The sequence below is a fragment of the Dyadobacter sp. 3J3 genome (assembly GCF_009801115.1).
GTDB lineage: Bacteria > Bacteroidota > Bacteroidia > Cytophagales > Spirosomataceae > Dyadobacter.
The window spans coordinates 1-57,671 of sequence record NZ_VTOL01000002.1 but is presented as its reverse complement, the minus strand read 5'-3'; the positions used below and the strand labels follow the sequence as shown (position 1 = coordinate 57,671).

Below are 57,671 nucleotides of genomic sequence, written 5' to 3'. Positions count from 1 at the left end.
CTCACCGGCAGCACCATTATCTGAAATGAAAAATATAATTGTATTATCCAACTGACCGGATTCTTTTAAATGTTCTACCACTTTTCCAATGTTCTGGTCAAGGTTATCTACCTGAGCAGCATAAACTTCCATCTTTTTCGCCCACAACTTTTGTTCATCGTAGGTCAGACTGTTCCAGGCCGGCAGATCACTATTTTTAACACTGATTTTCTGGCCTTTGCCAATTATATTCAATTCCTGTTGGCGTTTGAATCGAAGTATCCTTAGCGAATCCCAACCCATATCATATTTGCCCTCATACTTTTTGATATCTTTTGGCCAGGCTTGCAAAGGCCAATGGGGCGACGTGAATGCCAGATACAGAAAGAAAGGTTTTTGTTCCTGACGCTGATCTTTTAAAAATCCAATCGCATTTTTAGCAATTTCATCGGTGTAATAGAAATTGTCCTCATCTTCCGGGTCAACGATTTTATCGTCCTTAACAAAAAAGCTGCGTTGTTTTTTAGGAAGATTTTTAATCACATAGTAATCACTTGCCCCGCCAATGTTTCCATAAAAATGATCAAAACCGCGTTTTCTGGGCCACTGGCTGGTACTGTCATCTCCCACATGCCATTTGCCGGACAACAAAGTGCTGTAACCAGCATCCTTCAAAACCTCAGCCAGGGAAACAGTTTGTTTGCTCAAAAATCCCTGATAAGCCGGTGTTCCTAAATCAATATTAAAATAACCCATACCTGCTGTGTGCTGATATTGCCCGCTGAGAAGTGATGCCCGCGTTGGCGCGCAAATGGCATTGTTGTAAAACTGCCTAAAACGAATTCCTTCGGCCGCCAGTTTATTAAGGTTAGGTGTCTGTATTTCAGATCCATAACTACCAATATCAGAAAACCCAAGATCGTCCGCCATGATCAGCACGATGTTGGGTTTTGAAATTGCGACTTGTGCTTTGAGCTTTTTCTTTTGCGAAAATGCAGGCGAGTTCATGACTAAAAAAAGAACTAAAATTTTGGTTAATCGGGTGGTCATCTTGTACTTATTAAAAAAGTAATTTATTTAAAAATTGATTTTCATTTAAAAACCTGAGTTCGCCAAGGCTATGAAACCAAGGCAAACTCAGAAATATTTATGGGTTGAAAATCAGCTGGCAACTCTCGTTTCCAGGGCAAGCGGCTCAATGATCGTTTCATGCACTTCATCTCCTACCATCGGTCCGTTGGCAGATAATTCACTACCTTCTTTTTTCGATTTCAAGATTGGCCAGATAAGTTGAGCGTACCATTCTTCTTCCTTATAATGTTTAATTCCAAATGATGTAGGATATTTCCGGGTAATAATTCCTGTCCCAAAAATGATATCCCAAAGGAAAAACATGTTACCAAAATTACCTTTGTAATACCCGATTCCGTCATCCATTGTATCGGCATGGTGCGCCTGATGCGTAGCGGGTGTAGAAATGAATCTCTCCAAAACCCAGCCTATCGGTTGAAGCCATTTGATCGTGTAAAAAGGCTTATCCCAAGGAATGTTCGAATGTGCACCTGTGGTTATCAGCGACTTAATCACTTTTACAAATAACGCGGCATAACCCAGCCCCACGTACGTAAGCGCAACGGTAAGATAAGTTTGAGAAAAGAAAATGGTGTAAATAATATTTTGTCTGCCCGCCATAGCCATTCCCATGTAAGGAGCGCTGTGGTGCGTACGGTGAAAACGCCATAACCAAGGCAGTTGGTGATGCAGACGGTGATACCAATACTGTGTCAAATCATCAGCAACGGCGATTATCGCAAATGCCCACCAGAAAGGAACCCATGAAAAACTTCCTTTTGCATACGGTAAAATCTTTGGCAATAGTTCAAGACTGTAATAAGCCACCACCGGAGCAATTATAATTTTTGGTAAAACGTAACATACAATATCCAGAATACGCTCGTTTTTGGTCCATTTATTTTCATAAAGTCCGGCAAAAAGTTCAACTACGCCAATTAGCAGTACGATGACAGATAAGCCCCAAGAACTCAGGTTTTTGAAAACTCCCTCTACCAAATGAGGCACTTTAAATGGCAACTCATTAGCTCCCTGCCAGGGCTTAAAATTTGTAAAATAAAAAGCGCCAAACATAAGTACGATCGGTGCGAGATATAAGCCAATGCTGATCAGGCCGTCACGCGTCAGCTTTTGGGCGTCTTCTTTTGCGAGTTTCATATAATATCAAATATTTTGGTGAATAGTAAAAACTACCGAATAAGGTTATACGCAAACCAGATTCCTCCGGTAATGAGTGCAAATGGAACAACGGTAAGAAAAATACCTATTGCAATTTTTTTAATTAGAAGTACAGCGTCAGCAGTAGTCATGAGAATACCTGATTAGGAATGAATTCCAAAAATACCCCGGGACAGTATGCCATAAATTCGAAAATTGACAACCACCGAAAATCTACTCCTTTACAGCATTACTGACTGGGATATTTTTGGACGTTTAGTATAAATGGGAGACAAAAAGATCAGCTTCAACAACTTTGCTCCGGGAGGAACAGCCGATGATACACCACCCTGTTTGTCATTGAAGACAAATTCAACACATTCAAAATAATCGCTTTCATAAACGAATAATTTCTGGTTTTAACTTAGGCCCAGGGTGGTTCAAGCCAAAAGTCTATAAAATATATAGACAAAGTAAATTTAATGATTCCAAAATTGCAAGCATTTGGAAAATCTTTTTGAAAAAATTATTTGGAACCAGATATTGCACGAAATAATTTTCAGTTTAAATCTCTGGAAATCAAGTAAAAAAATATCCCATGTCGGCAAATTAATTTGCTGACATGGGATATCTATAAAGTTAAACAAGAAGATTAAACTAATTCAAAACCAATTCAGGCTCCATGACTTCCTCTTCTTTTTCCATTGTAATTGTAGGTGGTAAAAGTTTGTACATCACCGGTGTTACCAAACGGGAAAGCAAAGTCGAGCTGATTAAACCTCCAATAAGTACTAAGGCAAGTGGTGAATACAAGGCGCTATACTCGATAACAAGTGGAAGCAAACCTCCGATGGCCGTCAGAGAAGTTAATAAAATAGGGACAAAACGGACTTCACCCGCTTCAATAATTGCTTCCTGAATTCCTTTCCCCTGCGCTCTCAACTGATTGGTAAAATCTACGACAAGCAAAGAGTTTTTTACTTCAATACCCACGAGTGCAATAAATCCGATTGTGGCCGTAAAAGACAAGGTTTCGCCTGTCAGGAAAAGCATTACCAAACCTCCCATGATACCCAGAGGAATTACGGACAATACGATCAGGATACTTTTGAACGTTTTAAATTCCAAAATAAGGACACCTAAAAATCCAAAAACAGTAATAATAATGATCATTCCCAAACCACCAAAACTTTCATCCTGACTTTCCTTTTCTCCGGAAACGGTGAAAGTCTGACCTTTTTCAAACTTGAATTTATTGAGCTGTAAAGTAATATTCTCATTCAGCTGCTGCACATTGTATCCCGGTTTTACAAAAGATGAAACGGTGACGTACCTGTCCTTATCGTAATGGCGAATCTGGTTTGGGGAGCTTTCCAGCCCGATTGTTGCTACATTTTTAAGTGGAATATTAGCACCCGCCGCCGAAGTAACATACAATTTATCAAACATACTATAATCCTGGATTGCGGCATTTCTGGCAATCGAAACGTTGACGTTATAATTGTCGGCTTTCCCCACATCTTCCCTGTACGTCGCCACATTTAGTCCGGCGGCGCCCAATCTTACCGTGCGATCGATATCGGATGACAAAACACCAAGTGTTCCCGCTTTTTCTTTATTAACCCTGACTTTCAGATCCGTTGGCTGAACGAGCAATGGATTGTTTACATAAATAGTACCGTCTACTTTCGCCAGTAAAGCGGCAACTTTGAAAGCCGTTTTCCGAAGTTCGTCAAGATTATCGCCATAAATCCGGTAAGCAAGCGGTGCTTCCAAAGGCGGGCCCTGTTCAAAGTCTTTCACTTTGATTTCGGCTCCGGGATAGCGTTCCAGTTTCTTTCTCAACCTTTCAATCACCTCAACTTTTTCAGAAGTTTCCAATCCTTCCACCTGAACAAATATTTCTGCAAAATTTTCACTTTCATTGCGCGGAATCACATTGTAATAGATCCGTGGATTTCCTTTTCCAACATTCGTAGCAAAAGAAGTAATCAAAGTTTCCTGTTTCAAAACCGATTCGACATATCGGGTTACCTGATTTGTCTTTTTCAAATTGGTACCCTGGGGTGTTTCAATATCAACTAAAAACATTGGTTTTTCAGATTTCGGAAACAAACTGTTTCCGATTAACGGCACCAAAGCAATAGAACCGGCAAAAAGCAAAGCTGCGAAAATCAAAGTCAGTATGGGCATTTTCAAAGCGCGATCCAGTAAACTTCCATATGTTTTATGAATACCTTTTTTCATCGCTCTCAACAGAAAATTTCCTTCTGCACTCGCATGAGGTTTCAAAATGATGCTTGATAAAAAAGGAACAATAGTCAGCGAAACCAGCACGGACGCAAAAACTGTTGTGATTACAGACAAAGGCAGACTTCGGATAAAATCTCCGGCACCTTCGGGAAGGAATGTCAGCGGTAAAAATGCAAAGATCAAAAGAATTGTACAGCCAACAACCGCCATGCTGATCTGCGTTGAAGCTTTAATGGACGCATCGATCCGGCTGTACCCCATACGCAAATAACGTTCAATGTTTTCCACTACTACAATACTGTCATCCACCAGAATCCCAAGTGCTACAATCATCCCGACAATACTTAGCTGATTGATATTATAACCAAGCAAGTTCATGATTGTCAGACCAATAGACAAAGAAAGCGGAATAGATATCATGACAACCAAAGAAGCGCGTGTTCCCAAAGGAAGCAAAGTCAGCAATACCAAAAGAATTGCAATACCAAAATCCCGGGCAAAATGAGACAAGCGGATATCAACACTATTGGCCTGGTCAAAAACCTTGATCAGATCAATATTGGATGGTAATTCTTTTTTGAACTGCGCAATGGCCGGTTCAACCTGATCTTTAACGGCAATAATATTTTCGCCTTCTTTTTGGCTAAAACTTAAAAAACTACATCTAAAACCGTTCAAACGGGTGATGTGAGTTTCGTCCTCATATCCCATTTTGATATCGGCCACATCTTTGAGATATACAATTTTCCCATCAAAGGAGGAAACCACCGTGTTGCTCACTTCATCCAGCGTACGATAATTCCCGCTCGTTTTTATGTTAAGTTTCCTGGAAGCCATGGTAATGCTTCCGCCGGGGATATTTATATTTTCACTTTGCAGAGCAGCAATAACCTGATTTTGCGTCAGATTTTGTCTGGCGATTTTTTGAAGGTTCAAACTCACCTTAACCTGACGTTCGGGAACTCCTGAAAATTCTACTTTTTTCAGCGTTTTAATTTTCTCCATCCGCTCTTTAAAAGCTTTGGAATAAGCTTTAAGCTGTGTGTAAGAAGCATTTTCGCTGATTAGAGCAAATTGGTAAATACTCACATCCGACGGCTCCATTTTATTGATCCGGATATCATTGATGTCAGCCGGAAGCGTGCTTTTCAAGCTATTGACCTCTCTTACCAATTCCTGATATTTGGTATCGGGATCTGAACTGTATTTGTAAATTACCTGCATCACGGCAAGCCCGTCCCTGATATCGGTGATGACATGTTTGATATCATCCATTTCATTGATTTTCTTTTCCATTGGATCCACCACCAACTGCTCCATATCTTTTGGACTGGTGCCAGGGTATATCACCACAACTGTAAACTGAGGTGAATGCGTATCAGGATCTTCACTGCGAGGCATCGTAAAAAGCGAATATACACCCAACGCTAAAACGGCGATGAAGACAACCAGTGTAAACTGGTAATTCTTAACGGCAAATTCTGGTAATTTCATGATTTCCTGGTTAAAATATTATTGGACTATTTTAATTACCGAACCGTTTGCCAGATAAGCAGATCCCTCGCGAATAATCTTTTCACCGGCACCAATTCCTGATAAAATGAAAGCTTTACTACCTTCCAGGTATGCCACCTTGACGGCCTTTTTCGTAGCCACATTTCCATTAGCGACGAAAACAAAAGCACTGTCACTTTCTCCTTCAATAAGTGCGTCAAACGGGATTGAAATAAGGTCTGTTTTTTCTTTTGGATAAATACTAACTTTTGCAAAAAGACCGTTTACCAACTTTACATTTTGCTTGTCAACCCGGATTTCTACCTGGAACAAACCGGACGCCACATCACTTCCCTGTGCCAGCGTTTTTACACTTCCGGTGAAAGTTTGTGAGAATGCATCAAATGATATCTCTGCCTTTTCATTGCCTTTTAATCGTGTCCAGTCTTTGTCGGTTAAACCACATTTTATTACCCAATCATCGTTTTTAACTCCGCTGATAAATAAAACAGGCGCGCCGCCTTCGATTTGCTCACCTACGTTAACCAGTTTTTTTATAACCACACCATCCGATGGCGCCACAATACTCGCATGGGAAAGATTAAAGCGAGAAATCTCCATTTGCTTTTCTGTAATCGCCAGGTTTGTCTGACTATTTTGAAGTTGCTCCTTGGTATTGACACTATCACGGTAAAGATTCTGCGTACGTTGTGCATCCCTTTTTGCTTTCAGATAATTCTCTTCCGCAAGACTCATTTGAGCAGAAATTTCAGTTGTATTCAACGTTGCCAAAAGCTGACCTTTGCGTACCTGATCTCCTTCTTTAACCAGGATTTGTCTGATAATTCCACCAACCTTAAAGGACAATCTTGCTTCGTTTTCGGATGATAATAATCCGGAAGTTTCCACAGCCTGAACCTGATTTAAGGAAGCTGAGTTTATAATTTTAACGGGAATGGTACTATCCGTTTTTTCTGGTTTTGTTTTCTCTTTACAAGCGGTCACCAAAAGTGCCGCAGCGAATAATAAGAAAGCCGGATTTATTTTGAATATCTTTTTCATGTTCGTTTTTAGTTAGAAAGTGGATAGCTGGCTTTTGCTCGTTCCAGCTCAACAGCCCGGGTTTGTACATTCAAATAGGAAATACTTTGCTGTAACTGATCGCTGATCAGCCTGTTTTGTGCGTCCAGCAATTCCAGATATAAAAGTTGCCCTTCCCGGTACAACTTCCGTTGATCCTGGTAATATTGTTCGGATAATACCGTCTGGCTTTTGGATGCTTCGTAAATTTGCCTGGCTGAACTAAGTTTATTTGCTGCAGTCTCAGCCTGCAATTGAAGTTGCTGCTCCACCTGATTTATTTGTTCCACAGTAGCCTTAATCTGGAATTCAGCCTGTTGCGCTTTGTAGAAAGTCCTGTTGGCAGCAAATAACTGCCAGCTCAAAGTCACACCAAAAAGGTAGTATCGGGTCGTATTATTGAATTTCAAAAAATCACCCTGAGAACCCAGATCCATGAACGTGGAAAGTTTGGGAAGGCGGGCAGATCTAGCCAATTGCAATGAAAGTGAATTGATATCCTGTAAAGTAGCAAGTTTGGTTAACTCTTCTCTCCTACCCGATACAGAAGTATCTGTTTCGTTAATAATCTGTTGATTTTGAGGGTATTCAATTTTAGTATTGAATGGCAAATTCAGTAAAAAATTAAAATAAGCTGCCGCATTAACCGATTGATATTTGGCATCTTCCAATTTGGCTTTCAAACCGATAAGCTCATTTTCTGCACGGCTGACCGCAGTTCTGATTGCCTTATCATTTTTAACTAACGTCTGATTGTATCGAAGGTTTTCCTGTGCAAGAATGGCAGCATTTTCTAAGATCCTGATGGATTCAAGTGTTTGCAGATATGCATAATAACCCAACTGAATATCTTTTACCAACTCGCGTTTATATACGTCTATTTCGGCTTGCTGATAATTGATTTCTTCCTTTCTGATCCTGCTATTGTAGATAATTTCTGCGTCAAAAATTGGAATAGAAGTTCTAAATTTTGCGTCGTAATAATTATTTGGGTTAAATGTTTGGCTGATGTTCCTGACTTCCGGGAAGGCCGACGAATTTGTTAGCTGATTTAGAGAATTGTAAACCGGATTCAATAAATCCCCAATGGGAAGATTTATTTTACGTCCTCCTCTGGAATCCAAATAGTTGCCAGTGAAATTAACTTCCGGCAAGAAAAAAGTCTTTGCTTCTTTCAATGCAAACATATTTCTCTGCAAAAGAAACTTCTGTTGTTTTAATCCCTGATTGTTTTCCAGTCCATGCTTTATATAGGATTGCAGCACTGTTTCCTGCGCCCGTAATACACCGGGAAGTCCTGTGATCAGCAGAACAATCAAGTAAAACGTCCATGAACTTTGAAGATTGGTTATCATATAATTAAAGATTATTTTAAGTACAGTGTTAAGTAATTAATAAAAAAATATAGATTTTCGCCTCAATGATCAGTTTTCTAAGTTCTCGCCGGCAATGCAAAACTAATGTCAGTAATTGTTAATTATTTTATTTACAGTGTTAATAATAATTAAAAAAAAGAGATAAATAACTCGTATTTATCTTCTCAACAAATGTACAGTAAAAATTTTATTTACACTGTTATTTATTAGATATTTATTTTAACCTTTCAATAAAACTAATAAAGGTTTCATAAATATAATCTGTTCTTGACTTCTCGGGATCAATCTCATAGTCATCCTCAAAAGTTACACAATCCAGTCGCATATGCATATGCAAAGTACACATACCATGCAAAGTTGACCAAATAATCAAAGAAACACTATGTGGCAATAAATTTTTAAAATAACCTTCTTTTTGGCACTCTATAACGGTTTCATATAACACGTTGTAGGTGCGGGAGCCTTCCTGCCAGTCGTCGCTATTATATTTCTGCACATGAATTATTGGCCCCTGGCGTACAAACATCAACTCATAAAAGTCCGGGTTTTCTTCTGCAAATTTTAAATAAATACGCCCCATTGTTTTCAGCCGTTCGTAGGGATGTTCAACATTTGATACAATGCTGAACTGTTGCGCGAGCAGTTTGAAACCTTCCTGATGCAAGGCAAAAACAATATCATTTTTGTCTTTATAATACAAATACAGGGTCGTCGGACTAAATTCCACTTTTTCCGCAATGTTCCGCATAGAAGTTGCCTCAAAGCCTTTTTCAAGAAAAAGTGCTTTTGCTGCTTCCAGAATTCGTTTCTTCAAATCTTCCTTTTCCCGAATTTTTCTATCTGATATGGCCATATTTATTTTTTCGCAAATATACTTAACACTGTTAATAAATAAAAACCTATCATGTAACCGAAAAATACTTTTTTTTGTAAAAAATTTTTCAATAAAATTATTCACAATTGTAGTCCTATTAATTTAACGGTCGTATTAAGCTATGAAATTCATTTACTTTTGATTGCCTCTTAAACAATCGATATTACTGCAACTATGAAACTTCGTTTTTGTCTACTATTTCTTTTATCCAATGCTCAACTATATGCCCAATCTCAAAAGGCAGATAGTCTTCAGAATTTACTTCAGACGGCAAAAGAAGATACCAACAAAGTTATTCTAATGGTAGACCTCGCCATGGATTTATGGTCGTCGGATCCTGAAAAAACCATGGAATATGGTAACAAAGCCATGGAATTATCAAAAAAGCTCAAATATTTTCGCGGACAAGCAAGAAGCTATCAAATTTTCGGCGTCTATTATTGGCAAAAAAATGACTATGTTACCGCACTTGAAAACTATTCCAAAAGCAAAGAAATCTTTGAAAATATAAAGGATAAAAATGGAATAGCCCGGGCTATTTGTAATATGGGAATAGTTTATGGTGAGCAGGGAAATTACAGCCAGGCACTGGATAATTATCTACAGGCTTCTACAATTTTTCAGGAATTAGGAGATCAGAGCAAAATTGCATCAACTTATAACAGTATAGGAAATGTTTATAAAAACCAGAAAAATTTCGAAGAAGCATTAACATCATATAAACAGGCTCAAGGGATATGGCTTAAACTTGATGATAAAAAATCAATTGCCGGATCTTACATTAATATTGGTTCAATCTACACGAAACAGAAAAAATTCGGCGAAGCAATTTTAAGTGCAGACAAGGCATTGAAACTTTTTGAAGGTTTTAAGGATAGTAACGGACAAATCATTTGTCATAACAATCTGGGAGAGATTTATTTACAAAAGCAGCAATATGACGAAGCGCTTTCACACTATGAAAAAGCATTGGAACTCAACGAAAAATTCCAGAGTAAAAGATTGATGATAACCTCCTACAATGGCTTGGGAAATGTTAATACTAAATTAAACCAAAGCTCAAAAGCCATCACCAGTTATCAGAAAGCGAAAGACCTGGCATTGGCTACGGGCGTGAGACCGGCTTTGCAGCAAGCATATGAAGGTCTGGCGACGGTTTACGGTCAGGTGAATGATTTCCCAAATGCTTATCGTTTTCAGAAACTTTCTACTACCTTGAAGGATTCCATATTTAATGCAGAAAATGCAAGCAAAATGACAAATCTTAGGCTGCATTATGAAAGCGAGAAAAAACTGAGCGAAATAAAACTGATTCAGCAAGAGAAAGATCTCGGATATGCGACCCGTAATACTGCCATGCTTGGACTATTTGCAGGCCTTTTAGTACTAGGACTTGCTTTCAATCGTCAACGACTGAAAGTCAGGAAAAACCGAGAATTAAATGCCATTCAACAAGCATTGGCTGAAACGGAAATACGAAATAGTCTGGAAAAAGAACAACAATTGATAGCCGAACTTGAATTTCGGAACAAGGCTTTAACTACGCATACACTTAACCTGATTCAGAAAAACAGTATTCTGGAAGAAATCAGGCAAACGGTTTCCCTGACATTAAAAACCGGGCAAAGAGATGAAAATACACCTTTGCTCAGCAAGCTTATCAACCTGATCGATTACAGTTTCAACCTTGACCGGGACTGGGATGAATTCAAAATGTATTTTGAAGGTGTACACAAAGATTTCTTTTCAAAACTAAAAAGGGAAAATCCGGAATTGAGCGGCGGGGAACTTCGCCTGTGCGCTTTGATAAGATTAAACCTTAACTTAAAAGAGGCCGCTACCCTTTTAAATATCTCGCCGGATAGTGTAAAAACTGCCCGTCATCGCCTCCGCAAAAAACTCAATTTGCCCGAGGAAAGTAATCTCACGGATTACTTAATGACGGTTTAAATTATCAAAAAAGTACTTCTATTAAACTGAAACATCCTTTTTCCTTCATGGAGAAAGGATGTTCACCTTTTGTATACCCTCCATTTTTTTCTGTCCACTTCTTGTATACCTGTTAATTTAGGAAGCAAGGTTCGCCGTGGCTTATGTTTGTATCTCCTTACAGCAACGACCTGTTTGAAAGCACAATACCATCAATATCACCAAAATCAAGTTAGCCATGAGAACTAATCCTTTCTTATTATTATCAATCTTCGTCCAGTACTTATTCAGGCACTATTTAGATTATAACACACACCAGTTTCTTATCTCGTTTTTCAGCGTTTAGTACAGAACGTTTGCTCATTCGAGAATGTAAAATCTTTTTATCATTATCAAAACTCAAAATGAAAAATTCAAAAATTCTTATCATCAAAAACTCCTGGTTTCACATCGTCAATAATACTGAAAACGCTGGTGAATATTTCTATGAGGTATTATTCGAACTTGATCCTACCTTAAAACCCATGTTTAAAACCAATACCGAAGAGCAGTCTAAAAAACTGGTCACCATGTTATCCTATGTAATTTCCAAACTAAATGCTTTGGACGAAATAATGCCTCAAATTCAAGGCCTTGCCCAGCGTCATTCTAAATACGGGGTGAATGCTGAGCATTATCAGGTTGTGGGACAGGCACTAATACAAATGCTGGAATATAAGCTGGAAAAACAGTGGAATGAGGAAATTAAGGATGCATGGCTGGAAGTTTACACAATTCTATCAAGCGCTATGATCCGGTCAGCCTCGGAAGTCTCAAATGTATAATTTCAATTCGACCCGCTATTGTTTACTTAATCTCCTTAGCAATGACTGACCGCAATATTCTCATAATCAAAAATTCCTGGAGTTATGTTCTGTCTCAGCCGGAAAATCCGGGATCTGTATTTTACGATAAGCTCTTTGCAATAGCTCCCTGCCTGAAACACATGTTTAAATCAGATATGGATCAGCAAATGCAAAAGCTTACGGATATGATAACCTTCATGGTTACCCATTTACAAAACATGGCTGCAATAAGATCGGAAATTGACGCACTGGCCAGAAGGCATGCACATTACGGTGCAAAACCGGAACATTACAAAACGGTCGGCGATGCTCTAATTCAGACAATGGAGAGCAGTTCGGGTGCATTATGGAACGAAGAAACGCGGCTGGCCTGGACAGAATTATACAACATCTGGGCAACAGAAATGATTCTGGTTTCCGATTATGAGCAGCAGAAATGATTGCGATTTTTCGAAGGAAAACATCTTATATACTAAATGAGAGTAGTTTTTAAGCCAAAAAACTGGTCTGTATACCTTTTGTACACCTCATTTCCGGCCTCATTAACCTTTTGTATACCACCAAAAATTGTTGCACAGAAATTCATGTCCTACGTTTGCAGTGTGTTATTACAACACCGATTGTACCAATAAAAAAAGACTACGTTCTATCCTGAAAAAAATGATTATTAGCTATGAAAAAAATCTTAAAAGAATCCCTCTCAAAAGTATAATTGAGGATGAACAAGGTCATCCAGAACCGACAAAATTATTTAATTATTCTAAACCCGTAAGCAGGTTAAAACTAATCTGCTACTAAGCAACGTTGAAATGACAATTAACTTTAACAACCTCACAGAAGACGTAATTCCGATGAATCAGTTTAGACTGAAACATCGCTTTACAAATGATAGTTATGAAAAATTACCCGATTCGCACTTTAAACAATTGAAGCCTCTTGGCAAAAAAGGCGCTAATTTTTTATGGAACTATACGCTTAAATCTAATTTGCACGGCAACACACCATTTAGAAAAGATTTTTTCAGAACCATTGAAAAAGCCAGAATTTCGGAAGGAAGAGAAAAAGAAATAAAACTTTGGCTTTTCCAGCGGGGTATCCCTTTTGAAAAACCAGTTTTCTTATCCTGGCAACCTACCGAGGCCATGATTGTTCCCTGGAAGCTTTTGATAAAATATTTTGACCATTTCCATAACTGTACTTGTGGCGATTTGACTGTGGTGGATCAAAGCCTGAATTGGGCATTACTTTTCCACCACCAGGATGAAATATTCTTTGGCTCTAATTCAGAGGTGAAAATCATTGAAATGAACCAGGAATTTTTAATCGCATAAAAATCGTGATTCATTTTCGTTAAAAATTGTACTAACATGTCCGGACTCTAGATATTGAATGGCCTTTCTTGGCGCAAAACGGTAAAGAAAAAATGAAAGTCCGTTACTACCATCAGATATTGTCGTTCGAATCCGAAAACGAAGAACTGTTGAAAGAAATCGGAGAGAAATTTGATCGGGAACTAAAAAAAGGCCGTTTTCAAAATGATTTTGGAAAGTTCGAAGTAGACTGAAATTATAAATTCTATTCTTAACCAATTGAATCTCTAAATATTTAATTAGCAGAAATTATGCACGATTCATTACTACGCATCGACCGTGAAGAAAGCGTTTTCTTCTTCTTAATTTTTGTAATTATTCTGTGGATTTTCTCCTGTACCAGATCAAGTCGCGCGAAGTTCGCTAAAAATAATAACCCTATAATAATCGACTTCACAGAAACTTTGAACGTTCGAAAATTATCGGAAAATTTTAACACTTCATTTAAAACAAAAAAGCACTTATCTGAATAGGATAAGTGCTAAATTTTAAGAGCCTCCTGTCGGGATCGAACCAACGACCTACTGATTACAAGTCAGTTGCTCTACCAGCTGAGCTAAGGAGGCCTCTTTGTTTTATGATGCCGTTTGTTATTCCGTTATCATGGTGCAAAAGTAGAAGAACAGAGTATATAACGCAAGTTTTAAGGTATTTATTTTTAGATATTTTATTATTTATTTTTGTAGTAATTGAATTACAAGTAGTTGCATTTCTCCATTTATTTCAATTACGATCTTAATTCCAGGAAAGACTACTAAATACTCCTTTTCTGAAACTGATTTAAAAGTATAGTAAAGTTAAATTGATACTTTACTGACCTTGGCAGTAAATCGCGATTTTCAAAATGCAAATTTCAGTTCTCAATTTTTAATTATTCAGCGATTGTTAAAATTCTTAAAATTTATATAACTAACAGCACACAAAAAAAAACACTCAACATTAAATGTCAAGTGCTTGATCTTTTCAGAGCCTCCAGTCGGGATCGAACCAACGACCTACTGATTACAAGTCAGTTGCTCTACCAGCTGAGCTATGGAGGCCTCTTTTACATTGCGACACCGTTTGTTATTCCGTTATCGTGGTGCAAAAGTATAATAAATTTCAATACTGCATGCACGTTCATGCAAATATTTTAAACTTTTTTTTACCTTTTTAGATAGCTTCCTGAATTATAGACAGTTGGTGTTTCAACTCTTCAAGCTGCGCTTGTGCACTACTGATCTTTCTTTCAAATTCTGCTTTCAAACGATCCGAAGTTTTAGACTTCGCGAAAAATTCGATATTATTCTGCCATAAAGAAATATCATTTTCAAGTTGTGAAACTCTACGTTTGATATCATTTTCTTTGCGGAATAGTCCGCGGCTGCTTTCACCGTCACGCACCAGTTCAACTTCGCTTTCTAATACAGCCTGCTCTTTTTCCTTGCTCGACAATTTACCAATTGCGCTCACATAGGTATTTACAGCGGCTATATAGCGCTTTTGTGTGGCTTGCATATCCTTTTTCGGAACGAAACCAATAGAAGTCCATTCGCTCTTGAAAGCACTGAGCAGATCCAGAGATGATTCATCCTTATTCGCAGCAGCAATTTCAATACGTTCGATCAAATCAATTTTGCGGCGCAGGTTCTCCTCAAACTCAGCTTCCACTTCCTTATTTTTCGAACGTTTCTGATCAAAATAAGAATCACAGGCTTTTTTGAAACGATCGTAAATTGTGTCTTTATATTTTTCAGGAACCTGTCCTACTGCTTTCCATTTCTTTTGCAGCTCAATTACTTTCTGCGTATTGGAAGCCGTATCTTCGCCTGTTGCCAGTATCGCTTCTGCATCTGCACAAAGCTGATTTTTCAATTCCAGATTCTGCTCTCGTTTCGATTCAAGCTGACGGAAAAATTCACCTTTATTATGGAAAAAAGTTTTAAGCGTAGCCCAGAATTTTTTGCTGAGTTCCTTTCCTTCTTCACGCGGCATAATACCTTTTAAAGCCACCCACTGATCCTGAAACGCCATCACCTCTTTGGTTTTTGCATTCCATTCTTTTATACTTCCTGAATTATAGGTCGTGAAAGGAACAATGGCTTCGTAAATTTTCAGCTTCTGATCATAATTTTCCTGCATGGATTTTTTCTGCTCAGCAAACTGTCCGCGCTGTGCATCATACAATTGATCCAAAGCCACTTTAAAACGCTGCCAAAGTTTTTCCTGATCTTCTTTTGGTGCAGGCCCAAGGTGTTTGTAATCCTCAAAAATATGGTTAGCCTCAGCCAGAATTTCTTTCGTCATCGGGCGTGATTCAAGAGATTTGGCCAGATCTTCCACCTTTTTACATAACTCTGCTTTCAACTCTGCATTACGCCGGCGATCCAGTTCTTTAAGCTCGAAATAAATATTCCTGTTACTGAAATAACGGTCAATCAGCGCATTGTATGTGGCCCAAAGCGTACCATTATGCGGAGATGCAATATTACCCGCAGATTTCCACTCCTCCTGAATTTTCTTAAATTCTTCCCAGCTGGATTTCATCCCCGAAGGATCGGTTTCCCGTGTTCCCTCTTCTTCCAAAAGTGTCCGAAGGCGTTGCAAAAGAGAAGTTTTCACATTGAAATTTTTCTCCTTCTCCTTCTCAACACTTTGATAATAAGTATTTTTCAATCCTCTTATTTCACGGCTAAGAGAATCTATCTTTTGCGTCTCCGCATCATATTTAAATTCGAATCCATCTTCGCTACCCGAATCCGCTACAAAAACTTTAAGCGCGGCTTCTCTGTCGGTTTGCTTGATATGATCTAAAACAGGACGGATTTCACGAGCCAAAGCCTCTGCCTTTTTAAGGGACGTCGGCTTCACTCCCTCGCTATTAATCAAGGCTAACTCGTTTTCCAACAAATTAACAAGTTGTTCCTTAGACAATTGGCTATAATCTACATCTGGCGCTTCTTCTTCCAGTTCTTCCGTCAATTCATTGTTAAGATCAATTTCAAGGGTATCAATCGTTTTTTGTGTCAGGTCTTCCTGCGCATTGCTTTCGACCCCTTCTTGTTGTTCTTGTGCCATCGTGATTAATGTTTCGTAAGTACGTCCTCTTATAGAATACAAATCTAACAATCTTTCCTATGAATTGGCTAATTTTGAGCTTGTAACATTGATATATTACCAAACAATGAACCAGAAAATAGCAAATATACGAGCGGATTATAGCCAGAATGGATTACATGAATCAGAATTGGATGCTAACCCCCTGATTCAGTTCAATAAATGGTTTGACGAAGTTTTAAAATCAGGGCTTTCAGAATCAAATGCCATGCTGCTAAGTACAGTCAATAATGGACGGCCAACGGGAAGAATTGTTCTGCTGAAAGGTGTCGAAGACAATGGTTTTACTTTTTTTACCAATTATGAAAGTAAAAAAGGCCAGGAGATCGAAGCAAATCCTCAGGTAGCACTTACTTTCTTTTGGAAAGAATTAGAACGTCAGGTACGGGTTGAAGGAAAAATAGAGAAAACATCAGAAAAGGAGTCAGATGACTATTTCGCAATACGCCCAAGAGGAAGCCAGATCGGCGCATGGGTATCGCATCAAAGCGAAATAATTGAAAACCGTGAATTTCTCGAAGAAAAATTAAAATCCTTTGAAGAAAAATTCGAAGGTGTAACTGTCCCGCGCCCACTGCATTGGGGAGGTTACCGCGTAATTCCTGATTATGTGGAATTCTGGCAGGGAAGACCGAGTCGTCTGCATGATAGGTTGGCTTATGTTTTGAAAGATGGTGTTTGGGTAACGGAGCGCTTGTCGCCATAAGTTAGCGTTTAGCCGTCAGCGTTTAGGCGTTAGTTGTGGACTGATACGAGTATTATAAAAATAAAAAAGACTGACAGATAAGTTCCAATAGAACACTCTGTCAGTCTTTTTTATTTATCTTAAAATATCAAACTGCAACACTAACGCCTAACCGCTAGTAGCCAACAGCTAAAAACCTATCTCTCGCTTCTTTCTACGTAAGCACGTTTTGGCGCACCAACATAAACCTGACGCGGACGTCCGATTGGTTCTTTATTTGCACGCATTTCTTTCCACTGGGCAATCCAGCCCGGCAGACGTCCAATAGCGAACATCACAGTAAACATATTCGTAGGAATACCCAGCGCACGATAAATGATACCAGAGTAGAAATCTACGTTTGGATACAATTTACGTGATACGAAATATTCATCTTCCAAAGCCGCTTTTTCAAGTTTCTGAGCTATTTCCAAAACAGGATCACTGATTCCTAGTTTGCTCAAAACATCGTCAGCTGCTTTTTTAATGATACGTGCACGCGGATCAAAGTTTTTGTAAACCCGGTGACCAAAACCAAACAAACGGAAACCGCTTGCTTTGTCTTTTGCCATATCCACATATTTCTGAACATCTCCGCCATCATTCTTGATCGCTTCAAGCATTTCAATCACCTCCTGGTTTGCGCCACCATGAAGCGGGCCCCATAAAGCACTGATACCAGAAGAAATAGATGAGTAAATATTAGCGTGGGATGAACCTACAAGTCTTACCGTTGAAGTAGAACAGTTTTGTTCGTGATCGGCATGTAGAATAAGCAGTTTGTTCAAAGCTGCAGAAACAACAGGGTCAACTTTGTATTTTTCAACCGGTAAAGAGAACATCATGTTCAGGAAATTCGAACAATAGTCCAGGTCATTATTTGGATAGTTTACCGGATGTCCCTGCGATTTTTTATATGACCATGTAGCAATGGTAGGCAATTTTGAAAGCAAACGGATGATATGCAATTCCGTAGTTTCAGGACTGTCCAAATCAACCGTTTCAGGATAAAATGCGCTCATTGCACTTACCAATGAAGATAAAACACCCATCGGATGCGCGTTCACCGGAAAGCCTTCAAAAATCTTACGCATATCTTCGTTTACAAGCGTATGCGTCGTTATTTCATGTTGAAAAGTTGAATATTGTTCTTCTGTTGGTAATTCACCATATATCAAAAGATAGGCTACTTCAAGGAACGAAGATTTTTCTGCCAACTCCTCAATCGAATATCCACGGTAATTTAATATTCCTTCTTCTCCATCCAAAAAAGTTATAGCGCTTTTTGTTGCGCCTGTATTTTTGTAACCTGCATCTATGGTGATGTAACCGGTCTGGTCACGCAATTTAGCAATATCAATGGCCTTCTCTTTTTCACTACCTTCTATTACTGGGAACTGGTAATTTTTACCTTCAATGATTAATTCAGCTATTTCGGACATATAAATTAAGAATAAAATTAAAAGGTTAGTTTACTATATGTATGTTGATGACGGTTGAAAGCCCAAAGAACCAACCAACCTCTGATTTACTGAGCCGATATGTTAATTTTAGATTAAATTTCGAAAATGACTTATTAGCCGTAAAAACACAAGCCGCAATATCTTAAAAAACCTTGTATTTTCTATTATTATCAATGTTTAATTTGTGAAAATTCAAGAAAGGAGCTATAATCTTACACAATTTTAAGTATTAATAATAATATTCTATGGATCAACCGAACAATATTCAGAATCTACCTCACAAAAAGTTGAAAACGGCTTTAATACTTAGGAAACATCATTTTTTGTTTCATTCATACCGACCGGATTCGAATTCAGCACAGGCCTTAGCGATGATTTTACAAAATATCTTGCAAAAAGCCCTGTAAGTATTACCGGCAATAAATGTGCCCCGTAAATAAAGGCTTTCCCTGTAATCCTGTAAGCAAAAGATGAGAACATCGAGTAGACATACACAAACCAGAATGCGCTGATGAAAAGCAGTGTTATGTATCCAAATGCCGCTTTTTTCTTGTCAACAAAGCGAAATAAAACCTCTGAAATCATTACCGAAATAACTACAACAAGCAGTACCGTTCCCAGCGCCCTTGGGAAAGTTTTAATATAACTGTGTTTATAAATCAATATACCCAATTTACCGATCAAATTGGGATGTGCTAACAAATAGGCGTCGGTGACACTTAAAACAAATAAAAGCAGAACACTGCTTAGCTTTTTATTCATAACGTTACACTGATAATTGTTAAATGCTGTTTTGGTTAAATGTTTTGATTAAACGAATTGTAGGCCGTAATAATTCGATAAATATTTTCTTCTTCGTCATTATTATAATCCAGCCAGTTAACTGCAATTCCGTCTTTTTCCATTTTCCTGAAAAACGTCATCTGGCGTTTGGCAAAACGGTGAATTTCGGTTTCAAGCTTTGTATTCATTTCTTTATAACCTAATACGCCGGTCAGGTATTGGGTTACGTATTTATATTCAAGGCCGTAATAAATCAGATTTTCCGCACTGATCCCCGATTTCAGAAGAGATTCCACTTCTTCAATCAGGCCATTTTTCAATCTGTAATCCAATCTCCGACTGATCCGTTCACGCCGGATTTCGGCAGGCGGGTTCAGTCCAAAAACAAGAGGGTTGTAAACGGTTGCCAAATTTGTTTCTAATAAAATTTCTTTTTCAGGATTTTGTCCTAAAAAAGTTGAAATCTCAATGGCGCGGATCAGCCGTTTCCGGGTTGAAGTATCGGCCAGATTTTGATACGAACTCGGAAGATTATTAAATAAGAGAAGCAAGTCTTCATTAGAATTTTTTTCGAGTCCTTCACGAAGTTCTTCGTCAACCGGGATGACAGTATATGAATGTCCTTTCAATAAAGCATAGAAATAAAAACCAGTACCGCCGCAGGCAACCGGGACTTTGTTTCTGTCTCTAATATCCAAGAAGGAAGTTTGAAAATCCTGTTGAAAAAGATTTACATTGTACTTTTCTCCTGCATTAAGAATATCGATCAAATGATACGGTACTTGCCGGTCGTCAACTACATATTCTTCCAGGTCTTTTCCTGTTCCAATATTCATTCCACGATAAACCTGCCGGGAATCCACACTTAAAATTTCACCATTTATCCGTGATGCAACCTGATTGGCCAAATGTGTCTTACCGGAAGCCGTGGGGCCCAAAATGATTAACAATGGATTCAAGAGACTGGATTAAAGAGAATAAATTGATAAAGAAATTCAGTGAATGGTTTTGACAAATTTACGACTTCCGTCATTATAAATTTCAATTAGTTTGTCATCTTCAGGCTTTCTGTTGTCGCTATATCTAATATTACGAACAGGATCCAGCCAAAAACGAACAGGATCCTTGTCTGATATGGCCTCAAATCCCAGTCGCCTGTAACTTGCGCCGTCCGACCATTCCAGGTCAGCATAAGTCATAATATCACCCGGTCGGTAATCTAGTGTAAATGCTTGAAGCAGCTTATCAAACCCGCCAACCACCGTTGTATTTCTCAGATTTGCAAAACGGATTAATTCATAAGAGCGATATGGTATTTCCTCACGCTCGAAAGTACGCGGGTGACTAAACGTTGCGACTGCAACTAGTAATTCTTCTATTCCCGTATCGATTTGATAATCAGCGCTAAGGACACGAAAATAGCGTTTTGGCAAAAATAGTCCATATCGGATCTTAGATGAAACGGATCCTTGCAAATGGTTTTTGTCCAAAAAATCATTTGCCGTGAGTTTATCCAATTTCCTTATCTGAGTAACCCTACCGGGAATTCTTTCCGAAATACCCAAAATAGCATTTAATCTGGATTGAACGATTTCTCTTTTGTTGTACCATACATCTTCCCAAAGTGTAATGGTCGCAATTCCGTTTGACCTAAATTCAGCTCGTTTTATTTTGAAGACAGCAGTTTCGGATTCAACAATAATCTTCTGATCCTGCCAGGATTTTAGATTTATCAGTTTTAGAAATAAAAAGATCCTCTCATTTTTCCGGATTTCAATCAGGTCAAACAAATCATTGGCACTGGTTTTCAATTCCCAATCAAAATGCATCGACGAAAGCCAGTCAAATATTTCGCCGGTAAAAGTTGATTTTGAATTCAAAATAGTAACAATTCGTTTGCATAAAGCGGCAAGTTAGCGACTTGACTGCTTTGTAACAAAGAATTAACTCAGGAAACCAATCCGCCATCCATTTTAGCTGCCTCCCAGCCGATCAACGCTTTTTTGCGTAAACTCCCCCATCGATATTCACCCAAAACACCTTCTTTACGAATAACGCGGTGACAAGGAATAAGATAGGCGATCGGATTATCCCCTACCGCCGTTCCCACAGCCCTGACCGCTTTCGGATTTCCGATACTGTTTGCAATTTGCTGATAGGTGGTAACCGAACCTTGCGGAATTGTCAGCAGTGCTTCCCAGACTTTCAGTTGAAAATTTGTTCCCTGCACCATAATCGGCAGTTTTGTAAGCGTATCCAGATTGGGCGAAAAAATTCGGTGAACATAACTTTCGGTGATTTTCTGATTCGGTTCAATAGTCGCAAAATGCCATTTTTTGCCTAACAGGATTAGTTGATGTTCACGGGTGTCGTCGTCGACAAAAGCCATGGCGCAAATTCCGCGTTCCGTCACCGCGATGAAACATTCTCCAAAAGGCGTAACATGAAAACCATAACTAATTTTTAATCCTTTTCCACCGGTTTTAAATTCCTGAGGCGTTACCGCTTCAATACCCGTAAACAAATCGTAGACCCGGCTCTGACTGGAAAGTCCGGCCAATTCTGCAAGCTCCACCAGATTCGTTGACTCTTTGATTTTCTCTTTCAAATAATCTGCCGTGATGTATTGCAAAAATTTCTTCGGACTTACTCCTGCCCATTCCGTAAACATTCTTTGAAAATGAAACTGGCTTATATTTACTTCTTCCGCCACATCAAACAAAGAAGGCTGATTTTTGACATTTTCTGATATGTACTCGATTGCCTTGGCAATCTTTTCATAATTATAAGTTTCCTGATCCATTTGATTGTTAAATTGTTACACAAAGGTGCCTCCAAAAAAACTGCTCTTCAACCCAAAACTTGCGTTTATTATCAAAAATACCAGTATGTGAAATACGGAAATATTAATGATTGCAGTTATATTCACAGACTATTAATTATTTATCCAATCCGTAATGATCATGGAATTAAACCCAAATGAAACCGCCCTTGTTTTAATTGAATTTCAGAACGATTTCACTTCGGAAGGAGGAATATTTCACGGTGCAGTAAAAGGTGTAATGGAATCTAACAACATGCTACAAAATACAGTGGATACTGTTGCAGCAGCGCGTGAAGCTGGCATTCACGTCGTGTTTGTACCAATTTCATTTACAGAAGATTACCACGAAATCACGAACAAACCTTACGGCATCATGAAAGGTGTTATTGATAATGGAGCTTTCAAAAAAAATACCTGGGGAACAGAAATTATTGACGTTTTAACACCAGAGAGTGGTGATGTAATCATTGAAGGAAAACGTAGTTTTTGCGGATTTGCCAGCACCAATCTGGATTATATTTTACGCAGTACCGGAATAAAAAATGTTGTTCTGGCTGGATATTTGACCAATTGCTGCGTAGAATCAACTATGAGGACAGCATATGACAAAGGCTACAATGTGATCACGCTGACCGATTGCTGCGCCACTTTAAGCCAGGCAGAACATGACAACGCTTTAAAAAGTGATTTCCCGATGTTTAGTCAACCGATGACCCATACTGATTTCATTGAGGTTCTTGAAAATCAGAAAGAGCTGGAAATGAAAGGCAAAGGGTATGAATGATAAAGGAAAAATTTTATGAAGTTAGCCAACTATCCATTTGTAAGCTTGTTAATTTCTTTTCTTTACATACAAGAAATTCAGGCACAAAATTTTACTGGTCAGCAAAAAGCATTAATATCATCCATTAATGGTGCCTATAAAAGCAAGAAAATCACTTCAAAAGAGTATGCAAAATTATTGGAAGAGCAGGAGATTATTAAAAACACTATCCTGAAAGCACAGGCAGATGGCTTTATGGCTCCGGATGAAAAAAACAGAATTCATTCTAAACTTACCAGAGCCAGAAAGAGACTAGCAAAATATAAAACAAACAGGGAAATTTACTAAGCCCGTTTACTTTATAACAAAAAAGCTTCTCCAATATTTGTGAAGAAGCTTTTTTGTTATAAAGTAAAAAAGATATTAATATTCTTTTTTACTATCCTTTTTTACCTTCTTTTCAGCACGTTTTTCTTTAAGATTTTTCTCGGGCTCTTTTTTTGTGCTTCCCTTATCCAGATTTTTACCCTTTGCCATGACTATTAAGATTTAAATTTAATGTGGTAAAATAACAGAAATAACCCCATATTTTGTATCGCAAGCTACTTAAAAATTTTCAGGAATTACAAAACGTGATTTTGTCCTTTTGTAATCCAATCCATAATTAAATTGGCTCTGCCGCCCGTGATACCGTTACTCGGACTTCTCCCTTCTCCTCTTAATTCCGCAACAATCAACTCGATCAACGGTTGCTGCACATGTGGCGGATAAGGAATGTTAAATGTTTCTGAACCGGATTCCGTCTCCACGATAATATCAAATTTTTCAAAAAACGAAAACTTAATTCTTCCCTTTGACCCAACAATTTGCGCTGAGTCTTCCCGCTGCTCTTTATTGATTGTATAACACCAGGTACCGGTTCCCAAAACACCCGATTCAAATTCAAAATTTGCAACCGTGATATCATCCGCTTCGTATAAACCCGCCTGATTCCTCGCAATGCCACTTGCCTGTTTGATAGGCCCTAAAACGTATTCTAAATAATCAAACTGGTGTGAAGCCAGATCATGAAAATGCCCGCCACCGGATATTTCCGGCTGCACCCTCCATCTTGGTTTGCGCAATTCCCCAACCTCTTCATCGTAAGGCTGCCATTGCAAACAAATATTCACGTAACGAATATCGCCAATAATATTACTGTAAATCAACTCTTTAAGTTTTACAAAATAAGGCAGGGAGCGGCGGTAATATGCTACAAAAAGCGGAATTCCGGTTTCTGCACTTACTGCGTTCATCCGGTCACATTCTTCTGCGGACATTGCCATTGGTTTTTCAACATAAACCGGTTTTCCGGCCCGCATTGCCTTTTCCGCATATTCTTCGTGCACATTGGGCGGCGTCGCAATGTATATGGCATTCACTTCCGGATCACTGATAAGATCGTCCACGTTGCTGTACCATTTTGGCACATTATGCCTTTTTGCGTAATCCTCTGCTTTTTCAGCGTCCCTGCGCATAACTGCAATGAGCTGAGAATTTGGTACTATATTAAATGCCGGACCGCTTTTTACTTCGGTAACATTACCACAGCCAATAATCCCCCATTTTATCTGATCCATTCGTGTCTGATATTAAATTGAACTAATAAGTAAGCATAATAATTATTTATTCTAACAAATTTTCCTTTTACCTTTAATATCAATACTAAAATTTACGCATGGAAGGCCAGCTGAATAATCCGTTGCACGGAAAAACATTAGAAGCAATATTGAATGAACTGGTAGAATATTTCGGATGGGAACAACTTGGATTTCAAATCAATATTAATAGTTTCAACCATGAACCGAGCATAAAATCGAGCCTGAAATTTTTGAGAAAAACACCGTGGGCAAGAAAAAAAGTAGAAGATTTATATTTAAAAATGTTGAACAATAAATAAATCCTAACGTCGCAACGATGTTGCGTTGTGCGTTTTAATCGATAAAAAAATGATATTAAATAACTGGATACTGACTTACTTCATCAGATAAAAACATGGCTTTCGTTGATTATTATCAAATACTGGGTATACAAAAAACTGCTACTGAAAAAGAAATTAAAGCTGCTTACAGGAAGCTGGCCCGCAAATATCATCCTGATGTAAACCCGAACGACCAGGAGGCTCAAAAGAAATTTCAGGAACTCAATGAAGCCAATGAGGTTTTGAGCGATCCTGAAAAACGAAAAAAATATGACCAGTATGGAAAAGACTGGGAGCATGGGGAAGAATATGAAAAAGCCCGGCAAGCCCGTGCATCTTCCGCCAATTATGGCGGTGGATTTTCATCAGGCGGCGGTGATAATTTCTCCGACTTTTTTGAATCAATGTTTGGAGGAAATTCGGGATTTGGCGGTGGCCGTGCTGGTGGCCGACAAACTAAGTTCAGAGGCCAGGATTATCAGGCCGAAGTGCATCTGACTTTAACCGAAGCGTATGAAACCCATAAACAGACTTTAACGGTAAACGGAAAAAATATTCGTATAACAGTACCGGCAGGTATTGAAAATGGGCAAAATATAAAAATTTCCGGGCACGGTGGCGCCGGAAGTAACGGAGGCCCTAATGGTGATTTGTTTATCACATTTTCTGTTGCAAATGACGAGAAATTCAAGCGGCTGAAAAATGATTTATACCTCACAGCTGATCTTGATTTGTATACTGCTGTTTTAGGTGGAGAATTGATCATTGAAACATTGAGCGGAAAAGTAAAGCTTCCTGTTAAAGCGGAAACACAAAACGGAAATATTGTTCGTTTGAAAGGAAAAGGTTTCCCGGTTTACAAACAGGATGGCCAGTTTGGAGATTTGTATGTAACGTTTAATATAAAAATTCCGACAGATCTTACCGAAAAACAAAAGGAGCTGTTTACTGAGTTATCTAAATCCTAATCCAATTTTTTGCTATGGAAACTGATCAGCTGATTTCGATTGATATATTTTGTAACCATTATAAAGTTGAATATTCTTTCGTCCAGTCTTTGCAGGAAGTTGGACTAATTGATACTGTTTTTGTTCAGGAAACACAATATATACACCTGCCACAACTTCAAAAACTGGAAAGAATGATTCGCCTCCATGACGATCTGGATGTCAATCTGGAAGGAATAGAGGTTGTTCACCACTTACTGAAACGTGTAGAATCTATGCAGGGAGAGATCGTTTTGTTAAAAAACAGACTGCGCCTTTACGAATCTTAATGCCTCTTTGTTAGGATTAAAGCTACTGATTGTCAGTATATAAAACCTGGTTTTATATACTGACAATCAGTAGCTTTTTATTGTTAAAATCAGTAAAGAATCATATTAATGAATTAAAATTTTACTTAATTTCTATTTTTGTAAGAATAATTAACGTCGTTAGATTTTATCATTTTCCAGTTCCTACCGCCATTTTTTACTTGTATAAAAATCAAAAAATAATGATTGACAAATAACGGCGTATCTTTGCCAAATGTTAAATGAAGGCAAATGAGCAATCACTTGCCTGACCATATTATAATTTATGAAATTCGAAGATTACCACATTGTTCCCGAAATAAAGCGAAGTCTGGAAAAAGCCGGGTTCAAGCGCCCAACCGATATACAGTTCAAGGCGATTCAACCGATCATGAAAGGTGAAGATGTACTTGCAATTGCCCAAACCGGAACCGGAAAAACAGCTGCTTTTGCTATTCCTATCATTGATATATTACACCGCAGGAAATCAGCAACCAGACCGGAGGGAATAAAATGCATTGTGATGGTACCTACACGTGAACTTGCAATCCAGATCACAGAAGTTTTTGACAGGATTGGTCAATACACCAAAGTTAAAGCGTTTAGCGTCTTTGGAGGCGTAGAACAAGGACCGCAAATTGCACAACTTGAAAAAGGTATCGATATCCTGGTTGCAACACCGGGAAGAATGTTCGATCTCGTGAGTCAGGGACATATAAAGCTCAACCGCATAGAAATACTTGTACTGGACGAAGCCGATCATATGCTGGATCTTGGTTTCATAAAAGATATACAGGATCTGATAAAATTTCTTCCGAACACGAGACAAACCTTATTTTTCTCTGCAACAATTAATGAGAAAATTAAAAAACTGGCTTATTCACTGGTTCGGAATGCGATACGTATACAGATATCGCCCAATGATAAAGTTGCTAAAAACATTACGCATTCCGTAGCTTTTATAGGCATGGACGATAAGCGTTTCTTTCTGGAAAGGATCGTTGGAGAGAATGTAGAAAGTAAAATTCTGGTTTTTGTGCGTACCAAAGTCCGTGCGGAAAGAGTGTTCAAAGCGCTGGAACGAATGGGAATCAAAAGTGTGACCATCCACGGTGATAAGGATCAGGACGACCGCCTTGAAGCTATGAATTTATTTAGAAAGGGTGATATTAAGATACTGATTGCTACAGATGTAAGTGCAAGGGGAATTGATATTGCCAATGTCGATTTCGTAGTAAATTATGACCTTCCTGACGTGGCAGAAAACTATGTTCATCGCGTTGGACGTACCGGCCGAGGAACCCATAAAGGCTTTGCCGTTTCGTTTTGCAGTCCGGAAGAAAAACCTATGTTGGAAGAAATTCAGGAATTCCTTGGAAAACCAATTGAAGTTTTGAAAATAACAGGCCAGGAATATTCAGAAACGATAGATTTCAGTGCCGAGCCAAAAGATGATTTAAAAGCGCTGATGAAGGAAGTTGAAGATTTTGAATCAAACAAGAAAAAGAAGAAAAAGAAATAATTTTCAGGGCATAAAAAAAGCGATCGTAGAAATTCTACGATCGCTTTTTTTATGCCCGTTTTATTTTTAATATTCTACCTCATCAATAGTAATCTGGCCACGAATTTCACCGTAAGGATAAGTTTTACTAGTAATATTAACATACATGGCACCTAAAATCAATGAAGTTTGATCTCCAACTGAAACGTTTTTAACAGAACCTGAAATCTGAGCACCGGTTGGAGTGGATGCCAAAGTATATACAACACCTCCAATTTGCCACGACGGATTAGCCGCATTGATCGTTATCGCTGTTGGCGTAACGTTTTGATATGAAATATTGTAAGTCAACTCCTTAGTCACCTTGTTGTACTCAAATACACCTGTTCCCTGAGCAGTAGATGAAGATTTTGGAATTGCCGGCTGACTATTAATTGTTGCATGAAATTTTACTACATCATCTTCTTGTGGCCCTTTTTCTTTACAGGAAGAAACCAGGCCTAACATAGCAACACCAGTCATTAATAGTAAAAAACGTTTCATTGGCTTTTTCATGAATCTTGATTTTTAAAACAAATTATTCGATAAATATATACAAAGTTACTTCTCCACAAAAATGATACCAGCCAGATTCACTAAATATTCCACAAATCGCTTTTTCTTACATATACAATCCTGTTGTTCCAGATAACGCGATCCCAGTGATCAACAGAGCCAACAATGGTAAGTTTGTGGCCTTTACCGACCTTTTCAACAACCAGTGATGCGGAGGAAGGCTCATCTCTCAAAAACGTATTAGAATTGACGATAACACAGGTTTTATAGAGCGATGGAATATTAAGCAACCCCAGCAAAGCGACAAGATAGAAAATTATTGAGATCTTGTGAATTTTTAAAATCGGTTCCTTCCGGCGTACTTTCATGACCATGATCAGAACGATGTATGCTCCCAAAGTTAGGAGCAAAATTGGTATGTAATCACCATAACGTCTGTAAAAAATTATAAAATAATTATAATCGTCGAATTCATAGCCTTTTAAATTTTGCTCCGACGCCAGTTTATCCATTTTTTCAAACAGTTTTCTGGAAGGCGAAATTAACGCGAGCTTGCTAAGATAATAAAGGCAATCGGTATAGTCATTTGTCTTTTCAGCCAAAAAAGCGAGCTTCAGGAGCAGGCTTTGATTATTTTTTTCGCCATTTCCGAAATTTTTTTTATACAGTACCGTCGCCTCCGAATACTTAGCCATAGCAAACAGAGAATCAGCTCTTTTTAATTCATTTTTACTGGCCGAAAACACTTCACATTTGGGTAATATTGAACCCAAAAGTATCCAGAAAATTAGGTTTTTATTTATCAGGGCTTGCATTTGACTTTTAAGAATTCTACTTTTGCATCGCAATTACGGAAAACGCCACGGCTATTCCAACTGCAAAAATAATGATTCCGTAGCTCAGCTGGTAGAGCAATACACTTTTAATGTATGGGTCCTGGGTTCGAATCCCAGCGGGATCACTGAAAGCGCCTCAAACGGCGCTTTTTTTGTATATAATGATTTAATAATCAGTCATTTTTACAAAAAAGTAGTTCATTCTGAATCAAAGTAAATCAAGGTATTCGGTTACCTATTCAGTTACCATTTGAAATCCCTAAATTAGGTAACCGATTTTCCGATAAAGACTTGTGTGAGAAGATGTTTTGGAAATCAATGTGTCAATCCGGTAGAACGGAAAAAACTTTTGACCACTTAAACAATGTGAAGAATGAAAAGCAATCAGAAACTCTCAATCCTGTTTTGGCTGTTTAAAGCCAAAGCTTCCAGGGATGGCAAGGCTCCTATTTATGCTAGAATCACCATTGAAGGTATCAATGAAGAAATTTCACTGGGCCGAAAAACCTTGCCTAAGTTTTGGGATAACAAAATTAAGCTTGTGACAGAGGGAAGCAGTGAAGCCAGAATCACCAACCAAAAGATTGGCAAACTTAAAACGGATCTGGAAAGTCATTTTATGCTCCTGCAATCTCAGCAAGACCATATCACTCCTACGATGCTCAAAAACGCTTATTTGGGCCTGCCGATAATTAGCCAGAGAAAAACATCAGGGAGCACCACTCAAAACACCACAAAGACAATTTTAGAAGCGTTTGATCGTTTTATTCAAACTTTTGATCAAAAGGTGAAAAAGAATTTGAGATCTGAGGGTACTTTACGTCATTGGCGATCGACCAGAAAGAAGGTTTCACAATACATTAAGCATCAATATGGCCGGAATGACCTTGACTTAAGAGAGATTAGATACTCCTTTGCGGATTCATTTTATAATTACCTGACACTGGAAGTTGAAGATCCACTGGCAGAGCCGACTGCAAAAAAGCATATCAAAAAAACAAAGCAAATTTTAGGAGGCTGTGTAAACGAAGAACTAATCAGCGCAAATCCGATCAGCTCTTTTGTATGCGGTGCTGATGAAACAGATATTCCACCACTCGAACTTTACGAAGTGGAAACTATCTACAAAAAAGAAAATTTGGTTGAAAGACTTGAAGAAGTACGTGATGTCTATATATTTCAATGCTTTACTGGCTTTGCCTATCAGGATCTTTTTGATTTGAAAACTGAGAATATAGTCAGAGTAGGTAAAAACGCCGAAAGATGGCTCATTAAAGATCGTGGCAAAACAGGTGTGTCTGAAATGGTGCCAATTTTGCCTGTTGTGGAAGAGATACTTGAAAAGTACAAAGGTCATCCATGTTGCAAAATCAATGGTAAATTACTTCCTGTCAACAGCAATGCACATTACAACGGCTATTTAAAGGAGTTAGCCATCATCTGTAATGTCGCCCGCGAGCTGAATACGCACTTAGCCAGACATACTTTTGCTGACATTATGCTTAATAGCGGTGTGCCACTCGAGGATGTAAGCAAAATGCTCGGGCACAAATCCATCCGTACTACACAGCGCTATGCCAAGGTACGTAAGCCAAGGATCAGTCAAAACATGGAAATGGTAAAATCTCTGCTATTTACCAGTGAAGGAAAACTGAGAAGTGTCAGCTAGCTCATATTAAAAAATACAAAAACGCCACTAAGTAAAATCATACTTAGTGGCGTTTTTTCAGGAAAGGTGTTTCATTTTTGCCCTTAACTACTCCTCTCAGTTTTATTCCAGATCCATTGCCAGGCACACATTTTCCAATCTGTGATTAATTCACCCTTTGGATTCAACCAACTTTTATTGGAATAATAGCAAAAAAATCCTTTAGCCATAGTCTCAGTTTTTCCACTCTGAAAAAAATAAATTTTAACATGGCTCCATGAAGGTGGAACCATAGTGCCATATCCTGATGTCCTTTTCAAATTTATCATACCCAATTAAGATGATACCCGAACTTTACTTTTTTCAAACATCTTTGTAATATCTTCCCTATCGTAATAAATTACCCCACCTATCCTAATAAATTCAAGTTGTCTATTGGATCTGAGCCAATGAAGTTTACCAGGGGAAATATCCAGCAACTTCCTGACTTCGCTGGATTTAAGCCATTTTTTAGTTGGGCGTCCATGATCTACTTTTACAATCGTTCGAATCTCGTCCAGTAGATCAGACTTGAAATTCTCAAGGTCGCCCATAGTTACAAGCTGATTTGCGAAAATGACATCTCCCCTCTCTCTGTGCTTTCTCTCTGTTGCCATTGTCTTACATTTAGGTTACTGAATAATTTCAAACTACTTTCAAGAATGTATTCACCGGTATATTCAGAAGCTTATCAATTTCAGATTTTAGGGCAGCTATCTGACTTGCACAACTCCAATTACAGAATTTCAAAAATACTGGACTCCATTTAAATTCACATATTTATTGTTTAAAACGGTGAAGCTCATTCCTGACGGAGCAGAAACTTATATTGGGAATTAAAAAAAAGAAGCGATACCAGTGTGTTTTCCTTTGGTATGATTAAGCATAGCCTGTGGTACTTTATGAAAACATTAGTTGCAATACAGAAAACGGGATTGTCTTGTTGATAATCCTTCATATTTAATCCGATACAAAACTTCAAACTAACTAATTTTCAATTAGTTATAAATTTTAAGGGACAAATAAGGGACATATAACATTCTAAAATCGGCTACTATTTACAAATATCGGCAATTACAGAAAATTATGGCTAATTACATTCCGGATAATATTTTTAGTAAATATTATCCGGAATGTAATCCCTATCGCTCGCACTATTTATTACTCGATGTGGTTGGTGAGCAACATACCCAAACACAACTTTTTCCACGACAGGCACTTTGAAATACCAGGCTAACACACTCATTATTTACAATAAAAAAAGGAACGATCATATTTTCCTTAGGTGCAGCTAGTGAGAGCCAAATCGAACAATTGACGCCACTTCTAAAGCTTTTTCGAGAGATAAAATAACTTCGGGTTAATACTAATTTGGATAAAACAATAATCAGCTTGCGTGGAGATGGCGGGAGTGAAATCGGACACCTGACCAAGCTTTTGAAGCTAATTCAGGCAATAAATCTAAGGATTGATTAGGTGTTCAACTCCGGTTCTCGGTACAAAAGCCCTTCAACGAAAGTTGAGGGGCTTTTTTCGTACGGCTGATTAAAGACTTATCCGATTCGGGATATATAGCAGTAGCATCGTCATACTACAAGAATACACCCAGTTGTTATCAATTGCTGTTAACAAAGAATGCGAGCAGTAAGAAATAATACCGAAGTTTTGAGGTGGCCCGCTTTATTCAAATTGGCTTTCGTCAAACTCCTGGTCTAAATGATGTGCCATGACTTGAAATAGTTTCCTTAAACCGGCAACACCTTTTGTAGTAGCAATTTCCGGCCACCCAGTACTGATAAGGTGTTTCTGGTAAGCAAACTCATTTTGGTGACGGTGGAATTTCTGTTCCCAAAACTCGACAAAGAACGGCCTAATTAGCAGGACAGTCAATGCATCAGAGGGACTTTGAGAAACGACACTTAAATAGGTACGAATAGTGGCTATTTGAGTTCTGTATGCCTCCACAGCATTTCCTTTCAGAGAAGCAAACCAATAAACTACGATCGTTCGGAATGAATCAGATCTTTCTCCTGCAAGATTCATCAAGTCAGTATAAGTGCTTCTCGGGTCTGAGAAAACCTTAAACATCTCGGCAAGATCTATAAATGCTGATTCGTGGACGAAGCATGGACTGATTTTTCTATAACGCTCAATGCCGCTGAGCATTTGATCCAAATCACCGCTAGTAGTGTAGTCTCCAAGCAATTTCAGGATGATAGGTAATGTTACGAAATAGTTAAGAACGAGGTCAGTGTCACTGGGAACTACTGAGCCCAGTATGGACATTTTCCTGGTAAATTCGTCTTGACCGCCAGCGCTTTGGGTCTGAAATTTTGAACTTAACTGATTGATTTGCTCAAGTAGTTGCAAAACGAAATAGGCCGCCTCCTCATATTTTTCTTCCACGATCAGATTAGCGTGCATTCCCAGCATCAGGATGGCAAATTTGTTATCATGGTCATCCTGATTGAGACGACGGCACTCTTCAAACCAATTTGATGCCGACTTCTGATCTTCGAGTGCCTCAAATATCTGCACCATCAGATAAGCGGCCATGAACCTACGCTGCTCAAAATAAAAATCCCCCGCCAACAACTGTGTGTTGCTTCTGAGGAAAATACCCCGAAAGGGAACAGTATATTCCCCCCCTTCGGCAGGTGGAAGCGGCTTTTTGATAAACTTATGATAATAGTAATTTATCACGTGGGAATATCGGACGACCATTGCTTTGAACTCGCCTGTTCCCTGATAGGAAGAGAGAATTCGTTTCATTCCCTGCTCCATGATATAAAAAGTACTGGTACTTTGATCCTTTTCCCAGACTGAAACAGCGTACTCCCCGATTATCTTATATGAAAAAATCTCATCGACGTAGCTATTATCAACCTGAAACTCAAACGCCTTTTCTGCATAGGTATGCGCTAGAGACTTCCCAATGCGTTCATAGAGCTGGCTGAGAATGAGATAGATTTCCGATTGCTCGGTGAAGTACTCTGGCACTTGAATCTCTACGGCTGTCAGAAGATAATCCTTCGCCGCATCTGTTTCCCCTTTATAAAACAATTGCTGCCCTATTTCATTGCATACAATAAAACGATCCAAATCTGCCAGGTCGGTATTTTGCAGATATGCGTTGGCAGATGCTGATGCAGCCAGCGCATCGTCTAGATGCTTTACCAGAACCAAAATCTTCGTTTTGATTCCATAAGCTATCAAGATTGGTAATCCTTGATCCTTCGAAGCGCTGAGTATCTCTTCAAGGAAGGCGAGCAACAAAGGCCAGTTGGGATTCTTTGATGCACCCTCTCGCTCGTACTGCGTCTTAAAGAACATATGGCAACAAGCAATATGCATATCCCCTGACTGGGATTTCGACCTCTGCTCGCCGGTCAATTCATTGAACCCCACTAACCACAAACGAAACTCTTCAATAGAGCTCACTGATGTTAGATTTCTCCAAAGCAAACTTTCTACCGAAAATTTGCTCGAGGCTAAAATTCTATCGAATTTAGGATCATCAATATTGTGGACGTACCGAAGTGACTGCACCAGATAGTGATTGCTTCTGGAAAAATCATCAGATCCTGAAAAATGAAGTGCTAAAAACAAAGTTGGATACGAAACATCAACCGCGCCTTTGACAGCTCGTTCAACAATTTTTTCAAGGTCAGCAATCAAAAAATCCAGGTAAAACTCTGTCAACCAATCGCTTCGTCGTTTGACCAACGAGATTTGTATCGTACGGATTACTGCCTGTAAATGAAGGTCTACCCCCGACGGAATTGAACCTTTTGTCCAGAACAAAATGAAGGGTATATCAGGAAAGGCGTCGGAATGCTCGTTCAGATATTCAAGAGCTAGAGAAAGCACAAAACCGGCTAGATCGACTCTTTTTGATCTCTCGAAGTACCTAAGTGCCTTATCCGCATCTACAAGACTTATCGCGCTATTTCTAATAATCTGACGCCCAAGCTTCTCGTTAATAGTCGATCTTAGCGAAGGCGCGACATTGTCTCCCCCCAGCTTGGACACTAAAGGAGAAAGCGCGTAGATATCTCTATGTCGAGAGATCCATTTACCGGTGAGCATCCCCATTTTTTCGTATGGGAGTTCGATCGTTGGGGCTGCTTCACAAACAATATCAATTTGAGGGTTGGAAAATAAGCCGATGATGAGTCGCAAGCGGTATAGCATATTCCGAGTTGCTGCATCTGTTACGTCGGCCAATACTTTTTCAACAGTTTGCTCTTCAAGATATGGATCATACCCAACAGAGGTCAGCGCTTCAATATCTAGATTTGTCAAAACCCAGTCATGGCTTTGGAAGAACTTGCAAAGTGCGTTAACCAATGTCGGCTGCCCGCCGCTCGAAGAGGAGATAATACTTGTAAAAACTCCCAGGTGGGCGGCCTCACAGCCAAAACCAGTTGCGACGTCCTGAATTTCGCTTTCTTCAAAAAGTTCTAGTCTAGATTCAACGATACCATCGGTTTCTGGTAAAAACCCAAGCCTAGGCAGCACTTCGTAATTGCTAGTTGTTAGGAGCTTCGCGCCGGATTTCACTAAAAACTGCCGAAGATCTGTAAGAAAAAGTTGGGTATTCCTGCTTGAATCGATCCTGGGAAAATCGTCTAGAACAATTAAACTATTTTCGTTAACTGCTTCTGCCAACTGCAAGAAGTTTGATGACTTTGAATATTCCAGGGAAAAGTGGACGCATAATTCGTGAAGCAAAATCCCGGGCACCAGCTCGACGGGGAACTGTTTCAAATCGATCCAATACTGGTTTTCAAATTTTTGCAGGATGCTAGTAGCAAGCATTGTTTTACCGCTGCCAACGATGCCTACAAGATTGACCCATTTATTTTCAATCAGTGAGTTTTGAAGGCTTTCTTCAATTTTTCGCGCAATATTTCTCGGACCATTGACGTGATAAGGAATCACGCCGCGCAGGTCGTATTGCTGTTGAATAAAAAATGGCGCTACAAATTTATTTCGTATCTGGTCGATCTGAGATCTGATCTGATCATCGCTACCGTGCTGCCCAGTTGAGAATCCTTGACCCGCATTGCCAGTTCCAGAAATCGAAAATTGCTGCCCACTTAGAGATGACTGGGCACGTTCAGACTTTTTTTTTGAGCGAGAACAATCTTGTAGACCAGCTGAAAAGTAAATGCGGCAGCCGTCCGCGAGGCGAATATTTTTGTTGTTACTGGGCGTCGATTCTGCGTTGCCAAGTCTGAATCAGAGGCGACTTGTTCTTCTACATCGGAAGGACTCTCCTCTAAAACATCTGATATTCCCCTAACAACACCATAAATCTCCCGTCCCTCTCGTCTGAACATCGCACTTGCAAATCCGAATCCCTCCATCTCAACAGCATGTGCATCGCCGTAGTGCATAGTCAAAATGGTTCCCTGGTGAGAATCAACATGCTCAATTACTTTCCCACCGGAGGCAATAATACCCTTATCCGCTTTCACATTCTCAATATTTTCCCCACCTTTAAATAGGTTCTTCCACTCATGATTTCTACGGATCGACTTTGCCAGCTCAACCACTTTATATGAAGATCCTTGCGCCTCAGGTCTTGCCCTAAATGAATCTCGGAGCTCTTTCCCTCCTTCATAGAGATAAATCTTTTCTCCAACTATCACATCGCCTACCGCGAAATCCCCAGGTTTCCTTGAACCTGCAATACCGACGAAAAAAATCATGATTGGCGAAAATTTGTTTATCGCCCTTTCAGCTTCCATGGCAGCAGTATCATTTCTCTGACCACATTCCCGGATGATCACCTTTGCTATTGGCTCTCCATTCACTTTAAAAATACCCTGCTCATAAATTGAGCTATTCTCTTCAATTTCTTCAATATCTTCAAGCTGCTCTCTTACAGCATTATATTCTTCTTCAAGCGCAGTTAAGATCACCACTATCGAAGATTCAAGGTCAATCGGTTCCATATATTCTAAAGCGCAAGCGTTCTGGGAGGACTAAACGGAAACTTAAAGATAGGCAAATTTGGGTCTGGTGAAAAATTCTCAAAATGCCAAGGTCGTATTTGCCACCGGAGTCGCACCTTCCCTATCACGACAAACACATTTATAATAAATTACTTATATGGTAGAAACACAAATCAAACACAGCTTTTATATCCGAGCTAGGTGACATCTTGGCAAGCCGAAATCTCTCTCGCTCAGTTTTTATAGAAAGCAGCATCCGAAGCCTAAGCATTCGTTACTGTCAGTCCCCGGTATATACTCATTGGCAGCTATGATAGTCCGGCTAAGGGCGAATGTTGATTCCAGATTTTTTAGTTCGATGGATTTCCGGCGATCCCGATAACTGGCGAGTGGTCATCACTATGAACCGACTGTCACTATCCTGGCTCGATTTGGCGGCGCCTAAAGGCATTTTAGATATCTTCGAGTAATAAATGCTCGTTACGCCAATCTCTATCAAGTTGCCATCAAAGGCTGTTCTTTCTGTTAAACTATGTGTCGATTTCAAACCCTCGAAGCAGATAAAATTATCTCTTGCCAAGCCACTGCCTACGTCGGGCTGCTATCCGACCAGAATGCCGTTACCCCAAGTGATCTGGTCATCCCTATCGATGGAGACGGGCTATGCATTTTTCACAGCAGTAAACTGGACTGGAAGCGGGAAAACAATTTTGGCTACTGGCTTGAACGCCTTTTTAAAGTTATTACCCTTGTTGATCAGGATAAGATCCCCCTTCAAACAACTTTCAGGGATTTCAATCTGATGGGGTTCGTCTTTATCGAAAATCAGCTCGCTAAACAAAAAGGGGGAGAAGCGAAACTCAGCTTTAAGAAGCTGAGGCTAAAAAACCACATTCAGCTGTACTTAAATGGATCCACGTTCGTGATGCCGGTAAGCTTCCAGGAATGCAGGATAAAAAAAACTGTTCTGGTATTTAATGACTGCCGTTTTGAATCGCACCTGCAAATTTCAAATTGTCAGATATTTCAACTTGGATTTACAGAATGCAGGTTTTCGGCCGGGATTCTGATCAGTAAATGCGACATCCAGGGTTACACGGAGTTCTCCGGGGCGACTGTACAGGAAAGTTTCCAGATCACCAGCACCGAGTTTACGACAAATGTCTTCCTTCCACAAGCCAGGTTCGAATGCCATTCATTTTTGCTGTCTTACGTAAACTTCCATGGCCAGGTCGACTTCTCCGCCTCGGTTTTTGAACAGGATATCGCCATCGAAAACTGTGAATTTGACAAAACTTTAAAGTTCCACAATGCTCATTTTCAAGGACCACTTGAGCTGACTGGTAATATTTATAGCGATAACGTTTACTTCACGTCTTCGGAATCCCAAAGAAAGCTATTCGAGGACAGTGTACACTTTCTCATCCTCAATCAGGAGGAGGAGCTTACAGGGCATCTCATTTTTGAGAACGCGAATTTGAGCAATATTGCCGAGCAGGATCGTCGAGAGCTGATCGAGCTTTCAAGGAAAAACAAAGTAACAATCGGCCCCGGCTGCATTAAATACAGGGCACAGACGCGTCCGGTATCAATCAAATCCACGGACGTAAACCGGAGTCTGATCAGCGAGCTTACGCATTCGTTTTCCAGTTACTTTACTTCGACAAACGGGATCAACCTGGGCGTTGAGTTCATCGACAAGACCCTGGGGTCATTGAGTATCTTCTACTTCACTGACGAAGACATGACGAACCAGGAGCTGGAACAAAAGCTAAAATTTGCCGCGGATAAATTCTGGACATTCGATTTTGCTGATGAAGATGATACAGAAAGCATAGCACAAAGGATCGACAGTTTCGCAGCACGCGTAGGCGTTACGCTTAACATAGCACTTAAGGAGCAACATCAAATCTGGTCATCACAAATGACCAGAGAACTTGTCGGCCTGATACCGACGTCGGATACAAACAAGGCTGTTAACCAGATCAATATTACGATTCAGAAATTTACTAATAATATGAAGATCGAAAATTTAATCGCACATAGTGGCTCCCAAATCAATATCGCGGACAGAATCGACAAAATCGATTTTTTTGCTTCGGTTTCGGGCATAACAGAAACAGATTTACAGAAGTTTAAAGAACTAATAGCCAAACTTACGCCGCGGGAAGTTACTGACCTCAACGTTGAGGTTGTTGAATCCCAGACGGCCCAGGGAGAAATTAGTTTGATCGAAAACTTAAAATCGAAAGTCGTAAACCTGGGAAGCAAGTATGGCATCCCGCTGGCCGAATCGCTAACTGCTTCGGCGGTTTACGATCTACTCAAAGTCCTTTTCGGCGTTACGAGCTGACGCTAAGCATGGTAAACAAGCTTGAGCATATTTACCTGATCAAGCTAAACGAAGTGTACACTGCGGCGCCTGCGTGAGGGAAAGATGATCATAGAAATTATGATTTGTTTTTTAGTGCATCCATCTTTCTGTATATCCTATCCCGGTACAAATCCCCCTGGGGCGTAGAGCCTAATTTTGCCCGGGTTTCAAATTCTCGGGCTCCGAGCAGGGCGATGGACCACTTATCACATTGGCAACAGCGGTATTCCCTCTAATTCTGTTGTTGAAATATCTCAGGACGTGAGCGGAAAGCTCTGGCTGGGACCATACTCTGGCGGGATGGCATCATTCGATAAGCAATCCACTCCTACCCAATGCTTTGCTAAAACCTGTTAAATGGGGCATTATCGGCGGCCTTAACGTGACATATATTCGCGGAAATGATTTGGATTACGTTTTCTCAAACGGGCAAACCATCCTTCGGACAGGATACCATGCGGCAATATTTGTACGTACCCATTTGAGCAAAAAATGGATGTTAAGCCACGAGCTGGCGTTTGGCCAAAGGAACCTTGGGGTTACGCCCAAAGACTCGCTTTTCGAAGACTGAAGCGCAAAGTTGCGCGCCAACTACATCGATCTTTTTCCGGCAAGTCTTAGCCTGAAACTACATCGGTTTCGACTACAAGCCGGCCCCTACGTGAGTGCACTCACCAGTGCCAGCCTACGCGGGAAGGGTGCTCAAGGCAATCTTATCAAGGAAAAAAGCATTTTCGGTGACCCGGTCAATGACGAGACTCAAAAAAGGTACTTGCAGAAATTTGACTTTGGTGCGAATCTAGGTGGAGAATTCGGACCCATAGATCACCACAATTCGGAAATTTAAGACATGTCGTTTCGGTTGAAATTGACCAAGCTAAATAATTGATTTATATTTATTTAACTATTGATAAACAGTATTATGTCGGGGGTCAATCTACCACGGAATCACATGGTCAAGCCATCCGAATTCTCCAACCGTGTGCAACGCGGATACATCATTTTGATAGGTTCTTCTAATGTACCTCTCAAAAAGCTGATTGTTTAACGTTTCAAACGCCGATTGATGGCTAAGTCCGTAAGTTTGGAAAGTATCCCAAGTCATAATAATAAATGTGAGCAACTGCCGATAGTTAGATATTATCTTCCCATCAAAAATAGCGTTGATTAATCTGGTCTATTGGTACCCAATTTGGAAAATTCAATATTCAGCCATTCGACGTATTCCAGTAGCCGCTCACGAACTTCTGTTTCTTGCGCACCGGATTTGATTTCCAATCCTTTATCCGTAATAAATATCTCCTTTCCTTCATTCAGGTCGCTGCATATTTCATAATGCTTATCCCATAGCCAGTCCCGCAAAAAAAGATTCTTATCCTTACTTCTTTTTCCGGAACGTGGAATTGAATTCTCATTTTCTAATGTCATCAAATCGTATTCTCTGGAATTATCCTTTGGAAAACCAACTATGTCAAGAACAATATCTAAATTATTAACAGCAACATTGTTCAGGTCAATACCCCTTTTTTCCAGATCTCCAAACAGAAAATGTTGTTTGTACTGCTCTAGTAATAAATTTACTAAGTGGTTTTTCACTATATTTACATTGAAGGTGAATACAATTATTTCTTATTTTGGTGAAAACTTTGGGAGCTGGTTTACAATTCCATACCGCGAATAAAATTGCTCAGATGTTTACTATGCCTTTTTAGATTATCAGCACTTTGGTCAAACATTTCTGTGTAGTTCACAATTCCATCCATCAAGTTCAAGTATAGCATTCGCAGATAATTCAACTGGGTCTTTATCTCGCTATTGAGGTTGTGAATATTTACGACGCTTTCTTCAATCTTTGATAAATCAATAGAATTGATTAAATCAGTGATTGCTTCAGTACGTATCTGTATTTTATACAATCGATCAAGGTGACTAATACTTGTCATTCTAGTATATTCGTCCCTTATTCTTCTCAAATTTTTTACATATTCTTTCTCCTTTGATAACAGTTCAATACTCGTATTTTGAAGGACGATAATTTTTATTACATTATTTGTTGTCTTTTCCAACTCATTACTTCTATCCTTTTTAAATGCTACACCATTATTAATATTATGGTATAAAGAATCAATATTTACAAATACGTAATAGAGCGAATCATTTTTTAAGTCAAACCTGTATTTCCGGTTTAGGTTGTTATAGGAATGGTAAAAATCACTTTGATTAATAACTTTGGCTATCCGATCAATGTCGCTGTAAGATGTAAAAATCTCGAGATCCGGCAAAGAATTATTTGCTTTTGAAAATTCCTCAGCCAGCTGTTTGAAACTCTTTACAAGCCCGTCAGCCGCGCTAATTGAATTTCTCAACATGAAGTCTAAATAACGCATGTTATCAAGATCCCTGTTTTCAATATCTTTAATACTCTTGTCAATCTGATCCTGAGTTTGTTTACGATACAATTTTATTGCAAACCAAGCGCCAACAAAGGTTCCGGCAATTTGAACGACGAAATCTGAAAGAAAGCTCAATAAGTCGCTGTTATCCCCTACAAACTCACCTGACTGGAAATAAAAATCAAACATTTCACTGAAATTAAATCTATTCTGAGAACTATTTCATACATTACTTTGACAGAGATGGATTACCTGACGCAGAAACTATCGGCAATTTGGAAAGACTCTGTTAGAAAACATAGACATATATACCACTTAGAACATCTAGAATGTAAAACTCGGATTCCTTGACCAACAAGCTTCATGTTAAACTGACCATTTTTGCGAAAGCGTTTTACCTTAGCCTCTTTTTCTTATAATTCGCCATTTAAATTCAATTGCCACTCCAGATTTTAGAGGATTTCGATTTCCTTATCTCAATGATCACTGACACCGAAATCCCCAGGTTTGCAGGAGAAAGTTGATTAAACCTGGAAAATGCCAAATGGCACAGATACGACAATGTCAGAAATCTAAGTTTATGACGTTAAGCCGGAGAATTCGGACGGTGTGATCATCAGACTACGTCGCAGAATTCGAACTGCATACAAGTTTATTGGTCAAATAATCCACTACAAATCAAATACTCAACAAGGAATACTCTTCTGGAAATGATATGACTTCAGGAAACCAGAGAAATCTTGAACCACCAACAATCGGACTTTGAAATACTATGTCTCGGTCAGAATTGACCAGTCAGAAATTTATCAACGGTAAGACAGCACAACACCGATAAGATTCATTCCCCCTTCGTACCGCCTGGGAATTGACAGAAACGGATTCTCCTGTTTTTCAGCGGAGCAGAGTATTCCTTCGACTTTGAAAAGAGGGCCATCCTGGGCGAGAGGTTAACATAGGTCTACGAGTTATACAGTTGTAGTCTAAATTCGCAATGCCCGCAAGAGATATCTCAACGACCTTCTTGTTGACAAAGACTCTTGATAATAAGCTCTTTGCCTGTTTCATCAAATTGCCAGGCAAAAAGTCCAATTAGTAAGAAATCGTTATTGTAACTGTGAACTCCGTTACCGAACACAAATTTTTGATATGCCAATGTTCAATTAAAGTTAGTATGTTGTAAAGAATTCCCATAATAATAATATAACTTTCTATCATGAGTGCAATTGTAGGTATATTATTGGATGATCAAGTAATGCTCGGCTCTGACACTTTGGCCTGTAAACCTTGGGAAGAGGGAGAGCTTCGGCTAACACCCGCATACTTTACATCTAAGGTTTATCATGTTCCACATCTTAAATCCTTATTTGGAATAACAGGATTTCATTTTATTGGAAACACATTTTACGACTTTCTTAGGCAATACATTGGCCTTGATATTCGAAGTATTCTAGAAATTGATCTGGCCAAGTTTGCTGTTGAATTAAGAAAAGTGGGGATAGACGATGCATTTGGAACAATTTTCCTGTATGGCTTCGATGATAAAGAAAGCATTTTTAAAGGATATTATCTGTTTATGGATCTATGCAAGACTGATTTTCAATGGAAGAAGTTGCCATCGTTTAAGGATGGAGAGCTCCTTACGAAGCCAGCGGTAAGCGGCATAACCAACAAAATGGAGCTGGTGTTTCAAAATGAAGAGCTAAATGCAAAGAGTATCATTAAGCGAGCTATAAGTATACAAAAATCGGAAGACGATCAGAGACTTGCTAGTCAACAGGTTGGCATAGGCGGTGATATTGTGTGGACGTGGATGGGGTACAACGGTAGCAATTTTAGTATTATATCTGAGGTGATTTATACTTTCCCAGACAAAAAGGAGGCCTTTAAGATCATGTTGGAGAAATTCAATAAACCATCTTAAACACAAGAAAAAAGTAACAGAGGGTGCAAAATTAAGCGACTACAAGACATCGGAAGCCAATGATCAAATAAGCAATCCAGCGGAAGACGCGCGACAGTTTTTTCTCATCAATTCGCCTTCAATAGATCGATAAACCAGATTGCGCGTATAAGTCAGGAATCTGGACCCCGGAAATGTCACTGTGAATTAATTAACCTAACAAATAAACCCAAATAATGGCCTTCGGTATTTTCCCAAAATATGAAGATATTTTTCCTGGAATCCAGTTGCCAGATCTCGATGAAGTGCTATCAAGAACATCGTCGAAAGATTTATTAAAAGCCGTTGCTTTTATGAATAGTAAAGTGCACCTATCCCAAACAAATTTGGCTGAACAAGAAGATATTTTATGGAAATGGATTTACCCGTTTGCTGAGCCAACTCGTTTTGAAGTTAAGAAAAATTATATCCTGTTCAAAAAGCATACTCAACGTCAGGGCCATCAGGTGATTCTGTTTGCTTCGGCTACGCTTCTCCGTTTAACTGAGCGAATCATTCTCAATTTCAATGACCTCCCTGAAAAACACAAAAAAGATATCGAAGACGAAATGACTTTATTTGAGGCATGGCTTATCATAAATAGTATTTTTGACGCTGATGTAGTTAAAGGATTGGACCCTGTGATAGCCAACCTCCCGGATATGCTCTTAGTGAATCAAGCCTCTCAATACGAGTTCATACATACAAAAGATGTCATATATCAGACGCTGTTAGCAAAGTCTTTCTTTGTTTTTCTATCCGAAAACGAAAAGCTAAAAAATTACTTGGTGGAGTTTTTAGCAAACAAACAAGTAAAAAACCCCAATGAATATTTGTCACATCTTCTGACTGTATACGGTGAGGGTATTTCGGGTAGATCTTTCGGATTTGGCATCCCAGATGAGGCTGTACACGTAATACCATTTTTCGATTCGATAGCGTATGATCTAGCAGCCCATACTTTTTCAGATTTAGCTGCCAAGCATCAACCTGATTCCGACTTCAAATTGTTAAGATCCAGGCCCCTCATCAAAGAAGTAAACGGAAATTACTATCCCCTTCATAATAACTTTTTTGTTGATAAAATCTATCAGGGCTTACTATTTGACTTCTTTCAACATTCATCTATTAAAGCTACCCATAAGACCTTTGGGGATTTCTTGCAGCTTTTAGGTCAAGATTTTGCCGAGTCACATCTGTTTTACGGTTACGTGGCAGAGTGTTTCCCTCCAAAAAAATACGTAGTGACTGTTCCAGGTAATCAATTTAACGAGTTTGAATATTCAGATTATTATGCTAGACAGGGCAACAAACTATTTCTATTTGAGTTCAAAAACAGTATCATGAATGCTCAAGTAAAACAATCTCGGGATGCTGCCAGAATCAAAGCTGAAATTTTTAAAAAGTTGGTTTACAGTCCTGACAACAATCGCAGAAAAGGAGTCGGCCAGCTTATTAATGTCATTCAAAATATTGAAGAAGGCGGCTTCGAGTTTTATGACTTCGCTGCCCGAGAAATAAGAAGCCTGATTATTTATCCAATAATCGTCTATACAGACGATTTCTTTTCGCTAGACGGTATACAGAATATCGTTAGCGACGAATTCAGCAAATTACTCAAAGAAAGACCTGTTAGACGACACAAAGTAAGGAACGTTACGCTGGTCCATCTTCGAGATATAATTGACATGCAATTTTTGATTCAATCGAGCAAAACAACTATCTCGGATATAATGCAGGTTTATTTCACACGTAAGAAAGACATTATACGAAAAAGACCCCGAAATCAGCAAGAGCATCTGGCAAAACTTAAGGGATTTCGCTCAATAATGCATGATATCGTTCTCCCCTACTCAGACAAAAAAGCACTGCTTAAACGATTGGCTACCGCTTTAGATTTTAACACCCCGCGTGTATGATACATTCGAGTAAATCATTGCATGCCTTGAAGATATAGACATTAAGGAAACGTTTATCGGTTTCAACAATTTGTTTAACCCCATAATAAAACCTCAACCCAAAAAGTAATCTAGTTCAAATATGCTATCAGATCAAAGTAATAAAAATGAAGGGTACTGCAAATTGTGCAACTCGAATACCACACTTCAACATAGCCATATTTATCCGAAATTTATCATGAATTGGCTTAAGGAAACCGGCGACGGATTTCTTAGGTCGGCAGATGACGTAAATCGCAGGCGTCAAGATGGTTTTAAGTCATATATGCTATGCGCAAATTGTGAAGATCGTTTTGGGAAACTCGAGACCTACGTAGCGAAGTCGATTTTTCACCCAGTTGTCAATGATTCTGTCACAGAATTTAAGTATGACGAAAGACTTTTTAAATTTGTAATTTCAGTATTCTGGAGGACACTGCACCATGGCTTACTGCAAGAAGAAAAGCAGTTCAGCACTTATCCATATTTGCTGGAAGCTGAAAAACAATGGAAGAATTACCTTTTGGACAACGGGACGCTAGAACGCTTCAACAAGTTACATTTACTTATTGGGGTTGATGTGATGCGGAACACCTCAAATCTGGAGAAAGAGATCACCGATCGGGCTGTAAAATACATGGCTAGGAATATCGATTCCGGAGTAATTGATGATGGAAATACCTACCATGTGGCTTTTCTAAAAATCCCTCGGTTCCTATTTATAATTCCAGTCTCAAATATCGACGAAAAACAATTCACAGATACAGAAATTTTTATTAGTGGCGGAAGCTACCGAGTAAATGATGGATTTATAAACGATCCTAACATAGGATACACATTATTAGATAGAATTAATCAGTTAGAAAACGCTCTTGGCAGCATGAGTCAAGCTCAAAAACAAAAAATAGAAGAAAGAACTTTGAAAAAATGGGGAGATGTTAAGAATAAAGATTTGGGACAAATTCTGGAATACCTAAGGGATAAATCGAAAAATAAATAAAGGCCTTCAATCAATTTCGCGCGTACGCAAACTTCATCTTATCAAATTAAATTTGGAATCAGTTAAAAATATTACGACTTCATTTAACCCTAGCTCTCAACAGATCTCTAAAATTGAAAAATGGCTTTTTGAGGAGGATCGAACAGCTAACGAGGGTTTTTATTATAAATGGGAAGAAATCAAATCTTGGTTTCAGAAAAAGCAAGTAATCATTGCCTCAGTTGAAGGGCGAACCATTGGATTTGCAGCATGGAGAATAACTTCCCGGCTATCTGCTGTAATTGAGTTTACAGAAATCCAGCCATCAGAACGGGGCAAAGGATATTCGAAAATATTATTGTCCAGCTTATTTGCTTTTCTTGAACAAAACGGCATTTTAGTCATTTCACTTCAATGTGCGCCAGCATCATCTGAGGTGATTTGGAAAAAGTTTGGATTTGAAGACATGTTTCTTGAAGACGAGCAAAACTTTCAAATTAAAAACAAGCAGCTTTATAAAACCCTGGTACGTTGCCAAAAAGTATCAGATGATATTCCATCGCGGCATTATCTTCAGCTGTGGGACCGTGAGTTTATTAACACAGATGCCTTAAGGCCTACCTGGACCTGGAATCTGGATTTTATTGAAGGCTCGGAAAATTTAAAAGTACCCATCATTCATCCGTGTCATTACGACTGGCGAATTAAATGGGGTATGGGAACTACTTGTTTCAACGACTGCCAAATTTCAAGATGGGGGAAGCAGCAGATCGTTTTTGACGACTTTTTGATCTTTACGAATCTACCCAAATCAAATTAAACCGATGGAAAAGCAGCAGATTGAGGAAGCCCATTTACGATCCTTTTGGCAGGTTTCCGGGTTTTATCCAGACATTTTGCCAATAAGTCAGGAACCTCCGGAGCCCGATTTCTTTTTAGAAACGCCCCGCGGGTTGATTGGCATTGAACACACCCAGCTCATTCACCAAAAAGATACTAATAATGTGGACCCCAAAATCCACGAAGTTGTGGGGGAGCAAATTATGCAGAAGGCTGAATCGCTATATTTCAAGACAAATAAAATCAAACTCAATGTTCATGTAAGTTTCAAAACTGAGTATGGACTAAGACTGGGGAGTATTCCTGTTTCACTGGCGAAAAGTGATGTCAAAACGCTAAGTCCATTTATTGCAAACTTTGTAGCGAACCATATTCCTGCGGAAAGATCTACGATAGACTTTGATGGCTACGATTTAGAAGACGGAAAAGAAATACTTCCTGAAAAGATCGAGTCGATCACGATCAGTAATACAAACTATCGGGATGACTCGTGCTGGTCGCCAGTGACCGGAGGAGTTGTCCCTCCAATTTTTAGCAGTTCCGCCTTTCTTACTGCGCTGAGTAAAAAGAACGAAAAACCAGCGAATTACCTTAAAAAATATGCAGAGATATGGCTTTTGATGGTCGAAAATGATAAGCGCTTCACCTCCTATTTCGATTTCAATTTCCCGTCAACGAGCCAGATCGAGTCAGTGTTTGACAGAGTTTTTATATACCGGAATGGACTTAATCAAGTTATTGAATTAGAAACATTAAATAAAAACAAAAAAACCGGATAGGGCTTTACATGCTAATTAATTGAATAAGGATTGTAATTCAATAAGCGTTTTCAAATGGTATATTGCCAATAGCAAGCGTCTTATGACAATTACAAGTTGAACTTGGCAATTAGTAAATGCCCATCGGTGTGTATTTAATGCAAAGCCAGCCGAAAGCAAAATATAGGTCAAGGGTTCCGGCAAAGACGGAACTTGCTCAGTCCTTGACCATTATTTGGCGAAGACTACCTTTGCGTTTGATAGACACCAGCAATCGATCAGGTGACTAGTCCCAAAGCCAAGCTTGCTTTTCCAAACATTTCTGTAAGAAAACTATCAATCGAGATGATTTAAAAAATTCAAAGAGAGCGTCTCAAATCTCGACAGCGTTGGAAAACTACAAGAATGCCTCTATCTGTACCATAAGCATTGTACAGGAAGTATTAAGCAACTCCATAGTCTCCAGATGAACGGAAGACCTTCAATACACTTGCGAGACATTCCCAATAGCTATTAGCAATTGTTGAATGTTGCTGTAAAATGAATCAACGCTGTTGGCCGTCAATACAAAGAAAAAAAATTAAGGCAAGGAAGTAGTGCCAGATTAGATGATAATGTCAGATACCTTATTGCTATTTAATCCTATTTTGATTAAATACAGCATATATCTAACTTACTACTGATGAGTATTGTTACAAAAAACGCCGATTCCATGTACGATCCCCTTAATCCGGACGAAATACAATTTAAAGAATCCTTTTACCAGCAGCAGGTCGATCTGGTATTGAACCATCCTATTGTTTATAAATACATAAACTTTGAGAGTGGTATGAAGATACTTTCTGACCATACATTGGCATTTCGTTGTCCATTGGAAGTCAATGACCCATTTGACTGCAATCTATCACTTATTGATTTTGAAAAAGTACCACGTAGCTTCATCGAGAATCTAATAAACAAATACCCCACATACTTTGATGAAACAACTAAAAAAAAATTGTTAACCGAACCATTAGAAGATACCTACGCCAGAGTAAGAGACGCAATTAACATCGGAATGCAGGGGGATCTAAGTAAACGAGGAATGTCTTGTTTCAGTGAGACGTTTTCAAATCTTTTGATGTGGTCTCATTATGGAAACTCTCACTCGGGAATTTGCATTGGCTTTAATTTGGCAAATTTATATGGTAGCATACGAAGTTCGTCTCATCCGGAAAGGTTTATGGCAAAAGTCAAATATTCTAAAGATTTTGTGGCGAAAGACCACTATCAACACCGATGGGAGTCTATCGTGGACTGGCTTAGGACAAAATCGATTGATTGGGAATATGAAAAAGAAATACGTATTGTTTTATATGATCTAGTCTTCAAGGATAAGCTTCATATCAAGCCAATCGACAAAGATTCAATCGTATCGGTATTTCTAGGAAGCAAAATATTGAAAGAAAATGAGGGGGAATTAAGAGCAACCGTTGCTAAACAGCTCCCTAATGTTATTATTAAAAAGATGACTCAAATCAAGAATAAATTTGAAGTTATTCCTATATAGCCGAAAGATTTATGGGGCACTAACAATTGTTTCCCATGAACATGAATGGTCAATCAACAAAGGCTTACCAGGATCAACCCAGAATGATCAGATTAAATGTAAGCTATAATCGGCATTGAAGAACAATGAAGAACGACTCATTAAAATTATCCACATCGCAGCGGATAGTAATACATTCGATACAAGCAGGCAATTTACACCAACGACAACCGAGAGAAACAGGTTTTGTAAACTTTCCCTTTTTCATTTTTGACCAGTTTAACACAAAAAAAATATGTTAACTAACTAATAAGAAGCAGATTACTCAGTATGCTAAGCTACCCAGTTTCGAAGGAGGTACTTATCATTTTACAATTTGGGAATATCTAACATGTCGGACAAAAAAACTCCCCATTTGCTCACATAGATTATGGCCTCGAGGATTAAACATTCACAAATAATCAGCATTATCAAAGCATTGTCAAAACGGGAGATGCCTGGTCATCTGAAAAAAATCGGATTGCCCTAGCTACCTGTGGACCAAGCCTTTTTCCTAGTCGAAACAGCGCAAATACTCGGAAAAAGAGGATATTTTAAACAGCAGCATTGGGCCTATGAGAAGGCCATTGATCTATTCGGTATGGCCGGAATGCGTTACGCAATGTACGCAACCAGTGTCAATGCAACGCTTAGCCTCGACCATTTATCTTTGTATAAATTCGCTGTTCAGCTTCTAAGGAAGGCGGTCAGAAACCTGGAGAAAGACTGGAATGCCCGCTGGCCAGCTTCCAAGAATAAGCTCAAGGCCTCAGTGGAATTAAGCATCTTTTTTAGAAGGAAATTATCTCCTTAATAATTTACCACCAAAAGTGGGGAAGAACCGCAGATTGACCATCAGCATATTATTACTCGCAATCTGCTAAATAACTATCAACCATTGACTTACAACCGAAACAACCTGCCCTCAATTTCCGACTTGGGATGATCAGTGGCTCCGAATTCTCCATGCTAAGATGTCTTTTAGTTTTATTTAATACCATCTCCTGAAGTACTCACCGCTGTATTTCACTAAACCACAACTTGTAAAAGTTAAATTTCTTCCTTAATTATTATATAATAAATGTATCCGTCCGATGATACCCATATTTTATTGAATTGATAGAGTTCGTAATCTTGTTTCATGAAAAATGAGACAGAAAAAATGCGCGATTTGTACGATCAGTGGCAAATGCAAGGAATAAGTAAACAGGCTTTCTGCAATCAGAATGGCATGGGATATCACAAATTTAATTATTGGGTTAAGAAATTCCGACATAAGAATGTTGCACCTGTTGCACCCACCCGTGGGTTCAGCCAGGTACCGGTTCAACAGCCGGATGTAGTTGAACAAAACCAACATCTGCTGGCGGCCATTAGTTTTCCATCAGGAGCGCGTATAGAGCTATTCGGCTCTCTGGACGCATCATTTATAAGAAAGCTCATTCTTTAATATGTTGGCTTTATCTTACAGTTGCCGGTACTTTCTATACCGGAGCCCGACGGACATGCGTTTTGGAATCTATAGCCTAGCTGGCCTGGTTCGGAATGAATTGGGTTTTGATCCATCGAGCGGCGATGTCTTCGTTTTTCTGGGCAAACGGCTTAACCAAATACGCCTTTTGCAGTGGGATAGAGATGGGTTCGCGATGTACATCAAAAAGCTTGAACAAGGCACTTTTGAGTGGCCAAAAGGTCAAGAGGTATCCATTACCAGCCAGCAACTCACACTTCTTTTACAAGGAGTAATGCTGGATTCTGTCCGCCTTAGAAAGCGGTATCAGCACGCAAATCATGCCACAAAATAAGAAGTAGAATTTACCTAAAAAGTGCCTTCATGGCTTTTTTAAGCTGATTTTGTATCGTATCTTCGGGTTATGGAAGATACAGCGACGGATTATAAATTACTCTACGAGAAGTCGCTGGAATTGATATCCGAAAAGGATCAGCAGATCCAGGAACTGAACTTTGAGCTTGACAAATACAAGCGATATATATTCGGAAAAAAGAACGAATAATTGGCCAATGTCCACACGGATGTAAACCAGATTGATCTCTTCGAACTGGGAACAGATAAACAGCAGCAAGAAGAACTATCTCAGCAAGCCGCTGACGTTGTAAAAGAAAAAATTCCTGCCAAAAAACGTAAAAAGGGAACGGGTAGAATGCTGCTTCCTGAAAACCTACGCCGTGAGATCATTGTTATTGAACCTACGGAAGATGTTACCGGCTGCACTATAATCGGAGAAGAGGTCACGGAGGTGTTGGATCTAATTCCTGCCGAGTTCTTTGTAAAACGTTATATCCGCTACAAATATGCCCGTGCCAATGGCGAGGGTATCATAACGGCATCACTTCCAGACCGTGTAATTGATAAGGGCATTCCTTCGGAAGCAGTCATTGCTCAAATGGTGGTCGATAAGTATGTATTCGGTCTTCCGCTTCACCGCCAGATCGATAAATACAGACGGTTAGGAGTAAATGTTCCTGCTTCCACTGCCTCAGACTGGATCATGAAAGGCTGGCAGCGTCTGGTTCCATTATGGGAGCTTTTAAAACTCCTGATTCTCAACCAGAAGTATTTACAGGCTGATGAGTCGCCTCTGAAAGTACTTGATAGAGACCACAAAAATGGTATCCATCAAGGCTATATGTGGATATACAATGCTCCCTGCGATAAGCTGACGCTGTTTGATTACCGGAAAGGACGCGATCAAAGTGGACCTAAGCAGATGCTGGAGGGATATACCGGTATACTGCAAGTGGACGGCTATTCGGTGTACGAAAAGCTTTTTGGTAATCATCCTGACATTCTTTTGGTCTACTGTATGGCTCATGCCCGCCGCAAATTCGTGGACGCCCTTAAATATGATAAAGAAAGATCGACTTACGTGCTTGAACGCATGCAAATACTCTACGCCCTGGAGCAGCAGATGCGTGAAGAAAAACTGGATTGGGAAGAGAAAACAAAGTTAAGACAGGAAAAATCGGCTCCGGTTCTTTTGGAATTAAAGGAGTGGATGACACAGCAGCTTCCGCTGGTAATCCCCAAAAGTCCTCTCGGTCAAGCCATAGCCTACACCTTACCCCGCTGGGAAGGACTGAGTGCCTACGCACTTCACGGGCAAATTGAAATTGATAATAACCTTGCAGAGAACGTAATTAGGCCCCTTGCGATTGGTTATGCATAGTTAAAGATTATGTAAAGTCAGCATATAAAAGTTGCTTCCAGGCTTACCGGAAGACGAAAGTACTTTACATAATAATACGTTGTTTTAGTGATTGCGATGTTGCAATCACTAAAACAACGCAGCTATGAGGAAAATACAGACATGCTTTGATCAGCTCATCTATGATGCAGGCGAAGTGTTGAGAACCAAACTATTAAGAACTGACGCGACAGTTAACTGGTATCGTATCTATTGGCGACGAATGTGGCGTGAGATACGGGGCAAAGACATACCCGAATTCACTTCTAATCTTGGCAGGCAACATTTACTTGACCGGTTTGGCCAGCTCGATTACGCTACACTTTCCAAAAGAGACAAGGATTTTGTGAAAATTGTCAGTGTACTATGTGAATTTTATGACACAGGTACCATAACCAGATCCCGGGAACGGCTCCAACTGGACGGAGTAATCGGCGCGCTGGTTAAGCAATTTGTTGATCACCTGGCCACGCTGCGTTTAAAGTCAACAACAATAAGGGAGCGCGAACATTACCTGAGCAAGTTTCTTATCTATATGAAAAAAAGGGTATCGCTTCCATTGACAAGGTGGATAAATTTGTGATTATAGATTATCTAAGAACCTTAGACATACGGCATTCCACTGTTGCTCATATGACATTACGAGCAATCAGAACATTTTTAAAATTTCTCTTTGAACAGGGATTAATAAAAGAAGACATTTCACTTTCTGTCCCACAAGATAACTATCAAAAACAGGCCAAGCTCCCGTCTGTCTTCAGCGTCGATGAGATTCAAAGAATGATCAGTAAAATAGACCGCGCCAGGCCCAGTGGTAAACGTAATTATGCCATCGTATTAATTGCCGCCAGACTGGGCCTACGAGCATCTGATATTGCCGGGCTGAAGTTTGAGAATTTGTTTTGGCAGCAGAGCATCATATCAATATGTCAGTACAAAACCGGGCGGCAACTCCAACTGCCTTTACTTGCTGAAGTTGGTGAAGCGATCATTGAGTACTTGAAATACGGAAGGCCAATTTCTAATGAACCGTATGTGTTCCTGTCAGCTGGCTCTCCCTTTCGACGGATGCATACCCCTGGCATAACAAGTCTTGTGAACCGCGCATTTATTCTTTCAGGCGTTAATATTGAGCATCGACACCATGGACCTCATGCGCTTCGTCACAGCCTTGCCAATTTACTTCTGGAGCAAAGTACAATTTTGCCGGTTATTACAGAAGTGCTCGGTCATGAAAACTCCCGTTCAACAAAATACTATTTACGGATAGACCTGACATCCATGAAGCAGTGTATGCTTGAGGCGCCTGCAGTAGCTGATGGATTCTATAATCAGAAAGGATGTTGTTTTTATGCATAATCACTTCACCGGCATTTATGCCACGTATCTGGATCAATACCTGGATTATAAAAGGCAATTAGGCTTTAAGCAGCAAACAGAGGAGTCAATACTTGCAATTTTTGACCGATTTACGGTGAGCCGTGGTGAAACCCGGCTGGGTATCACCACGGAACTTTCGCAAGCATGGATGCAAACAGGCGCCAACTTGTCGTCATCCTATAACTTTCATCGCGCATTGCTAATCAATAAACTGGCATCATTCCTTAACGAACAGGGTATCCACTCTTACCTGATGCGTTTACCTGTATGTAAAATGGATTTTACGCCACATATTTATTCACAAGATGAGCTTAGGCGCCTTTTTGAAGCAGCAGATCATTTTCGCATCAGGAAGGGTTTACGTCAAATCATGTTTGCTATGCCTGCACTTTTAAGGTTACTGTACTGTACCGGCCTGAGAGGCGGCGAAGCATTGGCTTTATCGGTTGGTGATGTTAACCTCGATGACCAGACCATCCTTGTGCGGGACAGCAAGAATGGACAGCAGCGTGTTATTCCTTTTTCAGATTCGTTGGCAGCGGTACTTAGGCAATACGCCTTTTACAGGAATGAGTTACCCGCTTGCCTGGTCAAGAAGGACCGCTTTTTCATCTCCCTTGATGGAAAAAGGATATCACACCACTGCTTTGGCCGATGGTTTTCACGTTTGTTATTGGCTGCCGGAATTCCAAAAGGTCGCGGTACCACTCCACATGCATTACGTCATTCATTTAGTGTCCATTCACTGGCGATGATGGCCGAACATGGAGCGGATATCTACTGCTGCTTACCGGTACTCTCAACTTACCTTGGTCATAAATCAGTAGAATCGACAAATCATTATGTCAGGCTGGTATCTGCCATGTACCCTGGGTTGTTGAAGGATATTGACAGGATCTGTATAAACGTTTTTCCTAACAGCTCAGCCTATGAAACCTACTAACTTCTCAAAATGCCTGACAGGTTTTTTGACCGGGTATTTGGCGCACGAGCGCGGCGCAAGTAAGAACACCATCAGCGCTTATCGGGACACTTTCATCCTGTTCATAAATTACATGGAAGTCCAGGGTATCCCTGTATCAAGATTAACGCTAGAGAATATTAATCAAATGGCAGTCGTCGGTTTTCTTGATTGGCTACAGGTAGAACGCAAAAATGGTAACGCAACCAGGAATGCGAGATTGGCTGCAATCCATGCTTTTTTTCACTACATGCAGTATCAGCACCCTGAACATCTTTATGAATGTCAGAAAATCTTATCAATACCGATGAAGCGCAAGGCGATAGTACCAATGAACTATCTGACAATTGAGGCGATTAAAATGCTTTTGCAGCAACCGGATACCCGGACCGTTAGAGGTAGACGTGATCTGGCTTTGCTTTCATTGATGTACGATACAGGCGCACGCGTTCAGGAGATTATTGATCTGACGCCGTCTAGTCTCAGGCTTGACAAGCTGAGTACAATCCGGATTAATGGCAAAGGAAATAAAACCCGCATTGTTCCAATGCTCGAACAGCAAGTGAGATTATTAGAGCCTTATCTGAAAGAACATGATCTTTTCCAGGCATGTAATAATGAACATCCATTGTTTTTCAATAGTCGAGCAGAAAAACTTACACGGGCTGGTGTAAATCATATTCTGCTCAAATATGCTGATATGGCCAGAAAGACAACAGGTGAGGTTCATTTACCAGAAAAGATCAGCTGCCATACCCTGCGTCACAGCAAAGCAATGCATTTACTGCAAGCAGGCGTCAATCTGGTATATATACGCGATATTCTCGGTCATGTTTCTGTTCAAACCACCGAAGTATACGCACGAGCCGATTCGCGGGCGAAACGGGAAGCCATCCAAAGAGCATACACGTCAGTTGTACCGGAAAAGCAACCGGTGTGGTTGTCGAATGAAAATCTTTTGGACTGGCTCAAACGTTTTTGACCATTGTTATTATGTAAAGTAATGTGACACAAAACCGCTGTCCACTGAAAATAGAACAAGGTATTGCTCACTTACTTTACATAATCTTTAACTATGCATAACCAATCTTATGTAAAGCTTTACATAAAATTGGACGAAAAGCGTTTTTGTTTGCTGGTTCCCACCAGGCAGCTGAGATGACAGCCGCTATGTATTCCTTTATGGCAACATGCAAGAAAAATGATGTTGATGAGCAACTGTGGCTGGCCGATGTATTTAAAAGAATACAATCTCATAAACATAAAGATCTTTATCAATTGCTACCAAACAACTGGGAGAAGTTCAGAAATCTCGAAAATTAACCCAGAACTACGTTTGCCAAATTAGCAAGACGCGTTTTGTCGGAGCGATACATAAGAACGACAAAGCAGAACCCGCGTATGCGACCCTGATTTATCCAAAAGATTCAGCCTCGTCACAAAATTTCAGTTTCGCCTTAGGCTATAATGTACTAAGTGGCAGAGGTGAGGCATCACTTAACCCTTTTGTCGAATGGCAAAGAAATACGCTAAGTGATAAAAAGCAAAATGCGTTTATAGCTGGTATCAACTTCCAGATGCCTTTATGGAAAATTCTTAATCTGGATCTTGGTGAAAGCAAGAAATGGACAATGTATTCCATTGTTGCAGCAAATTATAAACATGATGCAGAAAACAAAACGGAAGGGTCCCAAGCTAGTTTGTATTTTACTCCCTCTTTCGTCGGAAATGATAATCCGATAAGTCTTCTTCCCGATGTCTTTAGCAATAATGAAATTCTCGATTATTATTACAATGTTTATGGTGGATTGGAGTTTGAGAGCCGGTCACAGGTAGCTGATCTTAACTTCAAGGGTAAAACAGGACGTTGGTATCTGCGCGTTGCAGTTACTTTTTATCCCTTATCGAAAATGCTTGATAAGCGATTGGAGATCGTACCAGATTTTGCTTATCGAAATGCATTTTCAAACACCAGCAAGGCAGAAGAAAGAATTAATAAACTATTCAAACTAGCGGTTAATTTCGTCATTGTGAGCAAAGCAAAGTCGAAATTTGCCGATGTGAAACTTGGCTATGAATACAAAAAAGGTAGTGATCCGACTGTTGGATTCGATAGGCAACGCGTAAATACAATTGCTTTGAAGATCAAGATATAGCAGTTACCGATCGGTGAAATATACTTTCTTCGTCTGTTGATCACAAGTCAATGTCGAAAAATTTTAAAGCCAATAATGTCCATCGAAAACATAAAACACGCGGCGTTTCGAATCATTGTCCGTTTCATTACAATGATCGAATGTGTTTTGACTGACAATAAATCAAAATATATTTTAACCCGTTGGGTGAAATTATGTGATTTGAATTTTGATATTGTTTATATTCCTGTTGAATATAAATTTATTAAGGTATTGAATCAAAGTTAAGGACGTAATTTTTGCAAGAATTCTTGTTCTAAATCC

54 protein-coding genes, 3 tRNA genes and 1 pseudogene (1 of these 58 running past the window's edge) are annotated in these 57,671 nt (G+C 39.4%); 34 read left to right on the top strand and 24 right to left on the bottom strand.

Annotated elements, in window-relative coordinates:
- The 6 genes from FZF08_RS04145 to FZF08_RS04120 form a co-directional block, all read right to left on the bottom strand.
- Positions 1–1,029: the 5' portion of an arylsulfatase gene (locus FZF08_RS04145; protein WP_159467387.1), read on the bottom strand. Its footprint begins 243 nt before the window's first position; the window shows 1,029 of its 1,272 coding nt (coding positions 1–1,029); its start codon is at positions 1,027–1,029; its stop codon lies off the left edge, out of view.
- Positions 1,030–1,140: 111 nt separating this feature from the next.
- Positions 1,141–2,208, bottom strand: coding sequence for a sterol desaturase family protein (locus FZF08_RS04140; protein WP_159467386.1), 1,068 nt, complete (start codon positions 2,206–2,208; stop codon positions 1,141–1,143).
- 657 nt (positions 2,209–2,865) lie between these two features.
- Entirely contained in the window at positions 2,866–5,955 is a 3,090-nt protein-coding gene (locus FZF08_RS04135) for an efflux RND transporter permease subunit (protein ID WP_159467385.1), read from the bottom strand.
- An 18-nt stretch (positions 5,956–5,973) separates the two neighbouring features.
- Entirely contained in the window at positions 5,974–7,017 is a 1,044-nt protein-coding gene (locus FZF08_RS04130) for an efflux RND transporter periplasmic adaptor subunit (RefSeq protein WP_159467384.1), read from the bottom strand.
- A gap of 8 nt (positions 7,018–7,025) precedes the next feature.
- Positions 7,026–8,390 carry a TolC family protein gene (locus FZF08_RS04125; RefSeq protein ID WP_159467383.1) on the bottom strand — a complete coding sequence of 455 codons (1,365 nt, stop codon included), beginning with the start codon at positions 8,388–8,390 and terminating at the stop codon, positions 7,026–7,028.
- Between the two features lie 235 nt (positions 8,391–8,625).
- Complete coding sequence (locus FZF08_RS04120) at positions 8,626–9,264, bottom strand: TetR/AcrR family transcriptional regulator (protein WP_159467382.1); 639 nt, start codon at positions 9,262–9,264, stop codon at positions 8,626–8,628.
- A gap of 195 nt (positions 9,265–9,459) precedes the next feature.
- Between FZF08_RS04120 and FZF08_RS04115 the strand changes: the two genes are divergently transcribed.
- The 5 genes from FZF08_RS04115 to FZF08_RS04095 all read left to right on the top strand — a co-directional run bounded on the left by FZF08_RS04115 (position 9,460) and on the right by FZF08_RS04095 (position 13,623).
- The gene (locus FZF08_RS04115; RefSeq protein ID WP_159467381.1) at positions 9,460–11,235 is read left to right on the top strand and encodes a tetratricopeptide repeat protein; all 1,776 of its coding nucleotides are present in this window, start codon (positions 9,460–9,462) and stop codon (positions 11,233–11,235) included.
- A gap of 383 nt (positions 11,236–11,618) precedes the next feature.
- Positions 11,619–12,038 (top strand): globin domain-containing protein, encoded by a 420-nt coding sequence (locus FZF08_RS04110; protein ID WP_159467380.1) that lies wholly within the window; start codon positions 11,619–11,621, stop codon positions 12,036–12,038.
- 41 nt (positions 12,039–12,079) lie between these two features.
- Entirely contained in the window at positions 12,080–12,499 is a 420-nt protein-coding gene (locus tag FZF08_RS04105; protein ID WP_159467379.1) for a globin domain-containing protein, read from the top strand.
- A 369-nt stretch (positions 12,500–12,868) separates the two neighbouring features.
- On the top strand, positions 12,869–13,390 hold the full coding sequence (locus FZF08_RS04100) for a hypothetical protein (RefSeq protein ID WP_159467378.1): 522 nt from the start codon (positions 12,869–12,871) through the stop codon (positions 13,388–13,390).
- Positions 13,391–13,482: 92 nt separating this feature from the next.
- Positions 13,483–13,623 (top strand): hypothetical protein, encoded by a 141-nt coding sequence (locus FZF08_RS04095; RefSeq protein ID WP_159467377.1) that lies wholly within the window; start codon positions 13,483–13,485, stop codon positions 13,621–13,623.
- 299 nt (positions 13,624–13,922) lie between these two features.
- Here the strand turns inward: FZF08_RS04095 and FZF08_RS04090 are convergent.
- The 3 genes from FZF08_RS04090 to FZF08_RS04080 form a co-directional block, all read right to left on the bottom strand.
- Positions 13,923–13,995 (bottom strand) — tRNA-Thr (locus tag FZF08_RS04090).
- A gap of 401 nt (positions 13,996–14,396) precedes the next feature.
- Positions 14,397–14,469, bottom strand: a tRNA-Thr gene (locus FZF08_RS04085).
- Positions 14,470–14,581: 112 nt separating this feature from the next.
- Positions 14,582–16,486: a DUF349 domain-containing protein gene (locus FZF08_RS04080; protein WP_159467376.1), complete on the bottom strand. Its 1,905-nt coding sequence runs from the start codon at positions 16,484–16,486 to the stop codon at positions 14,582–14,584.
- Positions 16,487–16,592: 106 nt separating this feature from the next.
- On the opposite strand from FZF08_RS04080, the gene pdxH reads away from it, so the two are divergent.
- Complete coding sequence (gene pdxH / locus FZF08_RS04075; protein WP_159467375.1) at positions 16,593–17,231, top strand: pyridoxamine 5'-phosphate oxidase; 639 nt, start codon at positions 16,593–16,595, stop codon at positions 17,229–17,231.
- A 176-nt stretch (positions 17,232–17,407) separates the two neighbouring features.
- Here pdxH and FZF08_RS04070 read toward each other — a convergent pair whose 3' ends face one another.
- The 5 genes from FZF08_RS04070 to FZF08_RS04050 all read right to left on the bottom strand — a co-directional run bounded on the left by FZF08_RS04070 (position 17,408) and on the right by FZF08_RS04050 (position 22,298).
- Positions 17,408–18,691 carry a citrate synthase gene (locus FZF08_RS04070; RefSeq protein WP_159467374.1) on the bottom strand — a complete coding sequence of 428 codons (1,284 nt, stop codon included), beginning with the start codon at positions 18,689–18,691 and terminating at the stop codon, positions 17,408–17,410.
- A gap of 327 nt (positions 18,692–19,018) precedes the next feature.
- Positions 19,019–19,474: a hypothetical protein gene (locus tag FZF08_RS04065; RefSeq protein ID WP_159467373.1), complete on the bottom strand. Its 456-nt coding sequence runs from the start codon at positions 19,472–19,474 to the stop codon at positions 19,019–19,021.
- Between the two features lie 35 nt (positions 19,475–19,509).
- Positions 19,510–20,454 carry a tRNA (adenosine(37)-N6)-dimethylallyltransferase MiaA gene (miaA, locus tag FZF08_RS04060; protein WP_159467372.1) on the bottom strand — a complete coding sequence of 315 codons (945 nt, stop codon included), beginning with the start codon at positions 20,452–20,454 and terminating at the stop codon, positions 19,510–19,512.
- Between the two features lie 36 nt (positions 20,455–20,490).
- Positions 20,491–21,375 carry a hypothetical protein gene (locus FZF08_RS04055; RefSeq protein WP_159467371.1) on the bottom strand — a complete coding sequence of 295 codons (885 nt, stop codon included), beginning with the start codon at positions 21,373–21,375 and terminating at the stop codon, positions 20,491–20,493.
- 68 nt (positions 21,376–21,443) lie between these two features.
- The gene (locus tag FZF08_RS04050) at positions 21,444–22,298 is read right to left on the bottom strand and encodes a methylated-DNA--[protein]-cysteine S-methyltransferase (protein WP_159467370.1); all 855 of its coding nucleotides are present in this window, start codon (positions 22,296–22,298) and stop codon (positions 21,444–21,446) included.
- 160 nt (positions 22,299–22,458) lie between these two features.
- Between FZF08_RS04050 and FZF08_RS04045 the strand changes: the two genes are divergently transcribed.
- Positions 22,459–23,103 carry a cysteine hydrolase gene (locus FZF08_RS04045; RefSeq protein WP_159467369.1) on the top strand — a complete coding sequence of 215 codons (645 nt, stop codon included), beginning with the start codon at positions 22,459–22,461 and terminating at the stop codon, positions 23,101–23,103.
- A gap of 15 nt (positions 23,104–23,118) precedes the next feature.
- On the top strand, positions 23,119–23,430 hold the full coding sequence (locus FZF08_RS04040) for a hypothetical protein (protein WP_159467368.1): 312 nt from the start codon (positions 23,119–23,121) through the stop codon (positions 23,428–23,430).
- A gap of 275 nt (positions 23,431–23,705) precedes the next feature.
- Here FZF08_RS04040 and FZF08_RS04035 read toward each other — a convergent pair whose 3' ends face one another.
- Complete coding sequence (locus tag FZF08_RS04035) at positions 23,706–24,701, bottom strand: Gfo/Idh/MocA family protein (protein WP_159467367.1); 996 nt, start codon at positions 24,699–24,701, stop codon at positions 23,706–23,708.
- A 98-nt stretch (positions 24,702–24,799) separates the two neighbouring features.
- Here FZF08_RS04035 and FZF08_RS04030 point away from each other — a divergent pair, with 98 nt between their 5' ends.
- From FZF08_RS04030 to FZF08_RS04015, 4 genes are all read left to right on the top strand, one after another.
- Positions 24,800–25,021 (top strand): VF530 family DNA-binding protein, encoded by a 222-nt coding sequence (locus FZF08_RS04030; protein ID WP_159467366.1) that lies wholly within the window; start codon positions 24,800–24,802, stop codon positions 25,019–25,021.
- A gap of 95 nt (positions 25,022–25,116) precedes the next feature.
- A complete protein-coding gene (locus FZF08_RS04025; protein WP_159467365.1) occupies positions 25,117–26,010 on the top strand; it encodes a DnaJ C-terminal domain-containing protein in 894 nt (297 codons plus the stop codon).
- A 14-nt stretch (positions 26,011–26,024) separates the two neighbouring features.
- Positions 26,025–26,318 carry a chaperone modulator CbpM gene (locus FZF08_RS04020; protein WP_159467364.1) on the top strand — a complete coding sequence of 98 codons (294 nt, stop codon included), beginning with the start codon at positions 26,025–26,027 and terminating at the stop codon, positions 26,316–26,318.
- Positions 26,319–26,622: 304 nt separating this feature from the next.
- The gene (locus FZF08_RS04015; RefSeq protein WP_159467363.1) at positions 26,623–27,858 is read left to right on the top strand and encodes a DEAD/DEAH box helicase; all 1,236 of its coding nucleotides are present in this window, start codon (positions 26,623–26,625) and stop codon (positions 27,856–27,858) included.
- 66 nt (positions 27,859–27,924) lie between these two features.
- Here the strand turns inward: FZF08_RS04015 and FZF08_RS04010 are convergent, their stop codons facing one another.
- Both FZF08_RS04010 and FZF08_RS04005 read right to left on the bottom strand, forming a co-directional pair.
- On the bottom strand, positions 27,925–28,392 hold the full coding sequence (locus FZF08_RS04010) for a CHRD domain-containing protein (RefSeq protein WP_159467362.1): 468 nt from the start codon (positions 28,390–28,392) through the stop codon (positions 27,925–27,927).
- An 80-nt stretch (positions 28,393–28,472) separates the two neighbouring features.
- The gene (locus tag FZF08_RS04005) at positions 28,473–29,207 is read right to left on the bottom strand and encodes an SH3 domain-containing protein (protein ID WP_159467361.1); all 735 of its coding nucleotides are present in this window, start codon (positions 29,205–29,207) and stop codon (positions 28,473–28,475) included.
- Between the two features lie 73 nt (positions 29,208–29,280).
- Here FZF08_RS04005 and FZF08_RS04000 point away from each other — a divergent pair.
- Positions 29,281–29,353: transfer RNA gene (locus FZF08_RS04000), tRNA-Lys, on the top strand.
- Between the two features lie 248 nt (positions 29,354–29,601).
- Positions 29,602–30,897, top strand: a complete 1,296-nt coding sequence (locus FZF08_RS03995; protein ID WP_159467360.1) for a site-specific integrase — start codon at positions 29,602–29,604, stop codon at positions 30,895–30,897.
- Between the two features lie 314 nt (positions 30,898–31,211).
- On the opposite strand, the gene FZF08_RS03990 is transcribed toward FZF08_RS03995, so the two are convergent.
- The gene (locus FZF08_RS03990; RefSeq protein WP_159467359.1) at positions 31,212–31,532 is read right to left on the bottom strand and encodes a helix-turn-helix domain-containing protein; all 321 of its coding nucleotides are present in this window, start codon (positions 31,530–31,532) and stop codon (positions 31,212–31,214) included.
- Between the two features lie 469 nt (positions 31,533–32,001).
- Here FZF08_RS03990 and FZF08_RS03985 point away from each other — a divergent pair, with 469 nt between their 5' ends.
- The gene (locus FZF08_RS03985; RefSeq protein WP_159467358.1) at positions 32,002–32,139 is read left to right on the top strand and encodes a hypothetical protein; all 138 of its coding nucleotides are present in this window, start codon (positions 32,002–32,004) and stop codon (positions 32,137–32,139) included.
- A 456-nt stretch (positions 32,140–32,595) separates the two neighbouring features.
- Here the strand turns inward: FZF08_RS03985 and FZF08_RS03980 are convergent, their stop codons facing one another.
- Together FZF08_RS03980 and FZF08_RS03975 are read right to left on the bottom strand one after the other, a co-directional pair.
- On the bottom strand, positions 32,596–35,859 hold the full coding sequence (locus tag FZF08_RS03980; RefSeq protein ID WP_159467357.1) for a hypothetical protein: 3,264 nt from the start codon (positions 35,857–35,859) through the stop codon (positions 32,596–32,598).
- 158 nt (positions 35,860–36,017) lie between these two features.
- A complete protein-coding gene (locus tag FZF08_RS03975; RefSeq protein WP_159467356.1) occupies positions 36,018–36,878 on the bottom strand; it encodes a hypothetical protein in 861 nt (286 codons plus the stop codon).
- Positions 36,879–37,410: 532 nt separating this feature from the next.
- Here FZF08_RS03975 and FZF08_RS03970 point away from each other — a divergent pair.
- Positions 37,411–39,231, top strand: coding sequence for a hypothetical protein (locus FZF08_RS03970; RefSeq protein ID WP_159467355.1), 1,821 nt, complete (start codon positions 37,411–37,413; stop codon positions 39,229–39,231).
- Between the two features lie 361 nt (positions 39,232–39,592).
- Positions 39,593–39,823, top strand: coding sequence for a hypothetical protein (locus FZF08_RS03965; protein WP_159467354.1), 231 nt, complete (start codon positions 39,593–39,595; stop codon positions 39,821–39,823).
- A 366-nt stretch (positions 39,824–40,189) separates the two neighbouring features.
- Here the strand turns inward: FZF08_RS03965 and FZF08_RS03960 are convergent, their stop codons facing one another.
- From FZF08_RS03960 to FZF08_RS03950, 3 genes are all read right to left on the bottom strand, one after another.
- Positions 40,190–40,357, bottom strand: coding sequence for a hypothetical protein (locus FZF08_RS03960; RefSeq protein WP_159467353.1), 168 nt, complete (start codon positions 40,355–40,357; stop codon positions 40,190–40,192).
- Positions 40,358–40,419: 62 nt separating this feature from the next.
- Positions 40,420–40,848 (bottom strand): hypothetical protein, encoded by a 429-nt coding sequence (locus FZF08_RS03955; protein ID WP_159467352.1) that lies wholly within the window; start codon positions 40,846–40,848, stop codon positions 40,420–40,422.
- A 62-nt stretch (positions 40,849–40,910) separates the two neighbouring features.
- Positions 40,911–41,834, bottom strand: coding sequence for a hypothetical protein (locus FZF08_RS03950; RefSeq protein ID WP_159467351.1), 924 nt, complete (start codon positions 41,832–41,834; stop codon positions 40,911–40,913).
- Positions 41,835–42,858: 1,024 nt separating this feature from the next.
- Between FZF08_RS03950 and FZF08_RS03945 the strand changes: the two genes are divergently transcribed.
- From FZF08_RS03945 to FZF08_RS03865, 17 genes are all read left to right on the top strand, one after another.
- On the top strand, positions 42,859–43,566 hold the full coding sequence (locus FZF08_RS03945) for a hypothetical protein (RefSeq protein ID WP_159467350.1): 708 nt from the start codon (positions 42,859–42,861) through the stop codon (positions 43,564–43,566).
- Positions 43,567–43,781: 215 nt separating this feature from the next.
- On the top strand, positions 43,782–45,503 hold the full coding sequence (locus FZF08_RS03940) for a hypothetical protein (RefSeq protein ID WP_159467349.1): 1,722 nt from the start codon (positions 43,782–43,784) through the stop codon (positions 45,501–45,503).
- Between the two features lie 217 nt (positions 45,504–45,720).
- Positions 45,721–46,521: a hypothetical protein gene (locus FZF08_RS03935; RefSeq protein WP_159467348.1), complete on the top strand. Its 801-nt coding sequence runs from the start codon at positions 45,721–45,723 to the stop codon at positions 46,519–46,521.
- Positions 46,522–46,573: 52 nt separating this feature from the next.
- Entirely contained in the window at positions 46,574–47,320 is a 747-nt protein-coding gene (locus FZF08_RS03930) for a GNAT family N-acetyltransferase (RefSeq protein ID WP_159467347.1), read from the top strand.
- A 4-nt stretch (positions 47,321–47,324) separates the two neighbouring features.
- Positions 47,325–48,119 (top strand): hypothetical protein, encoded by a 795-nt coding sequence (locus FZF08_RS03925; protein ID WP_159467346.1) that lies wholly within the window; start codon positions 47,325–47,327, stop codon positions 48,117–48,119.
- A gap of 661 nt (positions 48,120–48,780) precedes the next feature.
- A complete protein-coding gene (locus FZF08_RS03920; RefSeq protein ID WP_159467345.1) occupies positions 48,781–49,647 on the top strand; it encodes a DUF2971 domain-containing protein in 867 nt (288 codons plus the stop codon).
- Positions 49,648–50,161: 514 nt separating this feature from the next.
- Entirely contained in the window at positions 50,162–50,479 is a 318-nt protein-coding gene (locus FZF08_RS03915) for a hypothetical protein (protein ID WP_159467344.1), read from the top strand.
- A gap of 327 nt (positions 50,480–50,806) precedes the next feature.
- The gene (gene tnpA, locus FZF08_RS03910) at positions 50,807–51,115 is read left to right on the top strand and encodes an IS66 family insertion sequence element accessory protein TnpA (protein ID WP_159467343.1); all 309 of its coding nucleotides are present in this window, start codon (positions 50,807–50,809) and stop codon (positions 51,113–51,115) included.
- A 1-nt stretch (position 51,116) separates the two neighbouring features.
- Positions 51,117–51,470 carry an IS66 family insertion sequence element accessory protein TnpB gene (gene tnpB, locus FZF08_RS03905; RefSeq protein WP_255463385.1) on the top strand — a complete coding sequence of 118 codons (354 nt, stop codon included), beginning with the start codon at positions 51,117–51,119 and terminating at the stop codon, positions 51,468–51,470.
- 69 nt (positions 51,471–51,539) lie between these two features.
- Complete coding sequence (locus FZF08_RS31705; protein WP_159467341.1) at positions 51,540–51,680, top strand: hypothetical protein; 141 nt, start codon at positions 51,540–51,542, stop codon at positions 51,678–51,680.
- The gene (tnpC, locus tag FZF08_RS31700) at positions 51,681–52,853 is read left to right on the top strand and encodes an IS66 family transposase (protein ID WP_159467340.1); all 1,173 of its coding nucleotides are present in this window, start codon (positions 51,681–51,683) and stop codon (positions 52,851–52,853) included.
- Positions 52,854–52,977: 124 nt separating this feature from the next.
- Positions 52,978–53,454 carry a hypothetical protein gene (locus FZF08_RS03890; RefSeq protein WP_159467339.1) on the top strand — a complete coding sequence of 159 codons (477 nt, stop codon included), beginning with the start codon at positions 52,978–52,980 and terminating at the stop codon, positions 53,452–53,454.
- 50 nt (positions 53,455–53,504) lie between these two features.
- Positions 53,505–54,230 carry a site-specific integrase gene (locus tag FZF08_RS03885; protein WP_159467338.1) on the top strand — a complete coding sequence of 242 codons (726 nt, stop codon included), beginning with the start codon at positions 53,505–53,507 and terminating at the stop codon, positions 54,228–54,230.
- Positions 54,223–55,194, top strand: coding sequence for a tyrosine-type recombinase/integrase (locus FZF08_RS03880; RefSeq protein WP_159467337.1), 972 nt, complete (start codon positions 54,223–54,225; stop codon positions 55,192–55,194). The genes FZF08_RS03885 and FZF08_RS03880 overlap by 8 nt, the downstream gene beginning before the upstream one ends.
- Positions 55,181–56,194: a site-specific integrase gene (locus FZF08_RS03875; protein WP_159467336.1), complete on the top strand. Its 1,014-nt coding sequence runs from the start codon at positions 55,181–55,183 to the stop codon at positions 56,192–56,194. Before FZF08_RS03880 ends, FZF08_RS03875 begins: the two co-directional genes overlap by 14 nt.
- A gap of 176 nt (positions 56,195–56,370) precedes the next feature.
- Positions 56,371–56,535, top strand: a complete 165-nt coding sequence (locus tag FZF08_RS03870) for a transposase domain-containing protein (RefSeq protein WP_310590584.1) — start codon at positions 56,371–56,373, stop codon at positions 56,533–56,535.
- A 254-nt stretch (positions 56,536–56,789) separates the two neighbouring features.
- Positions 56,790–57,368 carry a hypothetical protein gene (locus tag FZF08_RS03865; protein WP_159467335.1) on the top strand — a complete coding sequence of 193 codons (579 nt, stop codon included), beginning with the start codon at positions 56,790–56,792 and terminating at the stop codon, positions 57,366–57,368.
- 192 nt (positions 57,369–57,560) lie between these two features.
- Here FZF08_RS03865 and FZF08_RS03860 read toward each other — a convergent pair.
- Positions 57,561–57,671, bottom strand: a pseudogene (locus FZF08_RS03860) (IS982 family transposase); the annotation flags it as partial.

What these genes read in the sequence shown, in the direction of transcription:
- FZF08_RS04010 (WP_159467362.1), bottom strand. Translation starts at nt 28,392, where the DNA reads ATGAAAAAGCCAATGAAACGTTTTTTACTATTAATGACTGGTGTTGCT.
- FZF08_RS03995 (WP_159467360.1), top strand. Translation starts at nt 29,602, where the DNA reads ATGAAAAGCAATCAGAAACTCTCAATCCTGTTTTGGCTGTTTAAAGCC.
- FZF08_RS04015 (WP_159467363.1), top strand. Translation starts at nt 26,623, where the DNA reads ATGAAATTCGAAGATTACCACATTGTTCCCGAAATAAAGCGAAGTCTG.
- FZF08_RS03940 (WP_159467349.1), top strand. Translation starts at nt 43,782, where the DNA reads ATGGCCTTCGGTATTTTCCCAAAATATGAAGATATTTTTCCTGGAATC.
- FZF08_RS03890 (WP_159467339.1), top strand. Translation starts at nt 52,978, where the DNA reads ATGAGGAAAATACAGACATGCTTTGATCAGCTCATCTATGATGCAGGC.
- FZF08_RS04040 (WP_159467368.1), top strand. Translation starts at nt 23,119, where the DNA reads ATGAAGTTAGCCAACTATCCATTTGTAAGCTTGTTAATTTCTTTTCTT.
- FZF08_RS03985 (WP_159467358.1), top strand. Translation starts at nt 32,002, where the DNA reads ATGGCTAATTACATTCCGGATAATATTTTTAGTAAATATTATCCGGAA.
- FZF08_RS04065 (WP_159467373.1), bottom strand. Translation starts at nt 19,474, where the DNA reads ATGAATAAAAAGCTAAGCAGTGTTCTGCTTTTATTTGTTTTAAGTGTC.
- FZF08_RS04095 (WP_159467377.1), top strand. Translation starts at nt 13,483, where the DNA reads ATGAAAGTCCGTTACTACCATCAGATATTGTCGTTCGAATCCGAAAAC.
- FZF08_RS03870 (WP_310590584.1), top strand. Translation starts at nt 56,371, where the DNA reads ATGACAGCCGCTATGTATTCCTTTATGGCAACATGCAAGAAAAATGAT.
- FZF08_RS04105 (WP_159467379.1), top strand. Translation starts at nt 12,080, where the DNA reads ATGACTGACCGCAATATTCTCATAATCAAAAATTCCTGGAGTTATGTT.
- FZF08_RS04120 (WP_159467382.1), bottom strand. Translation starts at nt 9,264, where the DNA reads ATGGCCATATCAGATAGAAAAATTCGGGAAAAGGAAGATTTGAAGAAA.
- FZF08_RS03945 (WP_159467350.1), top strand. Translation starts at nt 42,859, where the DNA reads ATGAGTGCAATTGTAGGTATATTATTGGATGATCAAGTAATGCTCGGC.
- FZF08_RS04005 (WP_159467361.1), bottom strand. Translation starts at nt 29,207, where the DNA reads ATGCAAGCCCTGATAAATAAAAACCTAATTTTCTGGATACTTTTGGGT.
- FZF08_RS04025 (WP_159467365.1), top strand. Translation starts at nt 25,117, where the DNA reads ATGGCTTTCGTTGATTATTATCAAATACTGGGTATACAAAAAACTGCT.
- FZF08_RS03975 (WP_159467356.1), bottom strand. Translation starts at nt 36,878, where the DNA reads ATGGAACCGATTGACCTTGAATCTTCGATAGTGGTGATCTTAACTGCG.
- FZF08_RS04080 (WP_159467376.1), bottom strand. Translation starts at nt 16,486, where the DNA reads ATGGCACAAGAACAACAAGAAGGGGTCGAAAGCAATGCGCAGGAAGAC.
- FZF08_RS04140 (WP_159467386.1), bottom strand. Translation starts at nt 2,208, where the DNA reads ATGAAACTCGCAAAAGAAGACGCCCAAAAGCTGACGCGTGACGGCCTG.
- FZF08_RS03990 (WP_159467359.1), bottom strand. Translation starts at nt 31,532, where the DNA reads ATGGCAACAGAGAGAAAGCACAGAGAGAGGGGAGATGTCATTTTCGCA.
- FZF08_RS04035 (WP_159467367.1), bottom strand. Translation starts at nt 24,701, where the DNA reads ATGGATCAGATAAAATGGGGGATTATTGGCTGTGGTAATGTTACCGAA.
- FZF08_RS04135 (WP_159467385.1), bottom strand. Translation starts at nt 5,955, where the DNA reads ATGAAATTACCAGAATTTGCCGTTAAGAATTACCAGTTTACACTGGTT.
- FZF08_RS03970 (WP_159467355.1), top strand. Translation starts at nt 37,411, where the DNA reads ATGTGTCGATTTCAAACCCTCGAAGCAGATAAAATTATCTCTTGCCAA.
- pdxH (WP_159467375.1), top strand. Translation starts at nt 16,593, where the DNA reads ATGAACCAGAAAATAGCAAATATACGAGCGGATTATAGCCAGAATGGA.
- FZF08_RS03875 (WP_159467336.1), top strand. Translation starts at nt 55,181, where the DNA reads ATGAAACCTACTAACTTCTCAAAATGCCTGACAGGTTTTTTGACCGGG.
- FZF08_RS03880 (WP_159467337.1), top strand. Translation starts at nt 54,223, where the DNA reads ATGCATAATCACTTCACCGGCATTTATGCCACGTATCTGGATCAATAC.
- FZF08_RS04115 (WP_159467381.1), top strand. Translation starts at nt 9,460, where the DNA reads ATGAAACTTCGTTTTTGTCTACTATTTCTTTTATCCAATGCTCAACTA.
- FZF08_RS03935 (WP_159467348.1), top strand. Translation starts at nt 45,721, where the DNA reads ATGAATTGGCTTAAGGAAACCGGCGACGGATTTCTTAGGTCGGCAGAT.
- FZF08_RS04050 (WP_159467370.1), bottom strand. Translation starts at nt 22,298, where the DNA reads ATGGATCAGGAAACTTATAATTATGAAAAGATTGCCAAGGCAATCGAG.
- FZF08_RS04030 (WP_159467366.1), top strand. Translation starts at nt 24,800, where the DNA reads ATGGAAGGCCAGCTGAATAATCCGTTGCACGGAAAAACATTAGAAGCA.
- FZF08_RS03950 (WP_159467351.1), bottom strand. Translation starts at nt 41,834, where the DNA reads ATGTTTGATTTTTATTTCCAGTCAGGTGAGTTTGTAGGGGATAACAGC.
- FZF08_RS03925 (WP_159467346.1), top strand. Translation starts at nt 47,325, where the DNA reads ATGGAAAAGCAGCAGATTGAGGAAGCCCATTTACGATCCTTTTGGCAG.
- FZF08_RS04100 (WP_159467378.1), top strand. Translation starts at nt 12,869, where the DNA reads ATGACAATTAACTTTAACAACCTCACAGAAGACGTAATTCCGATGAAT.
- FZF08_RS04070 (WP_159467374.1), bottom strand. Translation starts at nt 18,691, where the DNA reads ATGTCCGAAATAGCTGAATTAATCATTGAAGGTAAAAATTACCAGTTC.
- FZF08_RS04045 (WP_159467369.1), top strand. Translation starts at nt 22,459, where the DNA reads ATGGAATTAAACCCAAATGAAACCGCCCTTGTTTTAATTGAATTTCAG.
- tnpA (WP_159467343.1), top strand. Translation starts at nt 50,807, where the DNA reads ATGAAAAATGAGACAGAAAAAATGCGCGATTTGTACGATCAGTGGCAA.
- FZF08_RS04110 (WP_159467380.1), top strand. Translation starts at nt 11,619, where the DNA reads ATGAAAAATTCAAAAATTCTTATCATCAAAAACTCCTGGTTTCACATC.
- FZF08_RS03960 (WP_159467353.1), bottom strand. Translation starts at nt 40,357, where the DNA reads ATGACTTGGGATACTTTCCAAACTTACGGACTTAGCCATCAATCGGCG.
- FZF08_RS03885 (WP_159467338.1), top strand. Translation starts at nt 53,505, where the DNA reads ATGACATTACGAGCAATCAGAACATTTTTAAAATTTCTCTTTGAACAG.
- FZF08_RS03865 (WP_159467335.1), top strand. Translation starts at nt 56,790, where the DNA reads ATGCCTTTATGGAAAATTCTTAATCTGGATCTTGGTGAAAGCAAGAAA.
- FZF08_RS31705 (WP_159467341.1), top strand. Translation starts at nt 51,540, where the DNA reads ATGGAAGATACAGCGACGGATTATAAATTACTCTACGAGAAGTCGCTG.
- FZF08_RS03920 (WP_159467345.1), top strand. Translation starts at nt 48,781, where the DNA reads ATGAGTATTGTTACAAAAAACGCCGATTCCATGTACGATCCCCTTAAT.
- FZF08_RS04130 (WP_159467384.1), bottom strand. Translation starts at nt 7,017, where the DNA reads ATGAAAAAGATATTCAAAATAAATCCGGCTTTCTTATTATTCGCTGCG.
- FZF08_RS04125 (WP_159467383.1), bottom strand. Translation starts at nt 8,390, where the DNA reads ATGATAACCAATCTTCAAAGTTCATGGACGTTTTACTTGATTGTTCTG.
- FZF08_RS04020 (WP_159467364.1), top strand. Translation starts at nt 26,025, where the DNA reads ATGGAAACTGATCAGCTGATTTCGATTGATATATTTTGTAACCATTAT.
- tnpB (WP_255463385.1), top strand. Translation starts at nt 51,117, where the DNA reads ATGTTGGCTTTATCTTACAGTTGCCGGTACTTTCTATACCGGAGCCCG.